Origin of the sequence: Hymenobacter swuensis DY53 (genome assembly GCF_000576555.1) — a bacterium.
GTDB classification, from domain to species: Bacteria; Bacteroidota; Bacteroidia; order Cytophagales; family Hymenobacteraceae; genus Hymenobacter; species Hymenobacter swuensis.
In genome coordinates, this window is record NZ_CP007145.1 from 1 (window position 1) to 55,493 (window position 55,493).

58 protein-coding genes (1 of these 58 running past the window's edge) are annotated in these 55,493 nt (G+C 60.5%); 33 read left to right on the top strand and 25 right to left on the bottom strand.

Annotated elements, in window-relative coordinates; all coding sequences use genetic code 11:
• Window positions 1-152: 152 nt before the first annotated feature.
• A complete protein-coding gene (locus tag HSW_RS01485) occupies window positions 153-995 on the bottom strand; it encodes a DUF4382 domain-containing protein (protein WP_044000540.1) in 843 nt (280 codons plus the stop codon).
• A 113-nt stretch (window positions 996-1,108) separates the two neighbouring features.
• Complete coding sequence (locus HSW_RS01490) at window positions 1,109-4,198, bottom strand: AsmA family protein (protein ID WP_052345993.1); 3,090 nt, start codon at window positions 4,196-4,198, stop codon at window positions 1,109-1,111.
• A 263-nt stretch (window positions 4,199-4,461) separates the two neighbouring features.
• Between HSW_RS01490 and HSW_RS01495 the strand changes: the two genes are divergently transcribed.
• Window positions 4,462-5,514, top strand: a complete 1,053-nt coding sequence (locus HSW_RS01495) for a PorP/SprF family type IX secretion system membrane protein (protein WP_052345994.1) — start codon at window positions 4,462-4,464, stop codon at window positions 5,512-5,514.
• A 68-nt stretch (window positions 5,515-5,582) separates the two neighbouring features.
• Window positions 5,583-6,851, top strand: coding sequence for an SUMF1/EgtB/PvdO family nonheme iron enzyme (locus HSW_RS01500; RefSeq protein ID WP_044000541.1), 1,269 nt, complete (start codon window positions 5,583-5,585; stop codon window positions 6,849-6,851).
• 208 nt (window positions 6,852-7,059) lie between these two features.
• On the opposite strand, the gene HSW_RS01505 is transcribed toward HSW_RS01500, so the two are convergent.
• The gene (locus HSW_RS01505) at window positions 7,060-7,764 is read right to left on the bottom strand and encodes a ComF family protein (RefSeq protein WP_044000542.1); all 705 of its coding nucleotides are present in this window, start codon (window positions 7,762-7,764) and stop codon (window positions 7,060-7,062) included.
• A gap of 136 nt (window positions 7,765-7,900) precedes the next feature.
• Between HSW_RS01505 and HSW_RS01510 the strand changes: the two genes are divergently transcribed.
• From HSW_RS01510 to HSW_RS01520, 3 genes are read left to right on the top strand one after another with little or no spacing between them, the layout of a single operon-like run.
• On the top strand, window positions 7,901-8,278 hold the full coding sequence (locus tag HSW_RS01510) for a carboxymuconolactone decarboxylase family protein (RefSeq protein WP_044000543.1): 378 nt from the start codon (window positions 7,901-7,903) through the stop codon (window positions 8,276-8,278).
• A complete protein-coding gene (locus HSW_RS01515; protein WP_044000544.1) occupies window positions 8,278-8,637 on the top strand; it encodes a hypothetical protein in 360 nt (119 codons plus the stop codon). Before HSW_RS01510 ends, HSW_RS01515 begins: the two co-directional genes overlap by 1 nt.
• Window positions 8,638-9,408: an exodeoxyribonuclease III gene (locus HSW_RS01520; RefSeq protein WP_044000545.1), complete on the top strand. Its 771-nt coding sequence runs from the start codon at window positions 8,638-8,640 to the stop codon at window positions 9,406-9,408.
• Window positions 9,409-9,500: 92 nt separating this feature from the next.
• Here HSW_RS01520 and HSW_RS01525 read toward each other — a convergent pair whose 3' ends face one another.
• From HSW_RS01525 to thrA, 5 genes are all read right to left on the bottom strand, one after another.
• Window positions 9,501-10,781 carry a protoporphyrinogen/coproporphyrinogen oxidase gene (locus HSW_RS01525; RefSeq protein WP_044000546.1) on the bottom strand — a complete coding sequence of 427 codons (1,281 nt, stop codon included), beginning with the start codon at window positions 10,779-10,781 and terminating at the stop codon, window positions 9,501-9,503.
• A 45-nt stretch (window positions 10,782-10,826) separates the two neighbouring features.
• On the bottom strand, window positions 10,827-11,504 hold the full coding sequence (locus HSW_RS01530) for a Tll0287-like domain-containing protein (protein WP_044000547.1): 678 nt from the start codon (window positions 11,502-11,504) through the stop codon (window positions 10,827-10,829).
• A 168-nt stretch (window positions 11,505-11,672) separates the two neighbouring features.
• Entirely contained in the window at window positions 11,673-12,965 is a 1,293-nt protein-coding gene (gene thrC, locus HSW_RS01535) for a threonine synthase (RefSeq protein WP_044000548.1), read from the bottom strand.
• 106 nt (window positions 12,966-13,071) lie between these two features.
• Window positions 13,072-14,070 (bottom strand): homoserine kinase, encoded by a 999-nt coding sequence (locus HSW_RS01540; protein ID WP_052345995.1) that lies wholly within the window; start codon window positions 14,068-14,070, stop codon window positions 13,072-13,074.
• A gap of 156 nt (window positions 14,071-14,226) precedes the next feature.
• Window positions 14,227-16,665 (bottom strand): bifunctional aspartate kinase/homoserine dehydrogenase I, encoded by a 2,439-nt coding sequence (gene thrA / locus HSW_RS01545; protein ID WP_044000549.1) that lies wholly within the window; start codon window positions 16,663-16,665, stop codon window positions 14,227-14,229.
• Window positions 16,666-17,190: 525 nt separating this feature from the next.
• Between thrA and prfA the strand changes: the two genes are divergently transcribed.
• From prfA to HSW_RS01565, 4 genes are all read left to right on the top strand, one after another.
• Window positions 17,191-18,261 (top strand): peptide chain release factor 1, encoded by a 1,071-nt coding sequence (prfA, locus tag HSW_RS01550; protein WP_044000550.1) that lies wholly within the window; start codon window positions 17,191-17,193, stop codon window positions 18,259-18,261.
• Window positions 18,262-18,419: 158 nt separating this feature from the next.
• Window positions 18,420-19,937, top strand: a complete 1,518-nt coding sequence (locus HSW_RS01555) for a hypothetical protein (protein WP_044000551.1) — start codon at window positions 18,420-18,422, stop codon at window positions 19,935-19,937.
• Window positions 19,938-20,052: 115 nt separating this feature from the next.
• Window positions 20,053-20,475 (top strand): secondary thiamine-phosphate synthase enzyme YjbQ, encoded by a 423-nt coding sequence (locus HSW_RS01560; protein ID WP_044000552.1) that lies wholly within the window; start codon window positions 20,053-20,055, stop codon window positions 20,473-20,475.
• A 95-nt stretch (window positions 20,476-20,570) separates the two neighbouring features.
• Window positions 20,571-21,152: a hypothetical protein gene (locus tag HSW_RS01565; RefSeq protein WP_044000553.1), complete on the top strand. Its 582-nt coding sequence runs from the start codon at window positions 20,571-20,573 to the stop codon at window positions 21,150-21,152.
• Window positions 21,153-21,243: 91 nt separating this feature from the next.
• On the opposite strand, the gene HSW_RS22370 is transcribed toward HSW_RS01565, so the two are convergent.
• Both HSW_RS22370 and gpmI read right to left on the bottom strand, forming a co-directional pair.
• Window positions 21,244-21,825 (bottom strand): hypothetical protein, encoded by a 582-nt coding sequence (locus HSW_RS22370; RefSeq protein ID WP_052345996.1) that lies wholly within the window; start codon window positions 21,823-21,825, stop codon window positions 21,244-21,246.
• On the bottom strand, window positions 21,818-23,365 hold the full coding sequence (gene gpmI / locus HSW_RS01575) for a 2,3-bisphosphoglycerate-independent phosphoglycerate mutase (protein WP_044000554.1): 1,548 nt from the start codon (window positions 23,363-23,365) through the stop codon (window positions 21,818-21,820). Before gpmI ends, HSW_RS22370 begins: the two co-directional genes overlap by 8 nt.
• A gap of 145 nt (window positions 23,366-23,510) precedes the next feature.
• Here gpmI and HSW_RS01580 point away from each other — a divergent pair, with 145 nt between their 5' ends.
• The 7 genes from HSW_RS01580 (at window position 23,511) to HSW_RS01610 (ending at window position 28,066) form a co-directional block, all read left to right on the top strand.
• Entirely contained in the window at window positions 23,511-23,909 is a 399-nt protein-coding gene (locus HSW_RS01580) for a DUF4783 domain-containing protein (protein WP_052345997.1), read from the top strand.
• A 147-nt stretch (window positions 23,910-24,056) separates the two neighbouring features.
• On the top strand, window positions 24,057-24,911 hold the full coding sequence (nadC, locus tag HSW_RS01585) for a carboxylating nicotinate-nucleotide diphosphorylase (RefSeq protein ID WP_044000555.1): 855 nt from the start codon (window positions 24,057-24,059) through the stop codon (window positions 24,909-24,911).
• A 77-nt stretch (window positions 24,912-24,988) separates the two neighbouring features.
• Window positions 24,989-25,594 carry a hypothetical protein gene (locus HSW_RS01590; protein ID WP_052346756.1) on the top strand — a complete coding sequence of 202 codons (606 nt, stop codon included), beginning with the start codon at window positions 24,989-24,991 and terminating at the stop codon, window positions 25,592-25,594.
• Window positions 25,595-25,652: 58 nt separating this feature from the next.
• The gene (locus tag HSW_RS01595) at window positions 25,653-26,072 is read left to right on the top strand and encodes a hypothetical protein (protein WP_044000556.1); all 420 of its coding nucleotides are present in this window, start codon (window positions 25,653-25,655) and stop codon (window positions 26,070-26,072) included.
• A gap of 8 nt (window positions 26,073-26,080) precedes the next feature.
• A complete protein-coding gene (locus HSW_RS01600; protein ID WP_044000557.1) occupies window positions 26,081-26,356 on the top strand; it encodes a heavy metal-binding domain-containing protein in 276 nt (91 codons plus the stop codon).
• A 121-nt stretch (window positions 26,357-26,477) separates the two neighbouring features.
• The gene (locus tag HSW_RS01605) at window positions 26,478-27,218 is read left to right on the top strand and encodes a class I SAM-dependent methyltransferase (RefSeq protein WP_044000558.1); all 741 of its coding nucleotides are present in this window, start codon (window positions 26,478-26,480) and stop codon (window positions 27,216-27,218) included.
• A 116-nt stretch (window positions 27,219-27,334) separates the two neighbouring features.
• Window positions 27,335-28,066 carry a ZIP family metal transporter gene (locus tag HSW_RS01610; RefSeq protein WP_044000559.1) on the top strand — a complete coding sequence of 244 codons (732 nt, stop codon included), beginning with the start codon at window positions 27,335-27,337 and terminating at the stop codon, window positions 28,064-28,066.
• An 85-nt stretch (window positions 28,067-28,151) separates the two neighbouring features.
• Here HSW_RS01610 and HSW_RS22375 read toward each other — a convergent pair whose 3' ends face one another.
• From HSW_RS22375 to HSW_RS01630, 4 genes are all read right to left on the bottom strand, one after another.
• On the bottom strand, window positions 28,152-29,225 hold the full coding sequence (locus HSW_RS22375) for a TlpA disulfide reductase family protein (protein WP_081768213.1): 1,074 nt from the start codon (window positions 29,223-29,225) through the stop codon (window positions 28,152-28,154).
• A gap of 142 nt (window positions 29,226-29,367) precedes the next feature.
• Complete coding sequence (locus HSW_RS25050) at window positions 29,368-30,945, bottom strand: OmpA family protein (protein ID WP_052345999.1); 1,578 nt, start codon at window positions 30,943-30,945, stop codon at window positions 29,368-29,370.
• Between the two features lie 186 nt (window positions 30,946-31,131).
• Window positions 31,132-31,455 (bottom strand): hypothetical protein, encoded by a 324-nt coding sequence (locus HSW_RS01625; protein WP_044000560.1) that lies wholly within the window; start codon window positions 31,453-31,455, stop codon window positions 31,132-31,134.
• 51 nt (window positions 31,456-31,506) lie between these two features.
• On the bottom strand, window positions 31,507-32,415 hold the full coding sequence (locus HSW_RS01630; RefSeq protein WP_044000561.1) for a DnaJ C-terminal domain-containing protein: 909 nt from the start codon (window positions 32,413-32,415) through the stop codon (window positions 31,507-31,509).
• Between the two features lie 204 nt (window positions 32,416-32,619).
• Between HSW_RS01630 and HSW_RS01635 the strand changes: the two genes are divergently transcribed.
• Window positions 32,620-33,033, top strand: coding sequence for a DUF6799 domain-containing protein (locus HSW_RS01635; RefSeq protein WP_044000562.1), 414 nt, complete (start codon window positions 32,620-32,622; stop codon window positions 33,031-33,033).
• Between the two features lie 84 nt (window positions 33,034-33,117).
• Here HSW_RS01635 and HSW_RS01640 read toward each other — a convergent pair whose 3' ends face one another.
• Genes HSW_RS01640 through HSW_RS01650 form a run of 3 tightly spaced genes read right to left on the bottom strand, consistent with a single transcriptional unit; the run spans window position 33,118 to window position 34,578 of the window.
• On the bottom strand, window positions 33,118-33,321 hold the full coding sequence (locus HSW_RS01640; protein ID WP_044000563.1) for a hypothetical protein: 204 nt from the start codon (window positions 33,319-33,321) through the stop codon (window positions 33,118-33,120).
• A gap of 22 nt (window positions 33,322-33,343) precedes the next feature.
• Entirely contained in the window at window positions 33,344-33,733 is a 390-nt protein-coding gene (locus tag HSW_RS01645) for a septal ring lytic transglycosylase RlpA family protein (RefSeq protein WP_052346000.1), read from the bottom strand.
• 14 nt (window positions 33,734-33,747) lie between these two features.
• On the bottom strand, window positions 33,748-34,578 hold the full coding sequence (locus HSW_RS01650) for a glycoside hydrolase family 25 protein (protein WP_081768214.1): 831 nt from the start codon (window positions 34,576-34,578) through the stop codon (window positions 33,748-33,750).
• Window positions 34,579-34,712: 134 nt separating this feature from the next.
• Here HSW_RS01650 and HSW_RS01655 point away from each other — a divergent pair, with 134 nt between their 5' ends.
• On the top strand, window positions 34,713-35,006 hold the full coding sequence (locus tag HSW_RS01655; protein ID WP_052346002.1) for a VF530 family protein: 294 nt from the start codon (window positions 34,713-34,715) through the stop codon (window positions 35,004-35,006).
• Between the two features lie 99 nt (window positions 35,007-35,105).
• Window positions 35,106-35,432 carry a hypothetical protein gene (locus HSW_RS01660; RefSeq protein ID WP_044000564.1) on the top strand — a complete coding sequence of 109 codons (327 nt, stop codon included), beginning with the start codon at window positions 35,106-35,108 and terminating at the stop codon, window positions 35,430-35,432.
• 97 nt (window positions 35,433-35,529) lie between these two features.
• On the opposite strand, the gene HSW_RS01665 is transcribed toward HSW_RS01660, so the two are convergent.
• Window positions 35,530-35,910, bottom strand: a complete 381-nt coding sequence (locus HSW_RS01665; RefSeq protein WP_052346003.1) for an Hsp20/alpha crystallin family protein — start codon at window positions 35,908-35,910, stop codon at window positions 35,530-35,532.
• A 240-nt stretch (window positions 35,911-36,150) separates the two neighbouring features.
• On the opposite strand from HSW_RS01665, the gene HSW_RS01670 reads away from it, so the two are divergent.
• Window positions 36,151-36,795 (top strand): hypothetical protein, encoded by a 645-nt coding sequence (locus HSW_RS01670; protein WP_155832777.1) that lies wholly within the window; start codon window positions 36,151-36,153, stop codon window positions 36,793-36,795.
• 6 nt (window positions 36,796-36,801) lie between these two features.
• On the opposite strand, the gene HSW_RS01675 is transcribed toward HSW_RS01670, so the two are convergent.
• Complete coding sequence (locus HSW_RS01675; RefSeq protein ID WP_044000566.1) at window positions 36,802-37,872, bottom strand: acyltransferase family protein; 1,071 nt, start codon at window positions 37,870-37,872, stop codon at window positions 36,802-36,804.
• A gap of 69 nt (window positions 37,873-37,941) precedes the next feature.
• Window positions 37,942-38,310, bottom strand: a complete 369-nt coding sequence (locus HSW_RS01680) for a VOC family protein (protein ID WP_044000567.1) — start codon at window positions 38,308-38,310, stop codon at window positions 37,942-37,944.
• Window positions 38,311-38,401: 91 nt separating this feature from the next.
• Here HSW_RS01680 and HSW_RS01685 point away from each other — a divergent pair, with 91 nt between their 5' ends.
• Window positions 38,402-39,145, top strand: coding sequence for a PPK2 family polyphosphate kinase (locus HSW_RS01685; RefSeq protein ID WP_044000568.1), 744 nt, complete (start codon window positions 38,402-38,404; stop codon window positions 39,143-39,145).
• A gap of 96 nt (window positions 39,146-39,241) precedes the next feature.
• Here the strand turns inward: HSW_RS01685 and HSW_RS22380 are convergent, their stop codons facing one another.
• On the bottom strand, window positions 39,242-39,808 hold the full coding sequence (locus HSW_RS22380) for a GNAT family N-acetyltransferase (RefSeq protein WP_052346005.1): 567 nt from the start codon (window positions 39,806-39,808) through the stop codon (window positions 39,242-39,244).
• 103 nt (window positions 39,809-39,911) lie between these two features.
• Here HSW_RS22380 and HSW_RS01695 point away from each other — a divergent pair, with 103 nt between their 5' ends.
• Window positions 39,912-40,340: a hypothetical protein gene (locus HSW_RS01695; RefSeq protein ID WP_044000569.1), complete on the top strand. Its 429-nt coding sequence runs from the start codon at window positions 39,912-39,914 to the stop codon at window positions 40,338-40,340.
• Between the two features lie 93 nt (window positions 40,341-40,433).
• Here HSW_RS01695 and HSW_RS01700 read toward each other — a convergent pair whose 3' ends face one another.
• The 4 genes from HSW_RS01700 to HSW_RS01715 all read right to left on the bottom strand — a co-directional run bounded on the left by HSW_RS01700 (window position 40,434) and on the right by HSW_RS01715 (window position 42,996).
• On the bottom strand, window positions 40,434-40,688 hold the full coding sequence (locus tag HSW_RS01700; RefSeq protein WP_044000570.1) for a phosphopantetheine-binding protein: 255 nt from the start codon (window positions 40,686-40,688) through the stop codon (window positions 40,434-40,436).
• 60 nt (window positions 40,689-40,748) lie between these two features.
• A complete protein-coding gene (locus tag HSW_RS01705; protein WP_081768215.1) occupies window positions 40,749-41,336 on the bottom strand; it encodes an efflux RND transporter periplasmic adaptor subunit in 588 nt (195 codons plus the stop codon).
• A gap of 150 nt (window positions 41,337-41,486) precedes the next feature.
• Complete coding sequence (locus HSW_RS01710; RefSeq protein WP_044000572.1) at window positions 41,487-41,936, bottom strand: Rrf2 family transcriptional regulator; 450 nt, start codon at window positions 41,934-41,936, stop codon at window positions 41,487-41,489.
• A gap of 205 nt (window positions 41,937-42,141) precedes the next feature.
• On the bottom strand, window positions 42,142-42,996 hold the full coding sequence (locus HSW_RS01715) for a pirin family protein (protein ID WP_044000573.1): 855 nt from the start codon (window positions 42,994-42,996) through the stop codon (window positions 42,142-42,144).
• 200 nt (window positions 42,997-43,196) lie between these two features.
• Between HSW_RS01715 and HSW_RS01720 the strand changes: the two genes are divergently transcribed.
• The 11 genes from HSW_RS01720 to HSW_RS01770 all read left to right on the top strand — a co-directional run.
• Complete coding sequence (locus HSW_RS01720; protein ID WP_044000574.1) at window positions 43,197-44,267, top strand: NADH:flavin oxidoreductase/NADH oxidase; 1,071 nt, start codon at window positions 43,197-43,199, stop codon at window positions 44,265-44,267.
• Window positions 44,268-44,306: 39 nt separating this feature from the next.
• Window positions 44,307-44,771 (top strand): hypothetical protein, encoded by a 465-nt coding sequence (locus HSW_RS01725; RefSeq protein ID WP_155832778.1) that lies wholly within the window; start codon window positions 44,307-44,309, stop codon window positions 44,769-44,771.
• A 148-nt stretch (window positions 44,772-44,919) separates the two neighbouring features.
• Entirely contained in the window at window positions 44,920-47,019 is a 2,100-nt protein-coding gene (locus HSW_RS01730; protein ID WP_044000576.1) for a M13 family metallopeptidase, read from the top strand.
• A gap of 207 nt (window positions 47,020-47,226) precedes the next feature.
• The gene (locus HSW_RS01735) at window positions 47,227-49,356 is read left to right on the top strand and encodes a M13 family metallopeptidase (protein WP_044000577.1); all 2,130 of its coding nucleotides are present in this window, start codon (window positions 47,227-47,229) and stop codon (window positions 49,354-49,356) included.
• Between the two features lie 360 nt (window positions 49,357-49,716).
• On the top strand, window positions 49,717-50,085 hold the full coding sequence (locus tag HSW_RS01740) for a BlaI/MecI/CopY family transcriptional regulator (RefSeq protein ID WP_044000578.1): 369 nt from the start codon (window positions 49,717-49,719) through the stop codon (window positions 50,083-50,085).
• On the top strand, window positions 50,085-51,491 hold the full coding sequence (locus HSW_RS01745) for a M56 family metallopeptidase (protein WP_044000579.1): 1,407 nt from the start codon (window positions 50,085-50,087) through the stop codon (window positions 51,489-51,491). The genes HSW_RS01740 and HSW_RS01745 overlap by 1 nt, the downstream gene beginning before the upstream one ends.
• A 111-nt stretch (window positions 51,492-51,602) precedes the next feature.
• The gene (locus HSW_RS01750; protein WP_044000580.1) at window positions 51,603-51,974 is read left to right on the top strand and encodes a TonB-dependent receptor plug domain-containing protein; all 372 of its coding nucleotides are present in this window, start codon (window positions 51,603-51,605) and stop codon (window positions 51,972-51,974) included.
• A gap of 159 nt (window positions 51,975-52,133) precedes the next feature.
• The gene (locus HSW_RS01755; protein WP_044000581.1) at window positions 52,134-52,547 is read left to right on the top strand and encodes a hypothetical protein; all 414 of its coding nucleotides are present in this window, start codon (window positions 52,134-52,136) and stop codon (window positions 52,545-52,547) included.
• Window positions 52,548-52,945: 398 nt separating this feature from the next.
• Complete coding sequence (locus HSW_RS01760) at window positions 52,946-53,230, top strand: hypothetical protein (RefSeq protein ID WP_197031926.1); 285 nt, start codon at window positions 52,946-52,948, stop codon at window positions 53,228-53,230.
• A gap of 172 nt (window positions 53,231-53,402) precedes the next feature.
• Entirely contained in the window at window positions 53,403-55,037 is a 1,635-nt protein-coding gene (locus HSW_RS01765) for an MFS transporter (RefSeq protein WP_071883047.1), read from the top strand.
• A gap of 152 nt (window positions 55,038-55,189) precedes the next feature.
• On the top strand, window positions 55,190-55,493 hold the 5' portion of the coding sequence (locus tag HSW_RS01770) for a hypothetical protein (protein WP_155832780.1). The gene runs 17 nt beyond the window's last position; only the first 304 of its 321 coding nucleotides appear in the window; its start codon is at window positions 55,190-55,192; its stop codon lies beyond the right edge, outside the window.

Below are 55,493 nucleotides of genomic sequence, written 5' to 3' on the forward strand. Positions count from 1 at the left end.
GCGCGGAGTGGAAAGGCAGTGAGAAGTTCTATGGTGTGCTTACTGGCGGAATAGAGCCATAAAAAAGGCCCGCATTACCGAATGGTAGTGCGGACCTTTTTTATGATGCTTTTCAGTGTGGCCGGAAAAGTTCTATGGCCTTCAATGCCTTACTAATTCAACGATACTTGGCCCAGATCAGTGCTTTGGTCGTTGACCACGTTTACGTTAGGCAATACCTTGCTCTTGTACGCAGGTTGGCCAACTGGTGCAACAGTAGTCGGGTAGAGCTCGACGCGGTAAGTGCCGGAGGGCAAGGCGTAGAGTTGAAACGCGCCGGACGCATCAGCGGTAGTGCTGAACGTGTCGGGTAAGGTGATGGAAGAACGGATAGCCAACACCTGCGGCAGGGCCGCTGCCGGTGTTATTGTCCCGCGCAGACCACCTTTAATATCTTGGGCAACCACCCGCACTACAGGCTTGAGCAGATACCGTTCCTTCTTATCGTTGTTGGGGTTCCAGTTGCCGCGCTCTACGATGGACTTCGCTACGTCGAAATCCAGCAGGAGCTGGTAGGTTTCCCGGTTGCGGAGCGTGGCTTTGTCCAGCTTGAGCTTCACCCCGGAGGTCTGGCCGCTGGGCGTTTTCAGATCATAGCGCTGACCGTCCCGGCCGATGACGTAGCTGTTGGGGCCGAGCAACAGGCGAATTTCTTTCAGGTCGCCGGCGGCGAAATCGGTATTAACTAGCAAGGCCGACCGACCGTTAACGTATTCCATCACGTTGATGGCTTGGGCCTGGAACGGGAGCGTCTGCCACCCGTCGGGGTTGCCCTCATCCAAGGTGTGTACTTCAATTTGACGCACATCCAGTACCACGGACTGGAAGTCGCCGGGGGCATCCATCAAGCGCACCTCAAGTTTGGCATTGCCAGCCGAGTTATTGTCGTTGCTACAGGCGGCCAGCCATAGGGGGGCCGATAAGAGCGCGTATGCGAAGGGGCGAAAAACAGTCATGGGAAGAACGGTTTGGACAAAAAAGAACAGCTGATACCTGTACGAGGTATCAGCTGCCTGGGTGTAGCAAGAAGCTGGCCAGGTAAAGCCGCTTCAACGCGTAGGCTAAAATTCTATTGTCCCGTTCCGGTGCTATCGGTTTGGGTAGGCGCCTTGGGTTCTTCGGTGGGAGAAGGATCAGGCTTGGGAGCTTCGGCGGGTTTGGGGGCCGGCTTGGGTTTGCCGAAAAGGATGTTGTTGAGGCCCTGCTTGGCTTTGTCCTGCAACTTAGCTTGGGCTTCGAGGCGCTTCTTTTCCAGCTCCTGCTGTGCCTTGAGCGTGAACTCCTGCTGCTTGCGCTGCAACTCGCGCTGAAGACTGTCCTGAGCGACTTTGGCGCGGGCTTGTAGTTGCAGCTTCGCGTCATCTACCTTGGCTTGCACGATATTCTGGACGAGGTCTTTGGCTTGGGCTTTCACGCTACCAGTGGTGAGCTTCACCACCGGGTTTTTCATAGTGCCGCCGATATTAAGGCCCAGCGTCACACGGTCAGTGCCTTTGAGGTTCTGCACGCCGGTCAGCTGGGTGAGCTTGCTGTTGAGCTGGTTGCCAACCTGGCCGGTGGGCACGTTGAGGGCGGTTACGTATTCTAGGTTGCCGTTCACATTGCTGGAACCACCCACTGTCATTTTGATCTGGCCCACAGTGAAGTCGAAGGGCTTTACGATGAAGTTGCCATTGAGAATTTCGGCAGCCACATCCTTGTTCTCCACTACCAGTCGCTTTAACTCCTGGAATTGGGTCAGGTTACTGATCTGGTTGAGCGCAGTGGAGTTGCCTACAGCGGCTCTTATTACTTCAAACAGGCCCTTGCCGGTGAGGGTGCTGTACACGGGCATCATATCGGGGCCCATTTCCCCGCTCACGTTAAAGTTAGTGGAGAAGATGCCATCTACTTGCGAGGCCAGCGGCACCAGCGTCTTGATGGAGTTGAAGGCCTTGAAGGCGTTCTGGAAGTTGAGATTTTTGATGTTGAGCCCGAAGTTGAATTTCGGGTGCGCCAGGTTTTTGCTGCTGTAGCTGCCGTTGGTGGCAAACGCGCCGCCGAGGGTGTTAAAGGTCAGGTTGGAGAGGGTGGCCGTCTCGTCGCGAACGGTGACGGTGCCCTTCACGTTATCCAGCTTCAGGTTGTCGTACACCACTTGGCCCACGGTGGAGTTCAGGGCCAGATCCACAAACTTGGGAATCTGCAGAACGCCCTGGGCGGTGGCGGGGGCAGTGCCGCCGATAGCAGTGGTCTGGCCACTCACTTCATCCACCATCCACTCGTTTACATTGAAGCGGGAGCTGTTCACGGTGAGGGCGCCGCGCAGCGGCTGGCCGGGCGTGAACAGGTAGCCCATGTAGTTGGACAGGGTGCCGGAGGCCGCAATATCCGACGAACCCACCGAGCCGGTCATGTTCCGGAGGGCAATCTGGTTATTGTTGAAGGTGGCCGTGGCCTGGGTCACTTTCATACCCTGGGGCAGGTCGGTGCTCTTGTAAGTGACGTTGCGGGCATTCACCGTGCCCGAGGCTACTACTGATTGGTAGCGGCCAGCTTCGATGTCGGCCATGTTGCCTTTGGCCGCCACGTTGCCGTTGAGGCGGCCCGTTACGGTCATGCCCTGCAGCGGGAAGATGCGGGTGAGCTTGGTCAGGTCCACGGTGCCGTGCACGTCGGTATCGAAGGCAAGCTTATCCACGCCCTGAGTGGCCACGCGGCCTTCCAGCGGCTCGCCGTCCAGCAGCATCCGGAACTGCGGAATGCTCACGCGGGTGTCGTTGAGTTGGCCGGTGGGATTCGTGACGGTGCCGTTGAGGGTTAGGTTTTCAATGGATGCCGGGAACTGCTTGCTCTTGACGTAGCCATTGGTCAGATTCAAACGGGCCTGCACCACGGGCATCTGGGTTTTCGAGTACACGCCCTTGGCCGTAGCATCCACGAACAGCTTGCCGCGCAGCAGCAGGTCCTGCACGGGGTACACCTTTATCATTTCGGCCAGGTCCACGTTGGCCTTCACGCGGCCGTCCACCTTCATCGGCTCCAGCCCGTCGATGGCCACGTTGCCGTCGATGGGGTTGGTGCCCAAGTCTAAGTGAAACTGCTTCACGTTTACCTTCACGTTGTTGGTGAAGCCCGAGGGGTTATCCACCACCATGTCTACGTTGATGTTGCGGGCCTGCTGGGGCAACTGTGGGTATTTGAAGCTGCCATTCTTCACCTGCAGGTTCACGCCGTAGCCGGGCATCTTCACCGCGTTCTGTACACCCTTGAAATAACCATCAAAGGCCACCTTACCGCTGGCGTTCAGGTCCTTGAACTGCGCGTTGTAGGCCCCGGGCACCAGGCTCAGCAGGGTTTTGAAGTCGGTTTCGAGGGCCTTGAAGGTGAGGTCATAGGTGATGTCGGTGTCATTGGGCAGCCCGATGGTGCCCTGGAAGGTGGCTGGAAAGTCGTTCAGCTTCACCTTGTTGTCCTTGAACGTGAACAGCATCTTGTCCAGGTTCATGGCCAGGGTCACATCGGCGTCGAGGCGCTTGTTGGTCACGTACTCGGTGCCGTCGTACTGCATCGAGAAGCTTTCGGCCGTGGTCTGGCTGACCATATCGAAGATGTTCTGCTCGAAGTCGCCGGAACCCGAGTGGTTCACTCCCCGCAGCTGCATGCCGAAGGGAATGCTCAGGTCCTCGTAGCGCAGGCGGCCGTTATTAATATGCCAGCCCTGAATGGCCAGGCTCACGGCCGTAGTATCCTGCCCCTTGGCCGCCGCCGCCGAGTCCGACACGTACACGTCCCAGTTGGCCCGGCCGCTTTTCAACACCTTAATATGCAGGTCGGGCTGCTCCAGCGTGATGTTCTTGATTTTAATCTGGCTGCCGCGCACCACGCTCATCAGGTCCAGGCCCACCCGCACCTCGGGCAGGTAGGCCAGCGTATCGCGGGCAAAGGAATCCTGGCCAATCACGCGGAGTTGGTTCAGGCGCAAAGCCAAGTCGGGGAAGGTGCTGAGCAGGGTCACGTCCACATTAGCCGGGTCGTACTCCACCTTGGCCCGCACCCGCTGGGCCAGTTGCTGGTCTAAAGCAGCCTTAATCTTATCCTTGAACAGTACCGGGGCCAGGGCCAGGGCCGCTACTAGCAGAACCAGGAAAATCAGCAATCCGACAAAGAATTTGCGCATAGTGGTAGGAGGAAGGGAGAAGCAGAAACCGGCGTAACGGCGGAAAAAGGTGGCAGTCAGCTGGGTAAGGCAGTTGGCAAAAGTAAAACGAAACCAGCCGGAAGCCCGGCCGGAAGAGTAAAAAACCGGGCCAGAAGTTGCTATAAACGCACCGGCTAGTGGGCTTGGTGCCGAAAATCAGGAAAGAAAATGCCACTTTACACGCGTAGCAGTGGACCAACGCGTACCAAAGCTTCCGGTTCGCACGTTATGGTAGCAGCATTATGAGAGGTTTACGTCAGGTCCAGCATGCTCAGCGCCTGCGCTTCCGGAAACGGGGGCTGCTGCTGGCCGTTTGCGTAACGGGCGTAACCGGTGCGCATGCCCAGGACCTTTATTTTGCCCAGCCCTACGCCAACCGAATGCAGCTGAACCCGGCCTACGCCGGCCTGCTCGACGATTACAGCGTGACGCTCAGCTACCGCAACCAGTTTCCCACACTGGCCGGCACCTTTCAAACCAGCCAGTTGGCCGCCGACTACCGTTTCCGGGACCAGCGCAGCGCCGCCGGCCTGCTGGTGAACTACGACCGGACGGGCGGCGTGGGGTACACGCGCTTCCAGGCGGGCGGTGTGTATGCCTACCACCTGCGGCTGAACGAACAGTTGAGCCTGAGCGGCGGGGCCTCGGTGAGCTACGGCCTGCAACGCGTGAGCTACGGCAATCTGGTATTTGGCGACCAGTTGGGAGATGACGGGGTGGAGCGCGAATTCAGTCTGGAGGTAGCCGATTACCAGCCGGTGCATTACGTGACGGGCAGCGTAGGCGGGCTGCTGTATGGGGAGCGGTTCTGGCTGGGCGTTGCGGCCCACCACCTAAACCAACCGGATCTGGCTTTCGTCACGCAAACCACGCTGCCGCTGCGCCTTAACCTGCAGGGAGGATATAAACTGTACTTTGCCCGGACAACTGAAAAGCAACAGGATCGGGAAATCAGCCTAGCGCCAACGGCCGGCTACACCCGGCAGGGCGGCACCCAACGGGCGGAAGCCGGGTTGTACTTTACGACGACCCCGCTCACGCTCGGGGCCGTGTACCGGGGCCTGCCGCTACCCGGCGCAACGCGGCCGCAGCAGATCCTAACGGCTATTGCCGGGGTAAGCGTGGGCAGCTTTCGGCTAGGCTACAGCTACGACATGAGCCTCAGCCGGTTCAGCAACGATTTGGGTGGGACCCACGAAATTTCGCTGGCCCTACGAGAGTTCGATTCGCTGGAAGCGGCCTGGCGTCGGCTAAAACGCCGTAATTACCCGATAATTCCTTGCCCAGCCTTCTAAATTTTTGTATTATTGCAGCCGACTTGCCTTGTCTAAACGCTTTTCTAACAGGTAGTTTCAACTTGATCATGAATTTTTCCAAGTACCTGCGCTTTGCTGTAGTGGGAGCCTGCGCCCTGGCCGCCTGTAAAGGTGGTCCGCCCACGGCTACCAAACCCGGTAAGTACAGCTCCACGACGGGCATTGAGTACAATACCGAGGAAGGTATGAAGGTGTCTGACTACCAAGGCATCCCGGATGGCCCCGGTCTGGTGTTTATCGAAGGTGGCCGCACCGTGCTGGGGTCTGCCGAAGAGGACATTGCCATGACCCACGACAACATGGAGCGCACCGTCACGCTGGCTTCCTTCTATATGGATGAAGCCGAGGTGGCCAACATCCACTGGCTGGAGTACCTGCACTACGTGCGCAAGGACTCGTCGGAAGAATTCTACCAGTCGGCTTTGCCCGACACCACCGTGTGGGCCCGTGAGCTGTCGTTCAACGACCCCTACGTGGATTACTACCTGCGCTACCCCGGCTTCCGCTACTTCCCCGTGGTGGGCGTGAGCTGGTTGCAGGCCAACGACTATTGCACCTGGCGTACGGCTAAGGTAAACGAGCGTCTGGCCGGCGAGAGCGGCGGCGGTGACGACAGCGGCAGCAGCAGCGGCGGCGGACTGTTCGGCAGAAAGAAGAAGAAAGGCGACAGCGGCGACGCGGCAGAAGGCACGTCAGAAGACGGTGGCGGCACCAAGATTGCCATCGAGAACGGCAACACCTTGCCCAACTACCGCCTGCCTACCGAGGCAGAGTGGGAGTATGCAGCCCAAGCTCTCATCGGGACCCAGGAAACCGGCAACGAAAACCAGGAGAACAAGCGCATCTACCCGTGGGATGGTCGTCAGGTGCGGAACCCGTACGGCAAAGGCATGGGCCAGTTCCTGGCTAACTTCAAGCGTGGCCGTGGTGACTACGCCGGTATTGCTGGCTCGCTCAACGACGGCGCCATGATTACGGAGTACATCTACAACTACCCGCCTAACGACTACGGCCTGTACAACATGTCGGGCAACGTGAACGAGTGGGTGCAGGATATCTACCGCCCGCTCTCGTACGAAGACGTGGAAGATCTGAACCCCTTCCGTCGGAACGGCTTCCTTGACCCCACCGAGAAGTACGACAAGAAAGGCTACCAGTCGCTCATCGATGACCACGTACGCGTGTACAAAGGCGGTTCATGGCGCGATGTAGCCTACTGGCTCTCGCCCGGTACGCGTCGTTTCATGGCCGAAGACTCGGCTACCGCTACCATCGGTTTCCGTTGCGCCATGATCAACGCCGGCTCGAACAAATAAGCATCACGGATTCGTTCTTAATGCAGACAGCCCACTCAATCGAGTGGGCTGTTTTCGTTTTATGGCTTCCGTGGTAAAGACAAACCTGACAATATTTCGAAATGGCTGGCCGGCCAGCGTTATCCTAAAATTGGTGTAGGACGATATTAGTCGCCCCTGGTCAGTAGAACGAATCCGTGTAATCCGGAAAATCCGGCTACATCCGTGATTAGCGGTCGGCGGTGGCGATGGTGGCGATGCTGACTTCGCGGGCTCCGGCGGCGAGGAGCACGGCACAGCAGGCTTCGAGTGTGGCACCGGTGGTCAGTACGTCATCAACCACCAGAACACGCTGGCCGTGTACTAGATTCGGCTCGGCCACTTCGAATACGGTTTCCACGTTTTCCCAGCGTTCCATGCGGTTTTTGCGGGTCTGGGACTTAGTGTTCATAACGCGGTGCAGGGCGGCGGCGTGCCAGGGCAGCTGCAGGCCCTGCGCCAGGCCCTCAGCGAAGCTGTCGGCTTGGTTGTAGCCGCGCTGGGCCAGCTTGCGGGCGTGCAGCGGCACCGGCACAATGAGGTCAAAAGCAGCCTGCAGTCCGGCTTCCGTGAGCTCCTGCCCGTACCAGCGGCCCAGCACGCGGCCTACGTCCTGCTGGCCCTGGTACTTGAGTTGGTGGAGCAGGTGCTGCACCCGGCCGTGCTTTTGAAAGCGCAGGTAACTGAGCGTATGCTGTACGGGCAGCTTGCCCCAGAAACGGCGGGCCAGCGGGTTCTGGTCAGGGGGGAGGCGGTGATAGTCGGCATAGGGCAGCTGGGCGCGGCAGCCGGTGCAGAGGTGGTCTTCGCCCCGAGCCAACGGGTCGTGGCAGGCCAGACACACGCGTGGGAAAATGAGCCCGACGAAATCGGAGAGGATAGCGGGTAACGGCATCAGCAAAGAACGGATAGCGGGCGAATAGCGGGCACGGCGCGGGCCGTGGGAAACTTCTCCCTAATTTTAGGGTTTAAAGCCGACTTTCAAAAGCGCCCGTCCGGGTGCTGCTCACGCTTCAACTACGCCCATTTATATGAGCCTCGTTTCTGAATTCAACGATTACCGCCAGCGGATGAATGAAAAAATCCTGGCGGCCGATAACAAGGTCATCAAGCGGTTCTTCAACCTCGACACCAATACCTACCAGGAGGGGGCCCTCGACGTGAAAACCAAGGAGATTGTAGGCCTGGCCTGCTCCATGGTGCTGCGCTGCGACGACTGCATCAAGTATCACTTGGGCAAATGCTTTGAGGAAAAGCTCACCGACGAGGAAGTATACGAGGTGTTTGCCATTGCCAACCTCATCGGGGGCAGCATTGTGATTCCGCACTTCCGCCGGGCCGTGGAGTATTGGGAGGCCCTGAAGGAGGAGGCCGTAACGCCTGCCCCCGAGCATTCGCACGACGCGTAATGCTGGACCCGCAGGAAACCGAAGCCCAGTTTGAGCAGCGCTGGTGGGAATTGATGAACGAGTTGCGCGTCCGCTTCGGCAAAAAGCCCGACATCAACGCGCTACTGCTGCTTATTGGGGTGCAGGAGCTGGGGCAGGGAGCCGGGCCGTTCACCAAAGAGCAGAAGCAGGACCTGATGCATATTGCTACCTGTCGGTTGTTCAGCATTTCGGGATACTATGAGCTGGAACGGGTAGACGAGGAGGGTTGGCCCCACTACCGCCTGCTGCAGCAACTGCCCTTCAGCAATCTGAAGGAGCAGGAGCGGATGCTGAAATGGCACATGCTGGAATACTTCGACGAACAGGAACAGCTGTAAGTGAACATCATCTCCTATAACCTCAACGGGCTACGCTCAGCCCTCAGCAAAGGCCTGGCCGAATGGGTGCAGCAAACGCGGCCCGATGTGCTTTGCGTACAGGAAATCAAGGCCGGTCGGGAGGTGCTCGATGTGTCAGCACTGACGGAACTGGGCTACCACGCCTACCTGTATCCAGCCCAGAAGCCGGGGTATAGCGGTGTGGCCATCTTCTCGCTGGAAAAGCCTCAGGCCGTGACCGAAGGCTGCGGCCAGGGCTGCTACGACGACGAGGGGCGGGTGCTGCGCTTGGATTTCGAGCATTGCTCGGTACTGAATACCTACATGCCTTCCGGCACCAGTGGGCCGGAGCGGCAGGCGTTTAAGGTGGAGTGGCTGCGCTTTTTCCGGCGCTACGTGCAGGAGCTGCAGGCGGCCGGTGTGCCGCCGCTGGTTATTGCCGGGGATTTCAACTGCTGCCAAGCAGAAATTGACATTCGCAACGCCAAGACCAACCAGAATAGCCCCGGCTTCACCCCCGAGGAGCGGCAGTGGTTCAAGGACTTCCTGGCTGACGGCTTTACCGACTCGTTCCGTCACCACCACGGCCCTGTGCCCGACCGGTACTCGTGGTGGACGTACCGGGGTGGGGCTCGGGCCCGTAATGTAGGTTGGCGGCTGGATCATCTGCTGGTAGATAATGCCTTAGTGCCGCACATTCGCCACGCCGATTTACTGCACGACGTCGTGCATTCAGACCACTGCCCGGCTCAGCTGGAGCTACAGTTCTAGAGCACGCCGACAACAGAATTCCGTACCCAGAAAGAAGAACGCCATTCCGATTCTAACTCGGAATGGCGTTCTTCTTTCTGGGTACGGGCCGGTTAACTGGCCAAGAGCATTTCGGCTACTTCGCGGCCGGAAGCCAGGGCGGCGTTGAGAGAAGGGTAGGCGGCGTAGTCGCCGCAGCGGTAAAGGTGGTCCTGAATTTTGAGCGACTGGCGTACCGACTGTCCGGCCGGGTATTCAGGCAGGGCGTATGGAATGTCGTAGGTGCGCAGGTGTTGCCACTGGGCCGCCTCGGGGCCGAACCAGTCGGTTAGCTCCTGACGGAGCCGGGCGGTAAGGTCGGCTTCGGAGAGGCCATGCTCGCCGTGGGTGCTCACCGAAACAAGCCGATGGCCGGCCGGAGCATAGGCCGAGGCTACATCCGAGGGGAAAGCCACATTGTGGGCCAAGGCCGTGGAGGAGGCGTTGAGCCGCAGCAGCTTGTCGGCGCGGCCTTTGGCGGCGGGGGCGGCAAAGTACGTGCAGGTGGTGCGCCGCCAGGCCCGCGGTGGCGTGGACACCGGCGGCTCGGGCAGCAGGTGGGCAGCGGCTTCGCCATCCACGGCCAACACTACGGTAGATGCCCGGAGCGTTTCGCCGCTCTGAAGCTGGACGCTGGTGCCTTCCAGGGTCGCTACGGGCGTGTTCAGCCGCACGGTGCCGGTGGGCAGGCGGGCGGCCAGCTGCTCAGGAATCTGCTGCATGCCCAGGGCCGGCACTACGGCCTCGCCCTCCACAAACTGCTTGAACACGAACTCAAAGAAATTGGCCGCCGTGCTTAGGCCGCGGTCCAGGAATACGCCCCCAAAAAATGGCCGGAAGAAGTTTTGAATCATCTGCTCGCTCCAGCCATATTGGCGTAGGAAGGTAAGCGTGTCCACCTCGTTGGTGGAGTTGCGGCTCAGCAGCTGCTGGCTGGTAAACCGCCGCACGTGCTGCACCATGCTCACGATGCGCAGCTTATCGGGCAAAGAGCCAATGCGCGAGGTAAGGGCTGAAAAAGCCGCAGCGGGCTGCTGCAAGGGGTTCTGCAGGGTGGTTTGCTTGCCATCGGGAAGTCGGATGACGGCCCCGGAGCGGAAGGCCTTCAGGTGGAGCGCCCCGTAGTCGATGAGGCGCTCCACTTCGGGGTAGCGGGTAAGCAGTACCTGAAAGCCCCGGTCGAGGCGGAAGCCTTCGGGCGTCACATCGGTGCGCACACGCCCACCCACGGCGTCGGCGGCTTCCAGCACCAGCACGGGTCGGCCGGCGCGGTGCAGGTAGTTGGCGCAGGAAAGGCCCGCCATACCCGCACCGATGATAATAATGGGAAGTTGTGTAGAGTTGGCTGAAGTCATAGGTAGCGCAAACTGAAAAGCGACTTCGAAGGTTGGCTCGGGCAGCTAAAATAGTGGCTTACGTTTCTTCATCACCTTACGGGTTTTCATCGTCCAGTGCTCGGCCACGCCGGAACGTTGCAGGCTCACGCGCCATACGCCCATCGGCTGGCCTAGCTGGTAACCGGTGGCCTGGTCCTGGGGGTATTGCTTTTTGATCAGGGCATAATCGGCGACCGGAATATCCTGGCCTACTGTTCCGTGGCAGCGCAGACAGAGCTTATCCTGCAGCACCAAAGGGCGCTGGTACGTAAATAGCTCGTTACCGGGGCGGGACACGTGGCGGGTGGTGTCGGCGGGATTTTGCTCGGCGGCCGTGAGGGAAGCCTGGTGAGCCGGGTTGCGCGAGCGGTTGCTTACTCTGCTGAGGGAAGCCTGCAATACCTTCGCCAGCGAGTCGGTAGCGGGTAGGGTTTCGGGGCGGCAGTAGGGCAGGGCGGCGGCCACGCCGCCTTCCTGCAGCTTCTGGGCCAGCACTGTGCGCAGCTCCCGCTCGGCCGTGCGCGTGAGCGAGTCGCCGGCCCAGCGGGTGGCCCGTAGCAGGTCTTTGGGCATGATGCGCTTGACTTCCCAGTTTGCCGCCTCCACGGCCAGCTCCTTGGTGTTGCTGAGGTGTTCTACTTGGTCGGGCCGGCAGGCCGCCAGCAGGGGCAGAAGCAGGAGGGAGCGGAAGAGTGGGCGCATGGGTGGGAGGTATGGAGTGGAGAAATCACCTGTCATCCTGAGCAGAGCGAAGGATCTTGTCACGTTTGGTTTGCTTTCAAACAGTGCATTGCAGCGTGATAAGGTCCTTCGCTCTGCTCAGAATGACAGGGCGGGTAATGACCAGTAGCGTAACAGCCAACAACGCATTTACTCCCACAAATATGCCCGCAAGGCTTCGTATTCCGGCTCCAGTAAGGTACTTTGCTTGGGTCGGCTCATAAGGTCGACTAGTTCGGCGGGAAGGGGCACCGGCTGGCCGGTGGCGGCTTCCACGGCCTCAGGGAATTTCACCGGGTGGGCGGTTTCGAGGAACAGGCCGCGCTGGGCCGGGTGGTGGCGCAGATAATCTTCCAGCGCAAAGTAAGCCACGGCCCCGTGCGGGTCGAGTACGTAGCCGGTTTCTTGGGACACCCGGGCAATGGTGGCCGTGGTGTCGGCGTCCGACACGGTGTAGCCGCTCAGCAGCTTGCGCAGCACCGGGTACTGGTGCCCGAACAGCTCCAGCATGCGGCCGAAGTTGCTCGGGTCGCCCACGTCCATGGCGTTGGAGAGGGTGGCCACGGCCGGCTGGGCGGCATAGTGGCCCGACTGCAGGTAGCGGGGCACGGTGTTGTTCTGGTTGCAGGCCGCCACGAAGTGGGTCACCGGCAGCCCCGAGGCGTAGGCCAGCAGCCCGGCGCATAGGTTGCCGAAGTTGCCGCTGGGCACGGCCACCACCGGTGGCTGCGCGTGGGGCCACTGGGCCAGCGCCGCCACGTAGTAGACCTGCTGGGGCAGCCAGCGGGCCACGTTGATGGAGTTGGCCGAGGTAAGCTGCCGCCGCTGGCGCAACGCGTCGTCGCGGAAGGCCTGCTTCACCAGCCGCTGGCAGTCGTCGAAGTTACCGCGTACCTCCAGGGCCCGGATGTTCTGGCCCAGGGCCGTGAGCTGCTGCTCCTGCACCGGACTCACCCGGCCCTGCGGATACAGAATCACCACCTCCACGCCCGGCACTCCCAGAAACCCGCTGGCCACGGCCCCGCCGGTGTCGCCGGAGGTAGCCACCAGCACCGTAACGGGCCGGGTTTCGTGGCGGGAGAAGTAGCCCAGGCAGCGGCTCATGAACCGCGCCCCCACGTCCTTGAACGCCAGCGTGGGCCCGTGAAACAGCTCCAGCGCGCTGATGCGGTCCGTTACGGGCACCACGGGCAGCGGGAAATCCACAGTTTCGGCGCAGATGCGGGCCAGCTCCGGCTCCGCAATGGCGCTGCCCACGTAGGGTCGCAGCACAGTCAGGGCCAGCTCGGCCGGCGTCAGGTGGGGCAGCCGGGTCAGGAACTCGGCCGGGAAGCGCGGAATGGTTTCGGGGAAGTACAGGCCCCCGTCAGGGGCCTGCCCCGCCACGGCCGCCGTCCGAAAATCAACGGGCTCCGATTGGCGGTTGAGGCTATAGTAGTGCATGGCGGTTGAGTGGTGAAGGCCGATATAGAGACGCGACACTTCGCGTCTTCTCGTTGCTGATGTTGTTTGGTTGGTTGGTTGGTTGGTTGGCGCAAGTCCGGGTCGTTCAACGACGAGACGCGAAGTGTCGCGTCTCTACATCAGGCAGAATCCGGCAGCCGGTTGTGTTAATGGTCGTTTGGTACACATAGTAATCCAGGCCCAGCTGCTCGTAGGTAGTGCGCATTACCTTGGCCACGGCCTGGGCGGTGGCTTCGTGCTGGCTGAGCATGAACAGGGAGGGGCCCGAGCCGGAAATGCCGCCGCCCAGCGCCCCGGCGGCGCGGCTGCCGCTTTTCACTTGCTCAAACCCCGGAATCAGGATACTGCGCACGGGCTCCACAATCACGTCTTCCAGGGCCCGACCGATGAGGGCGTAATCGTGTTTGAGCAGACCGGCTACCAGCGCGCCCACGTTGCCCCACTGCCGCACAGCGTCGCGCAGGGGCACCTGCTGCTTGAGAATCTGGCGGGCGTCGGAGGTTTTTACCTCAATCTGGGGGTGCACTACCGTCACGAATAAGGGCGGGGCATCCAGTGGCACCACGTCGGGGGCGGGCGTGGTGGAGCGGATGAGCGTGACACCACCGTAGATGGCCGGGGCGATGTTGTCGGCGTGACGCACGCCGGAGGCCACTTCCTCCCCGTACATGGCAAACTCCACCAGCTCAGCCTGCGTGAATCGGTTACCAAGCAGGTGGTTCAGCCCCACCACGGCCCCCGCCGCGCTGGCCGCGCTGCTCCCGATGCCGCTGCCCGGCCGGATGTGCTTGCGGATGCGTACCTCCACGCCCGCCACCTCGGGCGCGGTCCGCAACATGGCCAGCAACGCCGCCCCCGCCACGTTACGGGCGGGCTCAGTGGGCAGGCCAAAGTCGTCCTCGTTCACAATGCGCACCCCCGGCTCGTCGGTCAGGCGCAGGTGCATTTCGTCGTTGGGCTCGTGCAGGGCAAACCCCAGCACGTCAAATCCGCACACCACATTAGCCACGGTAGCCGGGGCAAGGAGAGAGACGGTGTTAGAGTTGAGAGTTGAATTATGAGAGTCGAATTGATTGAACGACATGGGTGGGTAGAGTTGAGTGATGAATTATGAATGATGGGCTGTCGATGGATGTAATCAATTAATAATGATGTAGAAATGGGTGGTATCGTGGCTGGGCGTAGCATGGCCGGTCTGCCAATTCATCTCTCATAATTCATCATTCAGAACTCAATTTTATCAATGCGCGGCCCGCAACACGTCGGCAAACACGCCGGAGGCGGTTACCTCGGCGCCGGCGCCGGCCCCTTTGATAACCAGGGGCTGCTCTACGTAGCGGTTGGTGAAGAACAGCACGGCGTTGTCTTTGCCCTGCAGGCTGTAGAGGTCGTGACCGGGGGCCACGCTTTGCAGTCCCACGCGGGCCCAACCTTCTTCGAAGCTCGCCACGAAGCGGAGCTTGCAGCCTTGGGCGGCGGCCTCGTCGTAGAGGCGGCGGAAGTGCGACTCGTGGGCGGCCAGCTGCTCGTAGAAGGCCGGTACGTCGCCTTCCAGGCAGGCGGCGGGCAGGAAGGAGGCGTTCTGCACGTCGGGCATTTCCAGCGGGTGGCCGGCTTCCCGGGCTAGAATCAGGATTTTGCGGGCCACGTCCACGCCGGTCAGGTCGAGGCGCGGGTCGGGCTCGGTGTAGCCTTCCTGCTGGGCCTGGCGCACCACCTCGGCGAAGGGCCTGGTGCCGTCGTAGTTGTTGAACACAAAGTTGAGCGTGCCCGAGAGCACCGCCTGCATGCGCTGCACCTCGTCGCCGCTGCGCAGCAGGTCGCCCAGTGTGCCGATGATGGGAAGGCCCGCGCCCACGTTGGTTTCAAACAGAAACTGGGTGTTGAACTCCTGGGCTAGACTTTTGAAGCGGGCGTACTGCGCGTACTCGGCCGAGGCCGCCACTTTGTTGCAGGCCACCACCGCCACCGAGCGGGTCAGCAGCTGCTCGTACACCTGGGCCACGTCGGCGCTGGCCGTCACGTCTACGAATACGGTGTTGCGCAGGTTTAGGGCCAGCAACTCGTCGGTGAGGTGGGTCAGGTCCAGGGCCGGGCCGGCTGCCAGGGCGGCTTCCCAGTCGGCCAGGTCGAGGCCGTCCTCCTGCAGCACAAACTGCCGGCTGTTGGCCAGGCCCACCACCCGCAGGTTCAGGCGCAGCTTCTCGCGTAGCCAGGGCTGCTGGCGCTGCAGCTGCTCCAGCAGCTTGCGGCCCACGTTGCCCACGCCCGCCACCACCACGTTCACCTGCCGGGTGGTAGCCTCGAAGAAGGTCTCGTGCAGCACGTTGATGGCCTTGCGCACATCCTGCTGCCGGATTACTGTCGAAATATTCTTCTCCGACGAGCCCTGGGCAATGGCCCGGATGTTCACCCCATTCTGGCCCAGCGCCCCAAACAGCCGCCCGCTGATGCCGGGGTGGTTTTTCATCTGCTCGCCCACCAGCGCCACCACCGCCAGCGCATCCTCCCGGTCGAGCGGGTCGAGCAGGCCGCGGCCGATTTCGGCGGCAAATTCCTGGTCGGCGGCCTGCTGGGCGCGGTTGGCGTCGGGGGTGCTTACGGCCACGCAGATGGAGTGCTCGGAGGAGCTTTGGGTGATGAGCACCACGTTTACCTGCTCCTGGGCCAGGGCCGCAAACAGCCGCCGGGAAAAGCCCGGCACGCCCACCATACCGCTGCCTTCCAGCCGCAGCAGCGAAATGGGCCCGATGCTGGAAATGCCCCGCACAAATTCCTGATTGACCGGCGGAGCCACTTCCACCAGCGTGCCGGCGTCGGTGGGGGCGAAGGTGTTCTTGATCCAGAGCGGAATCCCGGCCCGCATCACCGGCTGAATGGTGGGCGGGTACAGCACCTTGGCCCCGAAGTGCGAGAGTTCCATGGCCTCCTGGTAGCTGATGCGCGGGATGGGCCGGGCCGCCCGCACCAGCCGTGGGTCGGCCGTCATCATACCGCTCACGTCGGTCCAGATTTCCAGCGTGGAGGCACCCAGCGCCCCGGCGAAGATGGCCGCCGTGTAGTCGGAGCCGCCGCGGCCCAGGGTGGTGGTGCTGCCGTCGGGGGCGGCGGCCACGAAACCGGGGGCTACGTACAGCGGCACCTCGCCCGTTACGGCGGCCTGAATAAGCGGATTGGTGTGGGCGAAATCCACGGCGGAGTGGCCGTAGCGCGCATCGGTGCGGATGAGCTGGCGGCTGTCCAGCCACTGGTGGGCCGCGCCCCGGGCCGCCAGCCCCGCCGCCACCAGCCTCGACGACAGCAACTCGCCGTAACTCACCAGCCGGTCCAAGGTGCGGGCCGACAGCTCGCCCAGAGCAAAAATTCCGTCGCAGAGGTTTTCTAACTCGTTGCAGCTGGTTTTTACCTGGCTCAGCACGGCGCTCTGGCCGGCAATGGGCAATAGGCCGCGGGCCGCCTCCAGGTGGCGCTGTTCCAGCTCGCGCAGTAGCGGGCGGTAAGTGTCGTCGTGGGCGGCAGCGCGGCGGCCGGCCGCAATCAGCTGGTCGGTAACGCCGCCCAGGGCCGATACCACTACCACGGTGGGGGCTTGGCGGGCGGCGGCCTGGGCCAGGTCGAGTACCCGCTGCATGTTGTCGGCCGTGGCGACGGAGGAGCCGCCGAATTTCAGTACCTGCATAGTAGGTCGTTGCGTGATGGGCGTAAAAAAACCCGCTTTCGGCCCGGGGCCTCCTGGGCGGGAGGCGTACCGGCGAAGCGGGCGGCGAATCAAAAAGGGTAAGGAGTTCCGCAGCCCGCTCTAGCGGGTTGTGGTAATAGTAGTGCCGGTACCCATCAGAACGAGGGGCGAAGCGGGGTGAAAAGCAGGAGCAGCACTTGGCCGGACCATATACTTGAGGAAGTTAACGCTGGCCAAAGTAGGAATTATTTCAAACGGCCAACGTGCGGGGGAAGAATTATTTACGATTTCTACCAGGTGATACGAACCTCAGAACGGTGTAGAGACGCGACACTTCGCGTCTCAGGATTGCTGCTGTTGTTTGACGGGCATGAGCTGGTCGCTCAACGGGGGGACGCGAAGTGTCGCGTCTCTACACCGGTTCGAGCAGTTCCGGCTTCCTCACCCCGTTAGATGCTTCCGCCTTATTTGCCAACGACTTCGTTTCCGTACCTTTGCACTCCCAATACATTTTCTGAAGGCAAGATGCTAGATAAACTGGAGGCCATCCAACGGCGCTTTGAGGACGTGAGCGAGCAGCTCACGCAACCCGAAGCCATGAGCGACATGAAACGCTTCAAGGCCCTCAATAAGGAATACAAGGACCTCGGCAAAATCGTGACCGAGTACAAGGCCTACCAGAGCGTGCTGGCCAACATCGAGGGTGCCAAGGAGGTGATTTCGACCGAGAAGGACGAGGATTTCCGCCAGATGGCCAAGGATGAGCTGGAACTGCTCTACCCCGAGCAGGAGCGCCTGGAAGTGTACATTAAGGAGCTGCTCATCCCCAAGGATCCGAATGATAGCAAGGACGTTATCATGGAAATCCGGGCCGGGGCGGGCGGCGACGAGGCGGCCATCTTTGCCGGCGACCTGCAGCGCATGTACATGCGCTACGCTGAGAAGAACAACCTGCGCATGGACCTCATTGATGCCACCGAAGGTACTTCGGGCGGCTACAAGGAGATTATTCTGGCCGTGAAGGGCGAGGACGTGTACGGCAAGCTCAAGTTTGAGTCGGGCGTGCACCGCGTGCAGCGGGTGCCGGCCACCGAAACTCAGGGCCGCATTCACACCTCCGTGGCGTCCATCGTGGTGATGCCTGAGGCCGAGGAGCTGGACGTGCAGATTGATATGAACGACGTGCGCAAGGACCTGTTCATGTCGTCGGGCCCGGGTGGGCAATCGGTAAACACCACCTACTCGGCCGTGCGTCTTACTCACTTGCCCACCGGCCTGGTGGCTCAGTGCCAGGATCAGAAGTCGCAGCTCAAGAACTTCGACAAGGCCTTGCAGGTACTTCGCTCGCGCATCTACGAAATCGAGTTGGCCAAGAAGAACGAGGCCGAAGGAGCCCAGCGCAAGAGCATGATTGGGGGCGGCGACCGGTCGGACAAAATCCGCACCTACAACTACCCCCAAGGCCGGGTAACCGACCACCGCATTGGCTTCACGGTGTATAACCTAGCCTCGGTAATGGACGGCAACATCGACGAATTTGTGGAGCAGCTGCGCCTGGCCGAAAGCGCCGAGCGTTTGCAGGAAGGCGTAGGATAATAGACCTGCTGTCCTAACCGTTTGTCATCCTGAGCCCGGCGAAGGACCTTATCACGTTCAGGAACATTCCTGAACGGACTCGTAGTAACGTGATAAGGTCCTTCGCCGAGCTCAGGATGACCGTTTTTACAGAGCTTCCATTCCTCCCCAACCAAATCATGCGCTTTCTGCTCCCGCTGCTGCTCGTTCTTTCGGCCCTTACGGTACTGTTGCCCGGCTGTGAGCCCAAGGAGGACATCGTGACGACTGACAGCAGCGCTCGGCTTGCATTTGCGCTGGATACGGTGAAGTTTGATACCGTTTTTGTGTCGGTGGGCACCGTGAGCAAGCGGCTGTGGGTGTACAACCGCAACGCCCGCGCCGTGCGGGTGGCAGAAATCAGCCTGCAGAACCGCCCCGGCATTACGTACAGCCTGTTGGTGAATGGGCAGCCCACCCTCGCGGCCCGCGACGTGGAAATCAGGGGCAAGGACAGCCTGCTGGTGCTGGTGCGCGCCACCATCGACCCTACGCCGAATGACCTCAAGCCCTTTCTGGTGGTGGATGACCTGAAGTTCCGCACCAACGGCAACGAGCAAGTAGTGAAAGTGCTCAGCTACGGCCAGAACGCCTACTTCCATAATCAGGAAGAAATCCGCCGCAACACCGTCTGGAAGGCCGATAAGCCTCACGTCATCTTCGATTACGCCCTCGTGGATTCGCTCGTGACGCTGACCATTGAGCCGGGCGCGCGCATCTACAGCCACGGCGGTGCGGCGCTGCTGGTGGGCGGTACCCTGCGCTGCAATGCCGATTTCCGGCCCACCGACGAGCTGAAAGCCACGGACCGCAATTTCGTACGCTTCCAGGCTGACCGGCGCGAAGAGTTCTACCAGGAAATTCCGGGCCAGTGGGCCGGCATCTGGTTTCTCTCCAGCAGCCGCGACAACGTGGTGCGCTTCACCGAAATCAAGAACAGCTCCTTTGGTCTGCTGGTGCTCAACCCCAAAGCCCTGCGGCCCTTCCCGGCCGTGACGGTGGAAAACGCGGTTATTCAGAACATCAGCAGCACCAAGCTTGCGCTGTCGGGGCTAGGCATAGCAAGCCTGGGTGGTAGCGCATTGTATGCTGTTGCTGGCGACTTTGCAGTTCGTAATACCTTATTAACCAACTGTGAGCAATATGCACTGGTGGGGTTGATAGGCAGCAGCGTGCAGCTGGATTACTGCACCATCGCCAACTACACTACCCAGGCCAACCGTGAAACGCCTTCTGTGTTCCTTGGCCGTACCCTTGAAGTGAATGACCGGCTGGTGACGCTGAACCCACGCCTTATGGTGCGCAACTCCATTGTGTGGGGCTCGATGCGGAAAGGGGACGAGTTGGCATTTGCGGAGGGAGAGCAGTACGCGGGCAACATCAGTATCAGCAACAGTGTGCTAAAAACCAGTGAATACGATAACACCGGCGTGCTGGGCCAGCGCAAAAACGGCAACATCCTCAATCCCGTCGAAGGTCCCACCTATCTGTTTAAGAGCACGCCGTTCCGGGGCAAAAAGCTGGATTACCAGCTCGATACGCTGTCGGCGGCCAGCAACAAGGCCATGCCCCTGCCCGACCTCACCACCGACCTGCTCAACCGCCCCCGCAACCCCACCACCCCGGATATCGGGGCGTATGAGCGGGTAAATCCGTAGGGGAGTAGTGAGTAAAAAGTATGGAGTAGTGAGACTTTTGTTCTACTGACTTTTTCTTTGGTTATCGGGCGAAAGTCTCACTACTCCATACTTTTACTTACTGCTAAACCAACCTATGCACTTCTTCCAGAAACGCCTGCGGCTGCCGGCCGTGAGTCGGGGCTTTCATCTGATTACCGATTTGCTGGTGGCCGAACTACCCGAATTGGAACAGATTCAGATGGGAATGGCGCAGTTCTTCATCCAGCACACCTCCGCCAGCCTGAGCATCAACGAAAACGCCGACCCCACCGTACGGCACGATTTCGAGCAGTTTTTCAACCGGCTAGCCCCGGAAAATGCCCCCTATTTCCGCCACACCCTGGAAGGCTCCGATGATATGCCGGCCCACCTCAAAGCCAGCCTGCTGGGGCACGCCGTGAGTGTCCCGATTACACGCGGGGAATTGGCCCTGGGCACCTGGCAGGGCATCTATCTGGGGGAGCACCGTAACCACGGCGGCCGGCGTTGGGTGCTGACTACGCTCATGGGGCAATAGGGGCGGTTCGGCGGGCAACTGACACCAGCTGAGCGGAATATCTGACCCAAATAAAGCCGGCGGCGCGAGTATTGCGTATAAAGTCGGAAAAACGCATGCTGGTCGCCCTGTTTCTCTCGTCTGCAAAAGCCGCTTCGGCCGCGTCGTTGTACGCGACGCTGCTGCTGAGTGCCTGCGTGGGAGATTCAGATGGGGAAAAGTTACCTACCCGCAAACCGGCCGGTTCCGCTACCCGCCCCGTCCGGCCGTTGGCTCAGCTGCCGGCTCCCACCCGCCTCGTGCGCGTTACGAACGATTCGCTGGCCGGTCAACCCTTCGGGCCGGAGCCTACAGTCCAGGAATTGCTGCAGAATGGTGGTAAAATAGTGTCGCGCAAACCCTACCGGAACCTCTACGAAGCCGGACAGATGGATACCATTCTACTGGTACGCCACCAGGGGAATGTGTTTGAATTTTACCGTGCGCCTGAGAAAGACCTGCTCCGCGACGCCGTCGTGACCAATTTTGCGCCGGCTTACGGCCGTCGCCTGCGCACGCGCCTGGCCACCGCCCACCGCCCCGCCCTCGGCACCACCGACAAAGTCCGGATCGGTGACTCAGAGCGTACCAACTACGTGTCAGTGGTGTACCAGAGCGGCCGCCTCAGTACGGTACACGTTGAGCCGTACGTAGATTGAGAGGAGGCATTAAAACGGGCCGGCCATTCGAACTAGATAGTTCGAATGGCCGGCCCGTTTTAATGTATTGGCTTACAACTAGCAGCGAATATTACTGCACGTTGGTTTGCACTGCATACCGCACTGAGTCGAACAGGATGAGTTTCTGTACACCGATAACTCGGTAGTTGGTTAGCTGGCCCTGTTGTAGACGCAGTTCCAGCATTTTGGCCGAATATACCAGCGGGTTGTCCTGGGCTACGTTGGCGGTAATGCTCTGCACCACGTTTCCTTGGCTTACTACGGTAAGTTGCTCCACCGGATGGTCGGTACCGGGGCGGCGGCGGTAGGTGCGCTGCCGCAGGCCCGAGGGAAGCGTAGCGGAATCGACGACGTACAGGCCGCGCAGGGCCGGCTTATTGATGTCGGCCTGCTGAAAAATCTGTAGTTCCTTTTCCCAGTCAGTTTTCGGAACACGAGTAGTTTCCCGGTTACCGTCGCGCAGCAGCACCTGCTTTTCCACCGTCGGCTGACGGTGGTTCAACTGGGTGCTCTGCTCGTTCAGTAACTTGAGCAGGTTGAAGTACGCGGGCTTCTGGTTGGCCGGGTTAGGGCGCACGGTAGCGGTGTCGCCGGGGCCACACGCTGCCAGGGTCAGCAGCCCAGCCACCAACACCTGGTTTGGTTTACGCATTCGGGGTGGCTTCAGGCTGCAGCAGGCTCTGTCCACCCATTACCTCCGGTTGGGGCAGGCCCATCAGCTGTAATACGGTGGGTGCTATGTCGCCCAGCTTACCATCAGCCACGGTGCCGTGGTAGTCGTTGCTGGCAATAATGCAGGGCACCAGATTAGTGGTGTGGGCCGTGTTGGGCGTGCCGTCGGGGTTAATCATCATGTCGGCGTTGCCGTGGTCTGCAATGATGATGCAGGCGTAGTCAGACGCCAAGGCTGCTTCCACCACGGCTCTGGCGCATTCATCCACTGCTTCGGCGGCCTTTACGGCGGCTTCAAACACGCCGGTATGGCCCACCATATCGGTGTTGGCGAAGTTCAGCACCACAAAATCGGCCGATTTGGCCTGGAGCTCCGGTACCAGTGCGTCGCGCAGCTCGTAGGCGCTCATTTCGGGCTGGAGGTCGTAGGTAGCTACTTTGGGGGAGTTGCGCATGATGCGCTTTTCGCCCTCAAATTCTACCTCTCGGCCGCCCGAGAAGAAAAATGTAACGTGCGGGTACTTTTCGGTTTCGGCAATCCGGATCTGGGTTTTGCCGTTGGCCTCCAGCACTTCGCCCAGCGTCTGCTCCAGGTTGTCCTTCTCGAAGATGGGCGTGACGCCGGTAAACGTAGCGTCGTAGTTGGTCATCGTGAGGTAGTGCAGGTTCAGGCGGTGCATCTGGAAAGCATGGAAATCCTGCTGCGTCAGTGCCTGCGTGATTTCCCGGCCCCGGTCGGTGCGGAAGTTGAAGCAAATCACCACGTCGCCCTCCTGAATGGTGGCCAGCGGCTGCCCATCGGCTCCCACTTTCACCAGCGGCTTCAGGAATTCATCCGTCACGCCCTCTTTGTACGAGTCGAGCATGCTCTGGATCAGGTTCTGCGAGGGTGTCCCTTTACCGTTCACCAGCAGGTCGTAGGCCAGTTTTACCCGTTCCCAACGGTTGTCACGGTCCATGGCATAGTAGCGCCCCACAATGGACGCAATTTTGCCGCTGGCGCCGCGCTGCAGATGCTGCTCCAAGTCGTTCACGTAGCTCACGCCGCCTTTGGGGTCGGTGTCGCGGCCGTCGGTGAAAGCATGGATGAACACATTGTGCACATCTTGGTCGTGGGCAATGGTGCACAGGGCCTTCAGGTGCTCTAGGTGGGAATGCACGCCTCCATCGGAGAGCAGCCCCATCAGGTGTACCGGCTTGTTGTTGAGGCGGGCGTATTCGAAGGCTTTCATCAGGGCCGGCACAGTGCCCAGCTTCCGTTCCCGGATGGCTTTGTTTATGCGCACCAGATCCTGGTACACCACGCGGCCGGCCCCGATGTTCATGTGGCCAACTTCGGAATTGCCCATCTGCCCATCGGGCAAGCCTACGGCCTCACCGGAGGCCTGAAGCTTACTGTGGGGGAAGCGTTGAAACAGGGAATCAACAAATGGCGTACGTGCCTGATCAATGGCTGATACCTCTTTGTTCTGCGCCAGTCCCCAGCCGTCCAGAATTACCAACAATACCTGTTTGTTCATGGCAGCAAAGATAGGCCAGATGGGACGAAACGCCCACGTTTTCCCTAACTTGGCCGCAGAGAAGTACGGCCGCGGAGAAGAATGCGCCACTTATACCAGCTTGGCATAATTTTAGCGAACTGCATGACGAACTCTTACCGCTAGCATGAAACGTACTTTCTTTTTGGCCTTTACGCTGGTATGGGGTCTGTTGCTGTCGATGGGGGCCATGGCCCAGGGCGAGGCTTTTGGGCCGGTCCGCAGTGCCATCCGCAGCAGCTCCTCTCACGACTTGGCCCAGTTTTTTGCTCCTACCGTGGAACTGAGCTTTGATGGAGACAAGCAAAGTTACAGCGCCACCCAGGCCGAGTTTGTAATGAAGGACTTCTTCGCCAAGCACTCCCCGGCTTCTTTTGATTTTATTCACTACGGCGGCAGCAACGAAGGCACGCCCTATGCCGTGGGCAAATACACCGGAAAAGATGGCGCGTACCGCATGTTTGTAAAGATGAAACAGGTGGGCGGCGGCCTGAAAATTGCCACTATCGACTTTACAAAAGAATAGCTGCTTTATCCTGAAGCAGCGAGTTCCTTTTAAAAGCTCTGCGGACAGCCTCCGCAGGGCTTTTTTCATGACCCGGCCCCGGGTACAACTGGTTTCAGAAGTGGGGACCGGGAAACGGCCTGTTTTTGCTATTTTTGCGCCGTGCAAATGCCCTCCTACCTCACCCCGGAAGCTCTCGATACATTCATTCGTACGGCCCTCGCCGAAGACATCGGTGACGGGGACCATTCGGCCCTGTCGGCCATCCCGGCCGAAGCCCGCAACCGCGCCCACCTGCTGATTAAGGACGAAGGCGTACTGGCCGGCGTAGCCCTGGCCCACCACATTTTCCGGGCGGTAGATGCGGAGCTGCAGGTAGAGCAGCACCTGGCTGACGGCGCGCTGGTAAAGTACGGTGACGTGGCCTTCATTGTGGAGGGACGCGCCCAAAGCATTCTGACGGCGGAGCGGCTGGTGCTCAACTGCATGCAGCGCATGAGTGGCATTGCTACGCGCACGGCTCACCTCAACAGCCTGCTGGCCGGCACCAAAGCCCGCCTGCTCGACACCCGCAAAACCACGCCTAACTTCCGCCTTTGCGAGAAATGGGCGGTGCTCATCGGGGGCGGCGTGAACCACCGCTACGGCTTGTTCGACATGATTATTCTCAAGGATAATCATGTCGATTATGCCGGCGGTATTCAGCAGGCCATTGCTGCCTCGCAGGCGTATCTGGCGCGTACTGGCCGGCAGCTGCCCATTGAGGTAGAAACCCGCACGCTGGCCGAAGTGCAGCAGGTGTTGAAAACAGGTGGCATCGAGCGGATTATGCTGGATAACATGAGCCCTGCGCAACTGCGCGAAGCTGTGGCGTTGGTGGCCGGCCGCTTCCCGCTGGAAGCCAGCGGCGGCATCACCGAGGAAACCATTGCTGAGGTGGCCGCGACGGGCGTTGACTATATTTCGGTGGGGGCTCTCACGCACTCCATCCGCAGCCTCGATATGAGCCTGAAAGCATTTTAATGAGTTGTCAGTTGCTGGTTGTCAGTTATCAGAACGATACTGGCAACCAACAACTGACAACTGACAACTCAACCATCATGCAACTCCCTAACCAACGCGGCGGCTACCGGCAGCAGCAACAGCAGCAAGGCGCATCGCCCCTGGCCATTCGTACCAAAAAGCACCAACTCGACACCGACACGTACACCAAAATTGCCATGGCCAGGGTGTGGCGGCGGGAGTGGTGGTACGCCCTTATTCCGTTGGCCTTGGGCCTGCTGCCGGCCCTCATCTGGCCCTCGTGGTGGTGGGTAGCTGTGGCGCTGCTGCTCACGTTGCTGTACGTACTGTTCCGCTCGGCGCAGGTAACGGGCGTGACGCAGGTGGAGCAAACCAAGCCGCTGTTCGAGAAGCTGGCCTACGAGTTCGACAACAAGCAGATTGTGCTGCGACGCAACGAAAAAGAGGGTATGCGCCTGACCTGGGACATGATTGGTCACGTAAAACGGGAGGCTGATGGCTACCTGTTGTCGTTGAAGGCCCCGGAAATGCCGCAGGAACTAAAGGGCTGGCGCCTGTGGGTGGCCAAGACCTTTGATACGCCTATCTTCATTCAGGTGCCCGACCGGATTTTCAACTCGCCCACCGATCAGAAGCTGTTCGACTCAATGCTGCGGCGCAAAAACCTGTTGCCCGGAGCGTAAGCGGCCGGTAATCCTTCTCTCAGAATACACCGTTAAGTAGATAACAGAACCCTTCAACATGACCAAGCAACTCGTACTTTCCGCCCTGGCCGTAGCTACGCTGGCCCTGAACGCATGCAGCAGCGAACCATCGGACTGGCGGGCCGATAAAAAGGTATCGGTGGATATGGTAGAGCCCGGCAGCCGCTCCTCCGACAACTTCGACCAGCACACCGCCGAAGCGGCCCACCAGGCCAAAGGCGGCGCCATTGCTGAGCCCATCAGCTCGGAAGTAACGCTGGACGAAACCAACCAGAATAAGCGCACCACCGCTGAGGAAAACCGCTCGGCTGACGCCACTGATGCCACCCAGACCAACAGTTCGGAGGCTATCGAGAGCGTGCGTAAAACCACTACCGCGCCCCAGAACAACTCCACGACGACCGGCGCCACCAACGAAGGTGCGACTTCCAACAATACCACGGACGTTAAAAAGTAAGCGGCCCGATGATGTATTCCTCCTGGAAGCACGCCCTGCAGTTGTGTGCACTGGTAGCCGTAGTGGGGCTGAGTAGCTGCGAAACCAAGCCTGCCGCGCAGGAAGCCGCCGCCACCACGTCCCCCGCAGCTACCGATAGCACTGCCACCACGCCCGCCGTGACGGCTGCCTATATCTGCCCCATGGGCTGCGAAGGTAGTGCCAGCGACAAACCCGGTAAATGCCCGGTGTGTGAGATGGACCTGGAGCCCAATCCGGCGGCCAAATCGGCCACCAAACTTTGATTTAAGCAGGCGGGGCCCCATATTTGCAACATAATTGCAAATATGGGGCCCTGTATTTGCTGTCTGAAATGAGGCGAGGGCGTGTAAACGCCCTTTTTTCGTTTCCCAGAATACCCGTTGTATGCTTTCTGTCGCCGCCGAATGGTTCAGTACCTGGTTTGATTCCCCTTATTACCACCGGCTGTACCAAAACCGTGACTATGCTGAGGCCCGGGACTTTCTGAGCCGCCTACTTACGCACTTGCACCCGAAACCGGGTGCTACGTTGCTGGACCTAGCGTGCGGCAAAGGGCGCCACGCGCTGTACCTGAGCGAACAGGGCTACGGGGTAACGGGTGTGGATTTATCGGCCCAGAGTATTGCCTATGCCCGGCAGTTTGCCCATGCGCAACTGCACTTCCATGTGCATGACATGCGCGAACCGCTGCCGTACGGGCCGTTCGATTTCGTGCTGAATCTGTTTACCAGCTTTGGCTATTTCGAGCACGAAGCCGAAAACGTGGTAGCTCTGCGCAACGCAGCAGCCACGCTGAAGCCGGGCGGTAAAATGGTGATTGACTTTCTGAATACCGAGCAGTCCATCCGGGAACTGGTGGCCCATGAAACCAAAATCGTAGACAATACGAGCTTTCACCTGTACCGTCATTTTCACAACGATTTTATCGTGAAGGAAATCAGCTTTCTGGATGAACAGGGGCTGGAGCAACGCTTTGAGGAACGGGTGCGGGCCTTAAGCCGGGAACGGTTTGAGGAGTACTTCCGGATGGCCGGCCTGCGTCTGGCGGAAGTACTGGGCGATTATCATCTGCATCCTTTCGATCCGGCTACCAGCCCCCGAATGATTTTTGTGTTGAAAAAGTGAGAAAGGCAAAACTCCGCTAGCGGTCAGAGCTGTAAAGGGCTACTGGGCTGCTTATCTCCTCATTCTCTGCTTAGCCCTTCCTCACCTCTTTATCACTCCATCACTCCATCCCGACTATGTGGTTTGCTGTTTTTGCGTTGTTTCTGACGGTGCTGGGAGCCGGCTGGCTGACCCGGCTGCTGCCAACGGCCCGCACCACCTGGATGAAGCCGCTGCTAGCCTTCAGTGGGGCCTACCTATTTACGCTCACAGTCACGCACCTGCTACCTGAGGCACTGCAGATGCTGCCGGGCCACGAGGTGGGCTACTTCGTGCTGGCGGGTTTTTTCGGGCAGATGGTGCTGGAAGTATTCTCGCAGGGCGTGGAGCACGGGCATGTGCATCATCACACGGAACACGCTGGGCGGGTGCCGTTTCTGCTGCTGTTCTCCTTGGTGCTGCATTCGTTTCTGGAAGGTAGCATCCTCATCAAAACGCCCGCCGCCGGCGACGTGAGCCAAAACTTTTACGCCATTGTGGCGGGGGTAGCCTTGCACCATATTCCGGCGGCATTTGCCCTGATGGCGGCGTTGCTGCTGCGGTTGGGTTCGTTCCGGCGGGCAATGCCGTACCTGTTGCTGTTCGCGGCGGCCGGGCCGGCAGGTATCATCGTGAGCAACTTTGTGGTGCTGGAGCAGCTGCTGACGGGCGGGCTGTATGCGGGGCTGCTGGGTTTGGTAGCCGGTAATTTTCTGCACGTATCCACCACTATCCTCTTCGAAACCAGCCCCGACCACAGCCTGAACGTCCGCAAGATGCTCGCCACGCTGGCAGGCTTGCTGCTGGCTCTGGCCGTGGATCTGGTGTAAACACTCAACCAGCTAAACGTCCCGTTCCGGATGGTTGTCGTGTGACAACTATCCGGAACGGGACGTTTAGCTGGGTAGCCATTGGCTATTTCAGGGGTAGGCTCGCAAGGGCTTGCGTTAGTTCCGTGAGGTCGGAAGTGCGTGCCATCACTACCCCTTCAGGGTTCAGCAGCAGGTAAGTAGGGAAGGCCGTGATATTGTAGGTAGTCAGAACCGGGCTTTCGTCGCCGGCCAGCTCCGAGAGCTGGGGCCAGGCTGGCTGGTGCTTCCGGATGGCCCGGAGCCAAGGCATTCTGTCACGGGCGCTTTCAGCGGCTATACCCAGAAAAGCCACCTGCTTACCGTATTGCTGATGCAGGGCCGCAACGGCGGGCATGGCCTTCAAACATGGCCCGCACCAATGGCCCCAGAAATCGAGGAGTATGTAACGGCCCTGGTAGCTGCTGAGGGAAGTGGCTACACCGGCCGTATCGGGCATGGTGAAGTGGGGAGCCGTTTTGCCAACTACCGGCATATCACGCAGAATGGTGAGCCGCCGGGCAACTTCGCGCCCCTGCACAGTGGTTTGCACGGGTTTCGGTAGCTGATTATACAGGGCCTGGTAGGTGGATAGCTGTGCATCGTCGTAGCGGGTCTGCCACAGCAGAATTTCGGCAGCGACCCGCGACGCCCGGTGCTTCCGCACGAAATCCAGGGACTCCTGGACGCGCTGCTGGCGTAGCGGAACGGTGGACTGGCCGGCGCGCAGTGCCTGTCGTATTTTTGCCTCGAAGGGCCATTCTACCTGCTGGTGATACTGCGTGAGGATGGCATTGTCAGGCGTACCGGTGATGACCAGCTGGTGCGGCGCAGCAGCGTTGCCGCTGACCTGCAGGTTGCCGGGCTCGTACCAGAACGTTGTCCAGTGGCTGCGGTCAATTACCAGTTCAACCAGCCCGTCATCCGAGGGCCGGGCAGTGTAATGGAACTGGTCGTTGATGGCTCGTACGGTGTCGGCGTGCGCCACGCCCTGCTGCTGGTAGCGGAAGATGATGGGCTGGTGACCAAGGCCTGTGATGGTACCCGACAACTGGCAGCGAACCGGCGGAACAGGACAGGGTGAACCTGTGGAATAGGAAATCAGCAGGCCGGATAAGGCCAATAGCGCAACAGAGTACATAGCGAATGAGCGGGGGGGACGAACAGATGGACACGAGCAACAGGTAACAGATAGGGCGGAAATTCAACAAAGGCAATGATAACAAAAAAGCGGCCCGCTCAATTGAGCGGGCCGCTTTTTCAGTGGCTGGGCCGGGGCGGAATTACTTCCGGCGCACGGGAGCTTTTTTCACGGGAGCTTTTTTCACCGGAGCCTTGGGAGCGGCTTTCACCGGGGCAGCCGGAATTTCGGGAGCCGGGCCGTATTTGGTTTCGGCGGGGTTCGGGTCACCGGGAAGGTACACGTCGAACTCTACGCGGCGGTTGATGGCACGACCGGCATCGGTGGCGTTGGTGGCAATGGGCTTGGTTTCACCGTAGCCATGCGACACAATACGGTCTTCGGTGATACCCTTGCGCAGCATGTACGCCCGGGCCGAAGCAGCACGCTCATCCGACAGACGCAGGTTGTAAGCGTCGTCGCCTTTGTTATCGGCGTGGGCCGAAATGCCGAGGAAGTAGTCGGGGTAGTCGTTCAGGATTTTCACCAGCCCATCGAGCGTCGGGAACGAAATGGGCTTCAGCGTCGCCTTATCGAACTCAAACTGGATGAACTTGGTGGCTTCCTGCAGGCGCTTCTTCTCTTCTACCTTCATCTCCGGGCAGCCTTTGTTCGAGGCGGGGCCGGGGCGGTTGGGGCAGCGGTCCTGGTAATCTGGCACACCGTCACCGTCGGTATCTACAGGGCAGCCGTTGGCGTCTACTTTCGTTCCGCCGGGGGTGTCGGGGCACTTATCGTTCTGGTCGATTACGCCGTCGTTATCCGAGTCGGGGCAGCCTTGCAGTTCGGCTTTGCCAGGGGTATCGGGGCATTTGTCGTCCCCGTCGCGGATGCCGTCACCGTCGCGGTCCGGGCAGCCTTCCAGCGTGGCCAGGCCTTTCTCGGTGGGGCACTTATCCTGGTAATCCGGAACACCGTCGCCGTCACCATCCAGCGGGCAGCCATTCATATCTACTGCCACACCGGCAGGAGTGCCGGGGCATTTGTCCTTTTTGTCGGAAACCCCGTCGTTGTCTTCGTCCTTAACTTTTCCCAGGTTCACGTTCAGGCCCACGGTGTGCTGTAGGAACCGGTCGTCAAACTTGTTGTCGTCGCGGGGTTCTACGCCGTCGATGTTGGCATTCAGCGGAATGTGCTGGCCGGTCTGGATAAACAGGGTAACGGCATCACCGAGGTGGAAGTCGATACCAGCGGCTCCGAACAAGTCGAAATGGTTTTTATCGTTGGCAATATTCTCGCTTACCCCGTTCTGGTTAAACGTTCCCTCGCGGCTCATGTAGGAGAGGCCGGGAGCAGCCAGCAGGTAGGGGCGCACCGGCGAGTCTTCGCCGAATAGCTTGAATTTCAGCCCCAGGTTCACATTCACCACGTTGGTGGAGAAATTGCTGCCGAAATACGGGGCGCTGTTCGGTGCGTTCTTCTTGAACTCAACGTAGTTTCCGCTCAACTGCACATCCAGGCCCTTCGAGATGTAGCGGCTGAAGGTGATGCCGGGGGCGTACTTGTTTTCGCTCCAGTCCCAGTAGTCGGAACCGAAGTTACCCTTGTACTGCATGGCACTCACGTTGATACCGATGGCCGTTTTGCGGTCAGCCGTTTGGGCTTGAGTGAGGTGAGGGGCTAAAGCGCAGGCCGACAGGCCCAGCAACAGCACCTTCGGGAGGGGAAGGCGTGGAGGCATAAGAAAGTGGAAAAAGGTGGCTTGGGAAGAGTGCCTGCCAGGCAGGCCGGGCTTTTATACCTCAACGGCAGAGAAAAGTTGTGCCGCATATCCAAGTTTGCCTTGGGAGGTTGCAAATGCCACGGTTTTTTCCTGTGCTACAGCTATATAGCGCAACCTTAGTATCCACACCTCTGCTATTCCGGGCTAATACTCCAGCATCGGGCCGGAGCCGTGCAGAAATACCTCTAACTGCTGTACCCGGGCCCGTTGCTGCACTAGCTCCAGCTGCAACTGCTCCAGCCGCTGGCGCATGGCCAGCACCACTTCCAGGCTGTCTTTGCTCAGGCCCAGTTCATGGTAGAGGCGGGCCACCCGGGCTACGTGCAGCGGCTCATCATGCAGGGCATCGGGTACGTTGGGAGCGGGGTGCAGTACGCCCAACTCCACGAAGTCGCGCACGTCCGTTTCGCTGAGGCCGTAACGGGTAGCGCAGTCATGAAAAGTAATGGTGATGATGTGCGTTTCCATAGCAGATGCCGGTTGGTGGTAAGGCAGAACTGGATGAAATTTTCGGGGCGCTTACTTCCGCAAGTCGGCCAGCTGGCGAAACAAGGTCTTCTCCTGGTCGGTGAGCTGCTGCGGCAGCGTGAGGCTCAGGCGTAAGTACAGGTCGCCGAACTGGCCTGGTTGGCGGTAGACCGGAAAGCCCTTGCCGCGCAGGCGCAGGCGGGTACCGTTTTGGGTTTCGGGCTTGATGGTAATTTTTACCGGTCCCGAGAGGGTTTCTACAGTATGCTCGCCGCCCAGCAGTGCCGTGTAGATGCTGATGGGTACGTCCATCGTCAGGTCGGAGCCGTTGCGGGAGTAGCGGGCAGCGGGCCGGATGCGGAGCGTGATGTACAAGGAGCCGCTGGGGCCGCCATTGCGGCCGGGCGCACCCTGGTCGCGCAGCCGGATAGCCTGGCCATCCTCTACGCCCGGCTGAATGGTGATCCGCAGACTTTTGCCGTTGACGGTGAGGGTGCGCGGACCACCCTGGTAGGCGTCTTCGAGGGACAGTTCCAGCTCGGCCTGATAGTCCTGGCCGGCGCGGGGGCGGGCGCTACCGCCCTGGCTGCCCCCCATACCGCCAAACACGGAGCCGAAGAAGTCCGAGAAATCGGCTCCGCCAAACGGGTCGCTGCCCCCGCCGCCCTGCGCGTACTGCGACCAATCGAAGCCGCCGCCCCCGGCGCTGCCGCGGCCTGCGCCGGCCTGCTGGTAGCGTTGCCAGTCGGCTCCCAGCTGATCATACTTCTGGCGCTTGTCATCGTCGCTGAGCACCTCGTTGGCCTCGTTGATTTCCTTGAATTTGCGCTCAGCCTCGGGGTTATTGGGGTTTACATCAGGATGGTACTGGCGGGCCAGCTTACGGTAGGCCTTCTTGATCTGGTCTTTGGTGGCCGTCTTCCCGACGCCCAGCGTTTGGTAATAGTCCTGGTAGTCCACAGTGGTTGTTGGGCGAAAAGCGGGAGGAAAAGAAGCCGGTAGCAGCGGCTGAAATATAGCCCTATCAGATTTGAAACGAATACGCGCGGCGCGGGGTTACCGGCCCAACCGCCGCTGAAAAATAGCGTAGGATTCGTAGTTTAGGCGGCGTACCTATAATGCCGTTATTTCCCACCTTCTCTAATTCCCCACCCCCCTCTTGTTATGAACCAATATCGTACTCTCGTGGCGGCCCTGCTACTTGTCGGTGCCGCCTCGCTCACGGCTGAGGCCCAGACTAAAGTGGCCCCGCGCAAAGCAGTGCAGCCCCGGCCCCGCGCCGCCGCCCCCAAAGGCGAAACCATGAAGGACGGCTTCCTAATGAAGGACGGCAAAGTAATGGTCACCCGGGATGCGCACACCGAAGTGCTGGCCTCGGAAACTGCCCTGGTCAACGGCACCAAAGTAAACGGCAACGGCACCGTAACCCTGGCCGATGGTACCACCGCTACCCTGAAGGAAGGTGACTACGTTTCGCTGACTGGCCGCATGACCACGATGGCCATGAAAGCTGAGCAGGATAGCCTGATGCAGCTGGCCAAAAACGGCAAGGGCAAAGTTAAAATGAAGAAAAAGTAAGAAACAGGAAAGCCCGGCAACGCACCAGGCATCCTGCTGGCACACAGGGACCGGACGGCTCAGGTTGTCCGGTCCCTGTGTGCGTTAGCGCCGGCCGCTTTGGGTGTAATCCTCGAAAATGAGCGCCACTTCGGCCGCGTCCTTGGCTTCCACTACCTCATCCATCACAAATTGAATTTCGGTTTCGCTCCAACCCTGGGCTTCGGCGGCTTTTACAAACACGCCCAGTTGAGTAAACCGGTCGGCCTCAGCGGGCACAGTCCATTGTACTTTCTTGCGGATACGCATCGGGGAAAAGAAAAAGGGAAGATTATCGGGCCTTACGCACCACTTTCAGCTCTACCGGGGCTACGCCATCCTCCACAATGCCAATTTTGCGGGCGGCTTTCTTCGATAAGTCGATGATGCGGCCTTTGGCGTGGGGGCCCCGGTCGGTAACGGTGACTTTCACGGAGCGGTGGTTGCGCGGATTGGTAACGCGCACCACCGTGCCGAAAGGCAGCGTATTGTGGGCGGCCGTACGTTGCCCGGCCCGGTACACCGTACCGCTGGCCGTTTTACGGCCGTCGAATTTGTCGGCGTAAAAAGAGGCTTTGCCTGACTGAGTGAAAGCCCCGGAACTACCCGCGCAGCTGGTCAGCAGCGCGGCGGCAAGCAGGCAAACGGCCCCGGAACCTACCCGAAAAACAGCAGTGCACATAGGAAAAAGCAGAATTAGTTGGGCACCGGCCCCCGCCCGCGCGGTGGAATACGCATGGCCAAGAGCCGCTGAAAATTGCCCTGAAACACATTGAAATCCACCGTGCCCCGAATGCCGGGCACGTACGCCTCATCGGAATGCTGCCAGATGATCCATTTCTCGCGGGGCAGGCGGGGCTGGCTTACCTCGTAGTGTGCCAGCCACAGCGGATACTTATCGAAATGGCCCGCCAAGTGCCGCTTATAGAAGCTGTAGTTGGAGTACAGAATAGGCCGCACCCCGTAGTGGCGTTCCACCAGCCGCAACCAGGTCGCCACGCCCTGGCGCATCTGCGCTACATCATGAAAGTTGGCATGTTCTACATCCAGCACCGGTGGCAGGTCGCCGGGAGCCAGCGGTACGGTACGGGTAAAGAGGTTCGCCTGACGGGTAGCATCGTAGTTGGGCTGAAAGTAATGATAAGCACCCCGATACACGCCCGCCCGTTGCGCCCCGCGCCAGTTGCGCTGAAACCGGTTGTCGCGCAGCGTAACGCCTTCCGTGGCCTTGATGAAGGCAAACCGCACCCGGTGGCTAGCTACCAGCGGCCAGTTGATGTTGCCCTGATACGCCGAAACATCAATGCCATGCACGGAGTAGCCGGCCAGCAACGGCGTTTTCTCGCGACCCGTGAGGTAGCGGCTGATAAACGAGGCATAAGCGCGGCGCACATGCCGGTTAATCTGCCGCTGATACCGGCCGTACCCGAGCAGGCCCAGCAACAGCAAACCCAGGAGGGCCAGCGGCAGCACGCGCCGCCACAAAGGGCGGGCAGCGGGCGAAGAACGACGGGAGGATGCAGGCATAAGAGGAAGCCGGTAGTTGCCAAAGGTAACGTCAGGCGGGGCTTTTCTGGTGCCCGGCCCAACTGAAAACCCGCCGGCCCGCTGCAGAAAGCCCCGGGGTTTTTCGCAATTTTGCCACGTATCTTTCTGTTGCCATGCCCAACCTATCCAATCTGCCCCAGGACGCCCGCGACGAATCGGGCCGCCTCATACGGGAACTGCACGGCGTTACGCTGGCCCAGATTCTGGAGTATCTGGTAGCGGCTTACGGCTGGCCGGAGCTGGACAGCCGCATCCGCATCAACTGCTTCGCCGTGAATCCGAGTATCAAATCCAGCCTCACCTTTTTGCGCCGCACTCCCTGGGCCCGCGCCAAAGTGGAAGAGCTCTACGTGCAAACCCGCACCGCCGAGGTCCTGGGTCATAAATTAGGGAGCAGAGGTAAGTAACAGGGGCGTTTTATAGGGCGAGAAGTTTCTGCCACGCTGTGCATCCTCTCACCCACACCCCCTCATACGGTTTTAACCGCACACCATACTCTCTTGCACATGGCTGACGTACAGGAAAAAAATGGCCCGATGGCGGTAGTAGCCGGGGCGGCGCTATTCGTGGTGTTTGAAGTGGGCGCGTATTACCTGCTGAAATTTGCTACATCCGGCTTGGGCATCCAAGACCAGATGCAGCCCGAAAATACCATTGTGAGCAATTGGGTGAAGACAGTGGTATTTCTGCTGCTGCACCTGGCCTTGGTCATCGTGGCTTTTCTGGTGCTTAGTAACCAGCTACCCCGCCGGTTCCGGAGTCAGTTGATGGGTTGGGTATACCTGGCCATTGGCATGAGCTTCGTGTTGCTGTGGCCGTTGTTTGATTACTAAAACAATGTCCGAAGGCACGAAAAAGCCACTGCGGGGTGGCAGTGGCGGGTGAAACCATGAGCCGGTCGGTCCCGGCTATATAGGCAGCTTACGAAGGTTAACGCTGCTTGATATTGATTTCGCGGGGCTCGGGGCTGGCCTGGTACGGAATGCGCACCTGCAATTCCTGGCCCTCAAACACGGCATCAATACGGGCCAGGTCGAGGCCGGCGGGCAGTTGCAGCACCCGACTGAACAAAGGCGCGGCCAACTGGTCTTCGGGCGAGTGACGGAATTCGGCGAAAACCGTCAGCACATTCTCGTTTAGTACCACGTGGAAGTTTTCGGGGCTTACCGACGGAACCGCTACCCGTACCACCACGCCTTTCTTCTGCTTGTCAATCCGCATAGCGGCCTGCGCAATACCACCACCCAATGTGTTAAACAGGTTGAGTTGCGGGGCTATGTTGCGGATAAAATCTTTGCTGATCAGGTTCATGGAAGATGTTCCTTTCTTGATGTACAGGCCTTATTTCAAATCCTGTACCAACATAAGAACGAGACGTGATAAGTAGGATATGTGTCATAACGTCTGATAAACGCCTTCTCAGAGTGAGTTTTTTGGACAAAACGTCTGGTTTATAAACCGAAAAGTGGAGTTGCAGTTGATTCGGCCGTAGTATGGGGCTGTTGCGTATGAGCAGATACTCTTTCTCGTGATGTCGTTTCTATGCTGCCTTTGTCCTTTACTACCGCGCGTACTGCCCGCTACATTTGCCTCGGTGAGCCAGGGCCAGCCATTCAGCACGTCTGGATTTGCTTGCATGGGGAAGCCCAACCGCTGGCTGAGTTTACCGCCCATCTCATCAACCTCGATACGCCGGAGCGGCTGCTGATTCTGCCCGAGGCGCTGTCCCGCTATCCGTTACCCGCTGCCGAAAATGGCACTAGTCCGGCTACTGCTGCCAGCTGGTTTACCCCCGGTTCCGTGCAGGCAGATGTAGCTGATCTAGTCGTGTATCTTGATGCGCTGGCTACCCAACTACTGGCTCACTGCCCGCCCAACGTACCTGTTACAGTACTGGGCTGCGGCCATGGTGCCGCTGCTGCCGCCTGTTGGCTGGCCGCCGGCCACACCCGCTACGACCGGCTTATTCTGTACGCTTCCGTGTTTCCGCCCGAAATAGACCGGCGTGCTACCTTGGCGGCTTTGCCAGTGCGTCCCGTCACACTCGTTTCTACTACCACCGATACGTTTACGCCCGAGGCGGTAGCGGAAGGGCTTTTGCATGATTTGCAGGAAGTAGGATTGCCCGCTCAGTTGCGCTACGTATCAGAAGGGCCGTTGCCGCTGGCCTCTCTGGGCGCGGCCGGCGAAGGATAACCTGCCCTAGGCGTAGCGCAAACGCTGCTTTAGTCGGTCCAGCGGGGCCTCCACAAAACGCCAGGACGCGGCACTCAGCAGAATCAGAAGTGGCGTGAGCACCAGCAGAGTAGGCAACGGGTCCAGCAGGATTTCGCGCCACTCGGAGCCGGCGGGCCAGAGCCTGAATACTACCCGCTGCCAGAATACCGGCAGCACCAAATGATACAGGTACACTCCAAAGCTGCGCTGTCCCATCCAAACCAAGGCCGGGTGCATCAGGCCGGTACGGCGGGCGGCGGTGGGGTTGCGCAACAGCCAGGCCAAGGTCAGGAAAGCCGCGCCGGCCCCAACCGTGGGAAATACAACCAGCCAGATGTTACCGCCCTGTAGTGGGTGCAGCACGCTCCAGAGCAGCCACCAGCCGGCCCAGGCCGCCAGCACGTAGCGGCCCCTCGCCCAGGCGGCCAGGGCCTCGGTTTTTTCCAGCAGGCGCAGCAGGGTGCCGGCCGCAAACAAATCGAGGGAAGCAGGGAGGAGTACCAGCACGAACCCGGGCGTTACCAGCAGGCTCCAGCCCACCCGGAACAGCAAACCCGCTGCACCAATCACCAGCAGCCACCGCACCCGGCGGCCCACCAGCCCCAGCAGGGCCGGCCACAGCAGATAAAACTGCTCATCCACGGCCAAGGTCCAGAGGTGGCCGCAGCCTTCACCCCAGCTTTGCAGGTAGTAGAACAGCTGGTTAGCCGCCGGCAGCAGAAACCACAGCGGATGTTCCCGGATAGTAGCCAGCGGCAGCAGGGCACTCAGGGCCAGCGCACAGTAATAAGGCGGAATAATGCGCAGCAGGCGGCGCAGATAAAAGGTTCCCAGCCGCTGCCGCCACGGCCCGGGGGCTCCAGGATAGGCCTGCTGCTTCCACACAATGCCCGAAATCAGGTAGCCGCTCAATACGAAGAATACCAACCGGCCCATTTCACCCATCATAATGGGCGGGGTGGCCCAATGCTGCACCACCACCAGCCACACTGCAATAGCGCGCACACCGTTCAGTTCAGGGCGGTAAGCAAGGGGCGCGCCGGGCGGCGTGGGCATAAGTGGAAGGTACTGGTGAAGTGCGGCCGCAAATTACCACGTTGGCGGCGGTCAGCGGCTGCGGGTACACTACGGTGCTGCCGGTAGTTGAAAGTGAGGATTCTGAATGATGCCAAATAGATTGCCGAACGGGTCCTGCACCGTGCCCAGTCGGATACCGCCGCCCACATCCTGCACGGATTGGTGCGGATGCGCGCCGAGTTCAACCAAGCGCGCAAAGGCGGCATCGGCATCGGGGACGCCCCAGTAGGTGGTGGGGCCGCACTGCCCGGCTATGGGGCCATCGGGGTCGAGGCCCAGCTCATAGCCGCCCACGTTGAAGCCCACGTAAAACGGCTCATCGAAATATGGTTCCTGCTCCAGTACTTGGCTGTACCAGGCTTTGGCCTTTGCCAGATTGCCCACGGGGTACACAACGGTGCGTAGTCCTTGAAGCATACAAGTGGTGTGTAAGGGGGTGCGTAGTGCTTTATTGCCAGAGCAAATCTGCCATATTTTCTCCCAATTACAACCCTTTATAGTCCTGACTATGGCTGCCCACAACCTGGCCAAACTGCCCACCCGGGCCCCCGCCGACTACCACAAAACCACCACGCTGCGGGAGCTGAAGAAGCTGCGCCAGGAATTGATTGATTTGCAGGATCGGCTTTACGCTGAAAACAAGCACAGCGTGCTGGTAATTCTGCAGGGCATGGACGCCAGCGGCAAGGACGGCCTGATCCGGCGGGTGTTCAGCGGTATCAACCCGCAGGGCGTGCGGGTTTTCTCCTTCAAGGAGCCGACAGAACTAGAACTGTCCCACGACTTCCTCTGGCGGATACACCAGCAGGTGCCGCCCCGAGGCATGATGCAGGTTTTCAACCGCTCCCACTACGAGGACGTGCTGATTACGCGAGTGGAAGGCCTGGTAACGACCGAGGAAGCCCGCCGCCGGTTTTCAGCCATCAATGCTTTCGAGAAACTGCTGCAACAGGCCGGTACCACGGTGCTCAAGTTTTACCTGCACGTTTCGGAAACGGAGCAGCAGGAGCGCCTCCAGGAACGCCTGACTGACGCTACCAAGCAGTGGAAATACGAGCACGCCGACCACCGGAAGGCCGGTCAGTATCCGCAGTATCAGGCTGTGTACGAGGATGTATTCCACGCCTGCAACCCCACCAACTGCCCCTGGCACATTGTGCCCGCCGATCAGAACTGGTACAAAGCCTACGTGGTGGCCCTCACCCTCCGCGATGCGCTGCTAAAGCTGAACCCAAAGTATCCAAAGCCGTAGGGCGGCGCAGGTGTCTGGCTTTCAGAAAAAGACGGAAAAGAAGAGGCCCCACCGTAACCCAGCGGAGCCTTTTTAATACGTTCTAAGCTCTAAGCTCTAAGCCTTTGGCGGGGTTTTATCGGCGTCGGATAGGTCGCGGCCGTAGAGCTGGCGGCCTTCGGCGTCGAGGGCGTCGGAGATGCGCTTGAAGCCGTTGGCTTCCAGTACGCGCCGGGCGCCATCATTAGTGGGTGTGGTACGGGCGGTGAGGTAGCGGACCATGCCCGTATCGGCGGCATGACGGATGAGGCCGGCTACCAGCTCGGTGCCCAGGCCCCGGCCGTGCCAGTCGGTAGCAATGGCAAACCCGATTTCGGCCGTATCATCAGCGGGCGGGCCATGAAAGCCACCGGCCCCGATGAGGGTGTTTTTGGGCGCTTCGGCCCCGGCCCGCAGCAACGCGTACCAGCCGTACCAGCCTGCGGCCGTGCGGCCACCCGCCGTGAGCTGTTCCAGAAAAAACTGCTGCGCCTCCGTATCATACTCGCCCGGGGGCCAGTGCGCGGGCATTTCGGCCCCCAATAGAATAGGGAAATAGTGCGGCTTCTGAAGTTCGGCAGTCAGCAACGCCCGGCTGGCCGCCACCAACGTGAGGCGGGGAGTATAGGCAATCAATGGAATCATGGACAACAATACGGATTTGGTCGAATTTCTGCCAAAACATGCCGGCGTCGCCGTCCGGATGCTCAGCTCAACAGTTACCTTTGAGTACCTCTTTTTTGTCTCGATGCCGCTACCTGCCCCCGATTACTTGGACGTTGCTTACCGCGCCGACCTTGATGTACTGCTGGCCCGCTGGATGCGCCGGGTAACGCTGGAGGAAATGCAGCAGGGTTATTTATATCTGCTGGAGCAGGCCGAGGAACACGCCTGCCGCTACTGGCTGCTGGATGCCCGCCGCCGTTCCAATACCGACAGGGAAGGGGCCGGCTGGATGGTGAATACTTTCTTGCCCAGCCTGCATGCTCGCCTTGAAGGCCGCACCTACCTGGCCTATCTGCTGGTGCCGGCCATCATGCGCGACGTGGAAGCAGATGCTGCCTTTCCGCCCGCCAGCTTTTTCACCGGCAAACCATTCATCGGGGAGCGGTTTATTGATGAGCGGGAGGCTATTGCGTGGCTTCAGGCCGCCCACCAAGAACCGGCCACCGCGTAAATCCAACCCTCGTTCTGAAGAGAAAAGTATCATCTAAAAAGCCCCGGCCTGCCCGAAAGAGCAGGCCGGGGCTTTTTACACGAGGGCAGCCAGCTACTTAACGAGCAGTTCGCTGAGGTGATGGTCCACGCAGTCGAGTACATCCTGCACGGTGCGCATGCGCTCCATTTCCGCATCGGTAATTTCGATGTGAAAGCGGTGCTCCAAGTTAATAGCCAGCTCCACTAAGTCAATGGAATCGAAGCCGATATCTTCCTGCAGGCGGGAAGATGGGGTAAGCGTGAGGGCCGGATTGCGGCGCTTGCGGCGGAGCATGCGCTCTACCTGGAAGTGAATGAGCTGTTCCATATCAAAAACAGTACGGCAACAAAAAACGAGAGAAAAAGCAAGTCAGGAAACCCGGCGGGGCTACCTAACGCTGGTAAGTAGCAGTGTGGTATCGGCGGGCAGTTCGGTGGAGAGGGTGGCCACGGGCGTCTGGGGAGTGAGCCGGTCACCGGGCGCGGCCATTCGGCCTGTGATAACGCCATCGGTGGGAGCCGTCACGAACACGAAGCTGAGCATGGGCACCTGCCGCGCCAGCAGTTGGCGAGTAGCGGTAAGCTGCTGGTTGGCGGCAGCCAACTCGGTGGCGGTAGCGGCCGGCACTTGCTGCGCCAGCGCCTGATACGCCTGTTGCTGACGCAGCAAGCGTAGCTGCAACTGCTGCTGCGGTACGCTGGGCAGCCGCTCTACTACTTTCAGCAGCACCTGACCCTGACGCACATGCTGACCTTCATGGAAATACACTTCGTACACCTTGCCCGTTTGCCGGGCCGGCACCGGCTGGCCGGCCGCCGGGGCGGAGGCGGGCTGGCCGTGCGCTACGGCCAGAAACTGCGCGGTGGGTACCGGCAAGTCATCGGCCAGGGTGTCGGTGGGCGTCAGCCAGAGGGGCAGCACCGAGCTGCTTGCCGCGACGAAAAGGACAAGCCCTACGCCAACTAATTTTTTCATGGGATGGAAGCCGGGGTAACCGGCCGGGCCCGCTACCCTTCTGGGGCAAGGCAGCGGCGAAAATATCCGGGCCGGAGGGGCGGCGCGCGGAAGTGAATGAAAGACAGATGGTAACCGATGTGGTTACATTTTTGAGGAAATAAAAAGCCGTCAGCCGGTGTTGCCGGGGCAGCCTTTGGGCAGGCGCTGAGCCAGCTCCTGCGTGACGTGCGCCACCGAAACAGCCGCCAATGCCGCCCGCATGGCCGCAATGGCCGGCCCGAACAGGCCCTCAAGCGTTTCCTGCATCACGCGGCCCAGGTCACAGTGGGAGTTGGGGTTGGTGCTGCTGATCTGAAACAGGTCGGGCTCGGTTTCCTGCATGGCCTGAAACACGTCGAGCAAAGAAATATCGGTGGCCGGGCGGGCCAGTAGCGTACCGCCGCCCGCCCCTCGCTGGCTTTGCACTAGGCCGGCTTCGCGTAGCGTGCTCACCAGCCGGCGCACCACCACCGGGTGGGTGCCCGCACTGCTGGCCAACACTTCCGACGACACCGGCTGGCCCTCGGCGTGCGCCAGATAGGCCAGGATGTGCGTCGCAACGGCGAAACGAGTGTTCATCAGGGAATACGTAACAGATTCGGTTACAAATGTACGGCGCAAAATGGTTGTGTGCAATCTTTCTGCTGTAAACCTTCCACAACGCCGTGTATTGTGCTGTCATTCTGCCGAAAGCGGAACGTGGGGTTCCACTTTCGGGCTGACGATTGAGCGGACGTTTTGCTTTACCGGGCTGGCTATTTTTCTGCCGACAGCCCGGCCGGACTTATTCCTCCCAGGTGCCGAACTTGCCGGCTTGATAATCCTGGTAGGCTTCCCGGATTTCCTGCTCGGTATTCATCACGAAGGGGCCATGGGCCAGAATGGGCTCTTGGAAGGGGAGGGCGTGACCCAGCAGCAGCACGGCATCGTCCAGGGCTTCCACTTGCAACTCGTCGCCGTCGTAATTGAACTCCACTAGCCGGCGGGCTTCGGTTTCCTGGCCATTCACGCGCAGCCGGCCCCGGATAACGTAGAAGAACACGGTCCGCTCGGCCGGAATGGGCAGGTGCAGCTGGCCGCCTTGCCGGAAATCGATGGTAGCCAGCTGGATGTCGGCCAGCGGGGTAACGGCCCCGGCGGTGCCGGCCCACTCGCCCGAAACGGCGTGCACGGTCACCCGGCCCTCGTCCAGCGCTACGTGCGGAATTTCGGGCTCCTGCAGCCCAATGTAGCGGGGCTCCACCATTTTGTCCTTGGCCGGTAGGTTCACCCACAGCTGCAGGATTTCGAGCGGACCGCCGGTGCGCTTGAACTCGGGGGAGGACACTTCGGCGTGAATCAGGCCCCGGCCGGCCGTCATCCACTGAATGCCGCCCGGCCCGATGATGCTCTGGTGCCCGCCCGTATCCTGGTGCATAATATCGCCTTCCAGAATAAACGTCACGGTTTCAAAGCCGCGGTGGGGGTGGGGGCCGAAGGGCAGGCCCCGGTTGTGGGGGCGGTACACCTGCGGGCCGTGGTGGTTCAGAAACAGAAACGGATCCAGGTGCTGCACGGCGTTGGTAGGCAGCGCCCGGTACGTCACGAGGTCGGCAATAGGTGCGCTCTGGGCGCGGTGCTGGGCTTTGATGGTGCGCATGTGGTCAGTTGTCGGTTGCCGGTTGTTCGTTGTCAGTTGCTGGAAACGACTAGTGGCGGTGGTTGGGAATAGGGTACAGTAAAACATTCGCCGTCGTTTTTGTTATGAACCCTTCCAATCTGAATACTGCCACGTACGACGAGAGGTTGTCGTACACTGGCAACCGACAACTCGCAACTGGCAACTCACAACTTCATAAGATGAGTCAACTTTTCACGCCGCTCGTGCAGCGCGGCCTTACGCTTAAAAACCGCCTCGTTATCTCGCCCATGTGTCAGTACAGCGCCCAGGATGGGTTCAGCAACGACTGGCACCTGGTGCACCTCGGCTCCCGGGCCGTGGGCGGGGCCAGCCTGATTCTGCTGGAAGCCACGGCCGTGGTGCCCGAAGGCCGCATCACCCCCGATGACCTGGGCATCTGGCACGACGACCACGTCACCAACCTGCGCCGCATCGTGGAATTCCTGAAAAGTCAGGGCTGCGTGGCCGGCATCCAGCTGGCCCACGCCGGCCGCAAAGCCAGCCACGCCAGCCCCTGGAAAGGCGGCCAGCAACTTGGCCCCGAGGAAGGTGGCTGGAACACCGTAGCGCCGTCGGCCCTGGCCTTCAGCCCCGAGGAAACCGCCCCCGAAGCCCTGGATGCCGCCGGTATTCAGGCCGTGGTTGAGGCGTTCCGCGTTGGAGCCCGCCGTTCCATAGCCGCCGGGTTTGAGGTGCTGGAAATTCACGCGGCCCACGGCTACCTGCTGCACCAGTTCCTTTCGCCGCTCAGCAACCAGCGCACCGATGCCTACGGCGGCTCCTTCGAGAACCGCAGCCGCCTGCTGCTGGAAGTAGTGGCCGCCACCCGCGCCGAAATGCCCGACCACCTACCCCTGTGGGTGCGCGTTTCGGCCACCGACTGGACCGAGGGCGGCTGGACGGCCGAGGACACCGTGCGTCTGGCAGCCATCCTGAAAGCCAACGGCGTGGAGTTGCTCGACTGCTCCACCGGCGGCAATGTGCCCAAGGCCGATATTCCCGTGGGCCCCGGCTACCAAGTGCCGTTTGCTGAGCAGGTGCGCCGCGAAACCGGCCTGCCCACCGGGGCCGTGGGCCTGATTACCGAGGCCCAGCAGGCCGAGGAAATCCTCACCAGCGGCCAGGCCGATGTGGTGCTGCTGGCTCGGGAGTCGTTGCGGGATGCCTACTTCCCCCTGCACGCCGCCCACGATCTGGGGGCCGAGGTGGCCTGGCCGCCCCAGTACGAGCGGGCCAAGCCGCGCCACTAAAACTCCGGTGCAGGTAACAACTGCCCAGCTGGATTACGTATGTGCTCAGAACCAGCCGCTACGCCTGGTTTTCTGAACATGGCCGATTATTCTACTCCCGATTTCCCCATCGTCTACCGCCCCGACCTGCACATACTGGTGGGGCGGTGGATGGTGGAAATAACCCGGGCGGAGCAAGTGAAAGAGAATTACATGCAGCTGTTTCGGGCGGCGGCCGAGGTTGATAACTGCCGTTTCTGGCTCCTGGATGCCCGCCGCCGCTTCCGGACGGTGATGGAAATTACTGCCTGGGTAAACTCCCAGGTGCCCGGCATGGCCCTGGAAAAGCTGCACGGAGAAATCCGAATTGCCTTCCTGCTGGCCCCCGGTCAGCTTCGCGCGTCCACCGATTCGCCCCCTTTCCCGAGCTTATTCCACCCCGTTACCGGCCACCCCATGTCGGCCCAGTTCACCGACGAAGGTCAGGCCATTGTTTGGTTGCAGGCCGAACAAAATCAGTCGTAAGAAGATCCTGAAACCGCGTTTCAGGCGGATGCAACGGCCGGCAGCCCAATGGGTTGCCGGCCGTTTTGCTTGCGGCCGGCCGCCGGGCCGGGCGCAACCTTTCCCGCCGCGCCGCGACCTTAGGCGAAGCCTACTCTGATTTCGCTGCATGAAACACCTTTCTGCTCCTAACCGGGCCGGCGCGGCGGCCCTGCTGCTAGCCCTGGCCGGCTGCGCTACCACCCAGCCCGCCGCCACCACAACCACAAGTACACCGGCTCCGGCGGTGGCCTCTAGCACCGGCGGCCGCAGCATCAACCCCCAGGATGTAGACCGCTCGGTGTCGCCCTGCGAAGATTTCTTCCGGTTTTCGGGTGGCAACTGGCTGAAAAATAACCCCATTCCGGCCTACGCCAGCAGCTGGGCCCCGCGCAACGAGCTGAATGACCGGACCCAGGCCACGCTGCGCCGCATCCTAGAAGATGCCGCCGCCGACCGCGCCGCCGCGCCCGGCTCGAACCGCCAGAAAGTAGGCGACTACTACGCCGCCGGCATGGACTCGGTGGGTCTGGAAAAAGCCGGCCTGACTTACCTCAAGCCCGAGCTGGCCCGCATTGCCGCCGTGAAGGATCGGCCCGGCCTACTCTCGGAAATTGCCCGCCAGCAGACGCTGGGAACCGGCGCGTTCTTCCGGGCCGGCGTTGCGCCCGACCGCAAAAACAGCTCGGTGTACGCCGTGAACATGAGCCAGGGCGGCCTGGGTATGCCCGATCGGGACTACTACCTCAAGGACGACGCCCGCTCCAAAACCGTGCGCACGGCCTACATCACCTACCTCACCAACACCTTCAAGCTGCTCGGCGACGCGGAAGCTACGGCCGCTGCCAAGGCCGCCACGGTAGTGCGCGTGGAAACCCGCCTGGCCCGCGCCAGCAAAGACCGGGTTTCGCTGCGCGACCCGTACGCCAGCTACAACAAGATGACGGTGGCCGAGGCCGACAAGCAGTTCCCGAACTTGCAGCCCTCGGCTTTGCTCAAGCGCAACGGCCTGGGCGCGGCCCAGGAGGTGATTGTGGGCCAGCCCGAGTTCTTCCGGGAAGTCAGCGCGGTGCTGAAAGAGGAGCCGCTGCAGGACCTCAAAACCTACCTGAGCTGGCAGTTGGTATCGTCGGTGCCAGCGGCTTTGCCTCAGGCGTTCAGTGACGAGGCCTTCCGGTTTGCGCAGGTGCAGAGCGGGGCCAAACAGCAGCCCACCCGCTGGAAACGCATGCTGGCCGCCACCGACGGCACCCTGGGCGAGGCCTTCGGGCAGCTGTATGTGGATCAGGCGTTTTCGCCCGCCGCCAAGCAGAAGGCCCTCGATATGCTGGCCAACATCCGCGAGTCGATGGCCGAGCACATTCAGACCAACACCTGGATGAGCGCCGCCACCAAACAGGAAGCCCTCAAGAAGCTCAGCGCCCTGCGCGTGAAAATCGGCTACCCCGACAAGTGGAAGGACTATTCGGCGCTCAACATTTCGCGCGAGTCATACCTGAAAAACGTGCTGGCGGCCCGCCAGTGGGGCTACCAGCAGAACATGAAGAAGTTCGGCGGGCCCATTGACCGCACCGAGTGGAGCATGACGCCGCCCACCATCAACGCCTACTACAGCCCGCCGATGAACGAAATCGTGTTTCCGGCCGGCTACCTGCAGCCCCCGTTCTTCGACCCCGAAGCCGACGATGCGGTAAACTACGGCGCCATCGGCGGGGTGATGGGCCACGAAATGACCCACGGCTTCGACGACTCCGGCCGGCAGTACGACTCGGAAGGCAACCTGCGCGACTGGTGGACGCCCGCCGACGCGGCCGAATTCACGAAGCGCGCCGCCGTGGTAGGCACCCAGTACTCGGCCTTCTCGCCCCTGGATTCAGTGTACGTGAACGGCAAACTCACCATGGGCGAGAACCTAGCCGATTTCGCCGGCCTCACCATCGTGTACGCCGCCCTGCAGAAGCAGCTCGATAAACAGTACGGCAAAGGCAACCGTCCGCTCATCGACGGCTTCACGCCCGAGCAGCGCTTCTTCCTGAGCTGGGCCCAGCTGCGCCGCCAGAACATCCGCCCCGAAGCCCTGCGCCAGCAAATCCTCACCGACCCCCACTCGCCCGGCCAGTACCGCACCATCGGCCCCCTCATGAACATGCCCGAGTTCTACCAAGCATTCGGCTGCACGCCCGGCCAGAAAATGGTGCGCCCCGATGCCGAACGGGCAGTTATCTGGTAGCCAAAGCTAAAAACTAGTTCCCCTCCTTGGAAAAGAGGGGCTAGGGGTGGTTGATACCCGTTGAACATCATCTAGAGCTAGTTCTACCCCCGTTCTATCGGCCATCAACCACCCCTAGCCCCTCCTTTCCAAGGAGGGGAACTAGCTCTAGTCTAGTACTGACTTTCAACGTCTTCAACTTCTTCCACAACCTCCAATCTTCCACCAATGACCTCACAACGCACCTTCCTGCTCACGCTGGGCACGGCGGCCGGCCTGGCCCTGGCCGGCTGCGCGGCCAGCACGCCCGCTACCACCGCCACCACGCCGCCCGCTGCTACGCCCGCCACGACCGATGCTTCGGCTACCGCCCAGCTCGGTCCCGTGCTGCCCGGCGTCGGGATTGATCCGGCCAACATTGACAAGTCGGTAAACCCCTGCGACGACTTCTTTCAGTACGCCTCGGGTACCTGGCTGAAGAACAACCCGATTCCGGCCGCTGAGTCGCGCTGGAGCTCCTGGAACGGGCTCATCAACCAGAACGAGGCCGTGATGCGCCAGATTCTGGAAACCTCGGCCGCCAACAAAACCGCCGCCAAAGGCACCAACCTCCAGAAGGTAGGTGACTACTACGCCACGGCCATGGACTCGGTGGCCATCGACAAAGCCGGCCTGAAGTACCTGCAGCCGGAGTTGAACCGCATCAATGCGGTGAAGGACCTGCGCGGGCTGCAGACCGAGTTGGTGCGGGCCCAGCGCCTGCAAACCCGCTCGGTGTTCGGGCTGGGCGTGAACCAGGACCGCAAAAAGAGCGACGAGTACGCCCTCTACCTCAGCCAGGGCGGCCTGAGCCTGCCCGACCGGGACTACTACCTCAAGGACGACGCCCGCTCGAAAGCCATCCGCACGGCCTACAACACCTACCTCACCAACACGTTCAAGATGCTGGGCGAAAGTCCGGCCATAGCCGCCAAAAGTGCCGCTACGGTGCTGCGCCTCGAAACCCGGCTCGCCAAAGCCAGCAAGGACCGCGTAGCCCTGCGCGACCCCTACGCCAACTACAACAAGATGACGGTGGCCGAAGCCGCCCAGAAATACCCCAACCTGGGTCTGCCCGTGATGCTGCCTGCCCTGGGCCTCAGCTCGGCCAAAGAGGTAATTGTGGGCCAGCCCGAGTTCCTGCAGGAAGCCAGCACCGCCCTCAAGCAGGAGCCCCTCGGCGACTGGAAAACCTACCTGCGCTGGCACCTCACCTCGTCGCTGATGTCGGCCCTGCCGCAGTCGTTTGGCGATGAGTCGTTCCGGTTTCAGCAGGTGCTGAGTGGAGCCAAGCAGCAGCAGCCCCGCTGGAAGCGCATGCTCCGCGCTACCGACGGCGCGCTGGGCGAGGCGTTCGGTCAGCTGTACGTAGACAAGGCTTTCGCGCCCGAAACCAAGGTGAAGGCCCAGCAGATGGTGGCCAACATCAAGGAAGCCATGGGCGAGCATATCCGCGGCCTGGAGTGGATGAGCGCCGCCACCAAGGAGGAAGCTCTCAAGAAGCTTAACGCCTTCACCGTAAAAATCGGCTACCCCGATAAATGGAAGGACTATTCGGCCCTCTCGATGAGCCGCGAGTCGTACCTGAAAAACGTGCTGGCCGCCCGCGAATGGGAGTCGAAAGACAACCTGAGCCGCTACGGCAAGCCGATTGACCGCGAAGTGTGGGGCATGACGCCGCCCACGGTGAATGCCTACTACAACTCCTCGCTCAACGAAATCGTGTTTCCGGCCGGCATCATGCAGCCGCCGTTCTTCGACCCCAAGGCCGACGACGCGGTAAACTACGGCGGCATGGGCGCGGTAATCGGCCATGAAATCACCCACGGCTTCGACGACCGGGGCCGGCAGTCGGACGCCCAGGGCAACCTGCGCGACTGGTGGACCAAGGAAGACGCGGCCGAATTCACGAAGCGCGCCGACATGGTGGGCGCCCAGTACTCGGCCTTCCAGCCCCTGGATTCGGTGTTCGTGAACGGCAAGCTGACAATGGGCGAAAACCTAGCCGACTTCGGCGGCCTAGCCCTGGCCTACTCGGCCCTCGAGAAAGAGCTGCAGAAGAAATACGGCAGCAACCCGCGCCCCCGCTACGACGGCTTCACGCCCGAGCAGCGCTTCTTCCTCGGCTGGGCTCAGGTATGGCGCACCAACGCCCGCCCCGAGTACATCCGCCAGCAAGTCCTCACCGACCCGCACTCCCCGGCCCAGTACCGCACCAACGGCCCCCTCATGAACATGCCCCAGTTCTACGAGGCCTTCGGCTGCAAGGAAGACGCCAAGATGGTCCGCGCCCAGAACCAGCGCGCCAACATCTGGTAGCACAGAGTGTCCCGGTCCGGCGGCTGCAAGCCGTCGGGCCGGTCGTCGCGTGCTGAGGGTGTTTGGTGAAGGATGATTCCGGGAACGGTGTAGAGACGCGACACTTCGCGTCTCGTCGTTGCTGAGGTTGTTTATCGGGTGCGGTTCCGGCCGTTCAACGGCGAGACGCGAAGTGTCGCGTCTCTACACCGTTCAACAGCCGCTGAACCAAAGCCGCACTGCCATAAGAATATTAAGACCAGAAGAGGCCGCCTGCATCATGCAGGCGGCCTCTTCCTTTTTCTATTGAAAAAACATTTTACGTTGATAACCAATAAGTATGATTTATTCGTAGAATTACGAAAATTTCGTAATAAGAAAATGGAACGATTAACTCAACCCGAGGAAGAGGCCATGCGGGGCTTTTGGCAGTTGGGCGGCGGCTTCATCAAGGAAGTGCTGGAACTACTGCCCGAGCCGCGCCCGCCCTACACCACGCTAGCTTCCACGGTGCGCAACCTGGAGCGCAAAAACTACCTGACCAGCCGCAAGCTGGGCAACACCTTCCGGTTTGTGCCCAGCGTCACGGCCGAGGAGTACCGCCGCCGCTTCCTGGGCACCTTCGTCGGCGACTACTTCCGCAATTCCTATAAGGAGTTGGTGTCGTTCTTCGCCCAGGAGCAGAAAATCAGCCCCGAGGAGCTGCAGGACATCATCGACATGATTGAAAACCGCAAAACCCGCTCCTGATGCCCGCGCTGCTGCTCTATCTGCTGCAGATGCAGCTGGCCCTGCTGCTATTGCTGGCGGTGTACTACGGGTTGCTGCGGCAACTCACGTTTCACCAGCTGAACCGCGGGTACCTGCTGGCGGCGCTGGCCCTGGCGGCCATTTACCCGGTGCTGGATCTGGGCTGGCTGCGGCCCGCCGTGGCCCCGGCCGCCCCGCTGATGCAGGTAGTGCCCGCCTGGCCTGAGGCAACCGGCACGGCTGTCCCAGCTGCTTCTGGCCCCGAGTGTGGGTTGTGGCTACTGGCGGCCTACGTGCTGGGCGCGGCGGTGCTGCTGCTCCGGCTGCTGGTGCAGGGCGCATCGTTGTGGCGGCTGCACCGGGCTTCCCGGCCCGTGGAGGCGGCGGGAGTGCGGTTTCGGGCGGTGATGGGGGAGGTGAGTCCGTTTTCGTTTGGGCGCGCCATCTACCTCAACCCGGCCCATCACGCGCCGGCCGAGCTGCCGGTGGTGTTGCTGCACGAGCAGGTGCACGTGCGCCAGGCCCACACCGTGGATGTGCTGCTGGGCCATCTGCACCGGGTGCTGGCCTGGGCCAGCCCGGCGGCCTGGCTGTGGTTGCGCGCTACTCAGGAAAACCAGGAGTTCATTGCCGATGCCGCCGTGCTGCGCGAAAGCCAGCTGCCTCCGAAACAATACCAATACAGCTTGGTGCGGCTTAGTACGCTGGCTGCGGGGCCGGCACTGGTTACTCCTTTCTCTTTTATCACCCTCAAAAACCGTATCCGTATGATGAATTCCCTTCCTTCCGGCCGGCGTCAGCTGCTGCGCTACGCCGCTGGTTTTACCTTGCTGGGCGCAGTAGCTGTGGGATGCGCTACCCCGAAGCAGGCGGAATTGCCTCAACCCACAGAATCCATTGAGCAGCAGGCTCGGACTACAGCCGACCAGGCGCTATACTTTATCGATGGCGTGCCTTCCTCCCAGGCCGCAATCCAGCAGCTAGACCCGGCCGCTCTGCAAAGTATGCACGTTCTTAAAGGACATAAATTCATGCAGGGGTTTGATCAGGATGCCTTCCGTCAGGATTTCGGCGAGATTGGGGAGAAGGGAATAATGCTGCTTGTCACCAAAAAGGGCGAAAATTCAGATGCACTGCGGGCTTTCAATGCGAAGTACAACATCGTGTTCCGGGAGCAGGATCCAAGCGAGAAGGTCGTGACGGAGGCACTGGCGGCGGGTAAGGAAGTCTCGACGACAGAGTTACAGGGAAAGATTCTGCTCGTGAATGGAGTGGAAACGCCTGCTGACAACTTCTCTGTACCTGCTGGAAATATGAAGAGTGTATTGGTGCTTGATTCGAAGCAAGCCACCGAAAAATTCGGTGAAAAAGGCAGAAACGGGGCAATAATAATTACGACTAAATAGTAACTAGATTGTTATTTGGATAATACCGCAAGCAAATGGGTCCCCAAATTGATACCAATCTCCGGGATGCTCGTTTGCTTGCGGCACAAACTTTGTGAGCCACCCGAACCTATGCGTATTCTTACCTCCTTCCGCTCTACTGCTTTTGGCACCAGCCTGCTTTTACTGCTTGGCATAGCGGCTCCGGCTGCGCAGGCCCAGAATGCCCTGGCCGCGCCGGCTCAAGCCAGCGGCCCCAGCCTGTATTTCCTCGACGGGCAGCCCTCCACCCAGCAGGCCATTAACCAACTCAACCGCCGCACTATTGCCAGCGTGAACGTAGTAAAGGGGCCTGACGCCACCCGCATCTTCGGGGCCGGTGCTGCCGATGGCGTTATGGTGGTAGTGACCAAGCGCAACGTGGGCTCTGAGGCCGTGGCAGAATTCAACCGCCGCTACGATATCCGGCCGGTGGAAACGCCTGTGCCACCCGCGCGCCCGTAAAGCAGAATATAGCGAAGCTGTTTGGTATCTAAATGCTTATAAAACAACCTGTTTAGAGCCGATGAGCTGAGCGGGCTTCGAAAGGGTAACCAACGTAATGTCCGGGTACCGCGTATCGGGAAACCTCCTCTCGTTGGTTTTTCACTCAGCGCTGTTTGCATGACTTCAACCACGCTTGCCGATTTTCTTCAGCTCACCCACCGCCCCGATCTGGGCATTGTAACGGCCCGCTGGACGCGGCCTACCACCTCCGAAGAGCTGCGCGCTGGCTATCAGGAACTGCTGCGCTATGCCGGCAGCTGCGAAACCTGCCGCCACTGGCTTATCGACTCGCGCCGCCGCGTGCAGGTGGATTCCCGCGACGTACACTGGCTCACGAACGATTTTTACCCCATGCTCCGTCAGCATTTCGACGGGCATGTGTACTTGGCCTTCCTTATTGCGCCTTATCAGGCCGATGACGTGCAGGACGAGAGCCTGCCGCCGCTGCCTTACACCCACGGCGACTATTGCTCCCTCAACCAGTTCACGGATGAGGGCGAAGCCGTGCGCTGGCTATGCTCCCGCGTGTGAGGTAGTTAGAGCAGGTTCCTGCATGGTGCGAAGGGTATAGCGTCATTTCAGCACAGCCACTTTCCGCAGAAAGCTCAGTAGCCCTTTGCCAGTCACGGCGAAGGGCTTTATTTTTTGGGGTTCTCATAATCCGTTCGGTATCTATTCAGGAAGTACTTGTGTATTGGCTGGAAAATACAAGTATCTACATGTTTGAGTAACGGTATAAGTCAATTAATTAATTATAATATTCGATGTGCAAAATATTCATGAAAATATGAATTTTTATAGTTGTTTCATTTGCTATACCTTCACTTTGAGTAAGATACCTAGCATGGCTGCAAATGGTTTCTATTCACCAGATTCCTTTCACCACCTCTTAGTCCTTTCTTATGTTCAAAACGCTACTTCTGTTGTTTTTGGCCTTTTTGATGTTGCTGGAGCCGGAGGCGGTTCTGGCCTACGCCAGCGGAACGGCCAGTGTGGCCGGTACGGAAATGGCAGCCGGCACTTCCCTATTCCGTCGGAACGCGAAGCGGGGACGGCCCAATTATAAGCCCTACCGGGGCAACAGCCGCCATAAAATGAAAAAGCTGGGTGTGTATAAGCGGTGGCGTCTGCGCGTGAAGGCCCAGAAGAAAAAGCGCAGCCGTGGCCTAACGCCCACCGTAAAGGCCGGTGCCCCCGTTCGGAGCGCCAAGTAAAGCCAGCCTCAACACGCAATACTGAGAAAAAGCCGTTTCCCAACCGGGAAGCGGCTTTTTGCTTGTCAGTGGCTGTGGCAGCATGAGCAGGAAAGCAGCGGAAAGGAACTGCGCCGGAAGCTGCAACCTCCGGGCAGAACCAGTGGTTATTCACCGTTACTGCTGCTGTTGTATGTCCGCTCCTCTAGTTCCGTCTCCTTCGCTCCGCACGCCGCTGCTATACGCAGTTTTTCGGGCGGTCTGGCTGGCGTCGGTGGTGTCCAACATCGGGACCTGGATGCAGAACGTGGCCGGCGTGTGGCTGGTTACTACCCTCACCACTTCCGTGCTGCTGGTGGCCCTGATGCAGGCGGCTACCAGTCTGCCCGCCTTTCTGCTGAGTTTGCCGGCCGGCGCGCTGGGCGATTTGGTGGACCGGCGTCGGCTGCTGCTGTGCACGCAGGCGTTCATGGGGGTGGTGGCCTTTGTGCTGGGCGGGCTCACGCTGGCAGGGCAGGTATCGGCGCTGAGCGTGCTGGGGTTTACGTTTCTGCTGGGGCTGGGCTCGGCCATTAATGCGCCCATCTGGCAAACCGTGACTACGGAGCTGGTGCCCCGGCCGGTGCTGCCCTTCGCCATTACCCTCAACGGCGTGAGCAACAACATTGCCCGGGCCGTGGGCCCCGCGCTGGGCGGCCTGATTATCGCGCACTACTCGCCCGGCTACGTGTTTCTGCTCAACGGTATTTCTTTTGTGGGGACCTGGGTGGTGGTGCGCCGATGGCAACGCCCACCGGAGGTGGTGCGCGGTTCCGCCGAGAGCTTCCTGGGGGCGGTGCGTACGGGCCTGCGCTACGTGCGGTATTCGCCGGGAATTTGCGCGGTGCTGGTGCGCACGTTTGCCTTTGCCTTCGGGGCCAGTGCCATGTGGGCGCTGCTGTCGGTGGTGACGGCCCGGCGGCTGCATCTGAGCTCGGGCTCGTATGGCGCGTTGCTTTCCTGGCTGGGGGCGGGGGCTATTGCGGGGGCGTTTCTGCTGGGCCGGGCGGGCCACCGGCTGCCATACGGGCGGCGCGCCCTGCTGGGGTCCGGCGTATTCGTGGGCACCAACCTGGGGCTGGCGTTTATGCCCTCAGAATACGGGCTGTTTCCGGTGATGTTCCTTTCGGGCGTGGCCTGGCTGACGGCCATGACGAGCTTCAGCACCACCGTGCAGCTGGCCGTGCCTCGCTGGGTGCAGGCGCGCATTGTGAGCATTTTCATGCTGGTATTTCAGGCCGGACTTTCCTTAGGCAGTATAGTGTGGGGCGAGCTGGCCGACCGCACCACACTGGTCACGGCCTTGGTGGCCGCCGCTGCTTGGATGCTGCTGAGCCTGGTATTGGCCTGGCCCTTCCCGATGGTGGCCACCGCCAGCCTCGATCTGGAGCCCGCCGCCACCGGCCCGGCCCCAGGCATTCCTGGCCTCCCCACCACCGCCACCGGCCCCATAGCCGTGCTGACGGAATACGAAGTAGCTGCTGCCGACCAACCCGCTTTCCGGCGGGCGGCGGCCCGGCTTACCCGCCGCCGCCTGCGCGACGGTGCCCTACGTGCAGGCCTGCAAACGACAGAAAACCGCCTCACGGAGTACTTCTATGTGGCCTCCTGCGCTGAGTATGAGCGGCAGTACCACCGCTTCACGCGCGAAGACGCCGCCGTGCAGCAGCAGCTGACCGCCTACCATCAGGGGCCGGAACCCCCACGTTTGCGCTGTTTCCTGACTGCTACTTTATTGAATGACCACTCCACGCCTCCGCTGCCTGAACCACTGCTGCTGCCAGGTTAGATGGTGGAAAATGTTAATTGTTGCATGAATTGGGCTGCCCTGGTCCGGGCCCGAAAGGAACATTCCCCCAGGCCCGCCGTAGGTTCTAAAGCGTCATCTACTATCCACTGTTCGGACGTTGTTTGGCTGCTCCCGCCCTTTTTTCCTGCTCTATGCTCCGCCCACTCGCTCTTGTTTTGCTGCTTACCGGCTTGGTCGGTTCTGCTGCCCAGGCCCAGAACCGCCCGCCCGTGCGGGCCACCCGCCACCACCCCACGGAGCGCATCAGCCCGGTGCCGGGCGTGACGCTGCCCAGCGGCGTGGGGCAGGGCAAAGCCGAGCCGCTGCCCGTTGCTACCGACGTGCAACCCAACGGCGTTCTGGTTCAACCCAAACTACCCACCGGCGAAGTAACTGTCGACTCCATTGAGGTGACGCCCGCCGAGCCTCGCCGGCCCGCCAAGCCGACCCCGGCGC

Coding starts and splice junctions, on each gene's coding strand:
- HSW_RS01555 (WP_044000551.1), top strand. CDS start 18,420: ATGCGCTTTCTGCTCCCGCTGCTGCTCGTTCTTTCGGCCCTTACGGTA.
- HSW_RS01660 (WP_044000564.1), top strand. CDS start 35,106: ATGGCTGACGTACAGGAAAAAAATGGCCCGATGGCGGTAGTAGCCGGG.
- HSW_RS01695 (WP_044000569.1), top strand. CDS start 39,912: ATGCCGCTACCTGCCCCCGATTACTTGGACGTTGCTTACCGCGCCGAC.
- HSW_RS01655 (WP_052346002.1), top strand. CDS start 34,713: ATGCCCAACCTATCCAATCTGCCCCAGGACGCCCGCGACGAATCGGGC.
- HSW_RS01680 (WP_044000567.1), bottom strand. CDS start 38,310: ATGCTTCAAGGACTACGCACCGTTGTGTACCCCGTGGGCAATCTGGCA.
- HSW_RS01580 (WP_052345997.1), top strand. CDS start 23,511: ATGAAACGTACTTTCTTTTTGGCCTTTACGCTGGTATGGGGTCTGTTG.
- HSW_RS01725 (WP_155832778.1), top strand. CDS start 44,307: ATGTGCTCAGAACCAGCCGCTACGCCTGGTTTTCTGAACATGGCCGAT.
- HSW_RS01525 (WP_044000546.1), bottom strand. CDS start 10,781: ATGACTTCAGCCAACTCTACACAACTTCCCATTATTATCATCGGTGCG.
- HSW_RS01490 (WP_052345993.1), bottom strand. CDS start 4,198: ATGCGCAAATTCTTTGTCGGATTGCTGATTTTCCTGGTTCTGCTAGTA.
- thrA (WP_044000549.1), bottom strand. CDS start 16,665: ATGCAGGTACTGAAATTCGGCGGCTCCTCCGTCGCCACGGCCGACAAC.
- HSW_RS01735 (WP_044000577.1), top strand. CDS start 47,227: ATGACCTCACAACGCACCTTCCTGCTCACGCTGGGCACGGCGGCCGGC.
- HSW_RS01645 (WP_052346000.1), bottom strand. CDS start 33,733: ATGTGCACTGCTGTTTTTCGGGTAGGTTCCGGGGCCGTTTGCCTGCTT.
- HSW_RS01750 (WP_044000580.1), top strand. CDS start 51,603: ATGCGTATTCTTACCTCCTTCCGCTCTACTGCTTTTGGCACCAGCCTG.
- HSW_RS01515 (WP_044000544.1), top strand. CDS start 8,278: ATGCTGGACCCGCAGGAAACCGAAGCCCAGTTTGAGCAGCGCTGGTGG.
- HSW_RS01530 (WP_044000547.1), bottom strand. CDS start 11,504: ATGCGCCCACTCTTCCGCTCCCTCCTGCTTCTGCCCCTGCTGGCGGCC.
- HSW_RS01610 (WP_044000559.1), top strand. CDS start 27,335: ATGTGGTTTGCTGTTTTTGCGTTGTTTCTGACGGTGCTGGGAGCCGGC.
- gpmI (WP_044000554.1), bottom strand. CDS start 23,365: ATGAACAAACAGGTATTGTTGGTAATTCTGGACGGCTGGGGACTGGCG.
- HSW_RS01720 (WP_044000574.1), top strand. CDS start 43,197: ATGAGTCAACTTTTCACGCCGCTCGTGCAGCGCGGCCTTACGCTTAAA.
- HSW_RS01640 (WP_044000563.1), bottom strand. CDS start 33,321: ATGCGTATCCGCAAGAAAGTACAATGGACTGTGCCCGCTGAGGCCGAC.
- HSW_RS01590 (WP_052346756.1), top strand. CDS start 24,989: ATGCAACTCCCTAACCAACGCGGCGGCTACCGGCAGCAGCAACAGCAG.
- HSW_RS01560 (WP_044000552.1), top strand. CDS start 20,053: ATGCACTTCTTCCAGAAACGCCTGCGGCTGCCGGCCGTGAGTCGGGGC.
- HSW_RS01650 (WP_081768214.1), bottom strand. CDS start 34,578: ATGCCTGCATCCTCCCGTCGTTCTTCGCCCGCTGCCCGCCCTTTGTGG.
- HSW_RS01565 (WP_044000553.1), top strand. CDS start 20,571: ATGCTGGTCGCCCTGTTTCTCTCGTCTGCAAAAGCCGCTTCGGCCGCG.
- HSW_RS01510 (WP_044000543.1), top strand. CDS start 7,901: ATGAGCCTCGTTTCTGAATTCAACGATTACCGCCAGCGGATGAATGAA.
- HSW_RS01740 (WP_044000578.1), top strand. CDS start 49,717: ATGGAACGATTAACTCAACCCGAGGAAGAGGCCATGCGGGGCTTTTGG.
- HSW_RS01685 (WP_044000568.1), top strand. CDS start 38,402: ATGGCTGCCCACAACCTGGCCAAACTGCCCACCCGGGCCCCCGCCGAC.
- HSW_RS01485 (WP_044000540.1), bottom strand. CDS start 995: ATGACTGTTTTTCGCCCCTTCGCATACGCGCTCTTATCGGCCCCCCTA.
- HSW_RS01675 (WP_044000566.1), bottom strand. CDS start 37,872: ATGCCCACGCCGCCCGGCGCGCCCCTTGCTTACCGCCCTGAACTGAAC.
- HSW_RS22380 (WP_052346005.1), bottom strand. CDS start 39,808: ATGATTCCATTGATTGCCTATACTCCCCGCCTCACGTTGGTGGCGGCC.
- HSW_RS01705 (WP_081768215.1), bottom strand. CDS start 41,336: ATGAAAAAATTAGTTGGCGTAGGGCTTGTCCTTTTCGTCGCGGCAAGC.
- thrC (WP_044000548.1), bottom strand. CDS start 12,965: ATGCACTACTATAGCCTCAACCGCCAATCGGAGCCCGTTGATTTTCGG.
- HSW_RS01745 (WP_044000579.1), top strand. CDS start 50,085: ATGCCCGCGCTGCTGCTCTATCTGCTGCAGATGCAGCTGGCCCTGCTG.
- HSW_RS01730 (WP_044000576.1), top strand. CDS start 44,920: ATGAAACACCTTTCTGCTCCTAACCGGGCCGGCGCGGCGGCCCTGCTG.
- HSW_RS01505 (WP_044000542.1), bottom strand. CDS start 7,764: ATGCCGTTACCCGCTATCCTCTCCGATTTCGTCGGGCTCATTTTCCCA.
- HSW_RS01755 (WP_044000581.1), top strand. CDS start 52,134: ATGACTTCAACCACGCTTGCCGATTTTCTTCAGCTCACCCACCGCCCC.
- HSW_RS01625 (WP_044000560.1), bottom strand. CDS start 31,455: ATGGAAACGCACATCATCACCATTACTTTTCATGACTGCGCTACCCGT.
- HSW_RS01540 (WP_052345995.1), bottom strand. CDS start 14,070: ATGTCGTTCAATCAATTCGACTCTCATAATTCAACTCTCAACTCTAAC.
- HSW_RS22370 (WP_052345996.1), bottom strand. CDS start 21,825: ATGCGTAAACCAAACCAGGTGTTGGTGGCTGGGCTGCTGACCCTGGCA.
- HSW_RS25050 (WP_052345999.1), bottom strand. CDS start 30,945: ATGCCTCCACGCCTTCCCCTCCCGAAGGTGCTGTTGCTGGGCCTGTCG.
- nadC (WP_044000555.1), top strand. CDS start 24,057: ATGCCCTCCTACCTCACCCCGGAAGCTCTCGATACATTCATTCGTACG.
- HSW_RS01495 (WP_052345994.1), top strand. CDS start 4,462: ATGAGAGGTTTACGTCAGGTCCAGCATGCTCAGCGCCTGCGCTTCCGG.
- HSW_RS01600 (WP_044000557.1), top strand. CDS start 26,081: ATGATGTATTCCTCCTGGAAGCACGCCCTGCAGTTGTGTGCACTGGTA.
- HSW_RS01500 (WP_044000541.1), top strand. CDS start 5,583: ATGAATTTTTCCAAGTACCTGCGCTTTGCTGTAGTGGGAGCCTGCGCC.
- HSW_RS01595 (WP_044000556.1), top strand. CDS start 25,653: ATGACCAAGCAACTCGTACTTTCCGCCCTGGCCGTAGCTACGCTGGCC.
- HSW_RS01665 (WP_052346003.1), bottom strand. CDS start 35,910: ATGAACCTGATCAGCAAAGATTTTATCCGCAACATAGCCCCGCAACTC.
- HSW_RS01605 (WP_044000558.1), top strand. CDS start 26,478: ATGCTTTCTGTCGCCGCCGAATGGTTCAGTACCTGGTTTGATTCCCCT.
- HSW_RS01765 (WP_071883047.1), top strand. CDS start 53,403: ATGTCCGCTCCTCTAGTTCCGTCTCCTTCGCTCCGCACGCCGCTGCTA.
- HSW_RS01710 (WP_044000572.1), bottom strand. CDS start 41,936: ATGAACACTCGTTTCGCCGTTGCGACGCACATCCTGGCCTATCTGGCG.
- prfA (WP_044000550.1), top strand. CDS start 17,191: ATGCTAGATAAACTGGAGGCCATCCAACGGCGCTTTGAGGACGTGAGC.
- HSW_RS01635 (WP_044000562.1), top strand. CDS start 32,620: ATGAACCAATATCGTACTCTCGTGGCGGCCCTGCTACTTGTCGGTGCC.
- HSW_RS01715 (WP_044000573.1), bottom strand. CDS start 42,996: ATGCGCACCATCAAAGCCCAGCACCGCGCCCAGAGCGCACCTATTGCC.
- HSW_RS01700 (WP_044000570.1), bottom strand. CDS start 40,688: ATGGAACAGCTCATTCACTTCCAGGTAGAGCGCATGCTCCGCCGCAAG.
- HSW_RS22375 (WP_081768213.1), bottom strand. CDS start 29,225: ATGTACTCTGTTGCGCTATTGGCCTTATCCGGCCTGCTGATTTCCTAT.